Source organism: Staphylococcus edaphicus, assembly GCF_002614725.1.
GTDB lineage: Bacteria > Bacillota > Bacilli > Staphylococcales > Staphylococcaceae > Staphylococcus > Staphylococcus edaphicus.
On sequence record NZ_MRZN01000002.1, the window covers coordinates 173,014 to 223,408 of the forward strand.

Annotated in this window: 41 protein-coding genes and 1 riboswitch (1 of these 42 cut by a window edge); of the genes, 37 read left to right on the forward strand and 4 right to left on the reverse strand. The window is 33.7% G+C overall.

Translation table 11 applies throughout. From position 1 onward, the window contains the following. From fabG to ffh, 7 genes are all read left to right on the forward strand, one after another. Positions 1 to 631 carry the 3' portion of a 3-oxoacyl-[acyl-carrier-protein] reductase gene (fabG, locus tag BTJ66_RS02375; RefSeq protein ID WP_099089390.1) on the forward strand. Its footprint begins 104 nt before the window's first position, so the window shows 631 of its 735 coding nt (coding positions 105-735); its start codon lies beyond the left edge, outside the window; it ends in the stop codon at positions 629 to 631. A gap of 234 nt (positions 632 to 865) precedes the next feature. Then, the gene (locus BTJ66_RS02380) at positions 866 to 1,099 is read left to right on the forward strand and encodes an acyl carrier protein (RefSeq protein ID WP_002483492.1); all 234 of its coding nucleotides are present in this window, start codon (positions 866 to 868) and stop codon (positions 1,097 to 1,099) included. A gap of 232 nt (positions 1,100 to 1,331) precedes the next feature. After that, positions 1,332 to 2,066 (forward strand): ribonuclease III, encoded by a 735-nt coding sequence (gene rnc, locus BTJ66_RS02385; protein WP_099089391.1) that lies wholly within the window; start codon positions 1,332 to 1,334, stop codon positions 2,064 to 2,066. A 260-nt stretch (positions 2,067 to 2,326) separates the two neighbouring features. After that, positions 2,327 to 5,896, forward strand: coding sequence for a chromosome segregation protein SMC (gene smc, locus BTJ66_RS02390; protein ID WP_099089392.1), 3,570 nt, complete (start codon positions 2,327 to 2,329; stop codon positions 5,894 to 5,896). Further along, complete coding sequence (ftsY, locus tag BTJ66_RS02395; RefSeq protein WP_099089393.1) at positions 5,893 to 7,107, forward strand: signal recognition particle-docking protein FtsY; 1,215 nt, start codon at positions 5,893 to 5,895, stop codon at positions 7,105 to 7,107. Before smc ends, ftsY begins: the two co-directional genes overlap by 4 nt. Next, on the forward strand, positions 7,094 to 7,426 hold the full coding sequence (locus BTJ66_RS02400) for a putative DNA-binding protein (protein ID WP_099089394.1): 333 nt from the start codon (positions 7,094 to 7,096) through the stop codon (positions 7,424 to 7,426). The genes ftsY and BTJ66_RS02400 overlap by 14 nt, the downstream gene beginning before the upstream one ends. A gap of 27 nt (positions 7,427 to 7,453) precedes the next feature. Continuing rightward, positions 7,454 to 8,821 (forward strand): signal recognition particle protein, encoded by a 1,368-nt coding sequence (gene ffh, locus BTJ66_RS02405; protein ID WP_099089395.1) that lies wholly within the window; start codon positions 7,454 to 7,456, stop codon positions 8,819 to 8,821. A 126-nt stretch (positions 8,822 to 8,947) separates the two neighbouring features. Here ffh and BTJ66_RS02410 read toward each other — a convergent pair whose 3' ends face one another. Next, on the reverse strand, positions 8,948 to 10,249 hold the full coding sequence (locus BTJ66_RS02410; RefSeq protein WP_099089430.1) for an LLM class flavin-dependent oxidoreductase: 1,302 nt from the start codon (positions 10,247 to 10,249) through the stop codon (positions 8,948 to 8,950). A gap of 24 nt (positions 10,250 to 10,273) precedes the next feature. Continuing rightward, positions 10,274 to 11,026 carry a 3-oxoacyl-ACP reductase gene (locus tag BTJ66_RS02415; RefSeq protein WP_099089396.1) on the reverse strand — a complete coding sequence of 251 codons (753 nt, stop codon included), beginning with the start codon at positions 11,024 to 11,026 and terminating at the stop codon, positions 10,274 to 10,276. A 110-nt stretch (positions 11,027 to 11,136) separates the two neighbouring features. Next, a riboswitch (TPP riboswitch) is annotated at positions 11,137 to 11,235 on the reverse strand. A gap of 207 nt (positions 11,236 to 11,442) precedes the next feature. On the opposite strand from BTJ66_RS02415, the gene rpsP reads away from it, so the two are divergent. The 4 genes from rpsP to rplS all read left to right on the forward strand — a co-directional run bounded on the left by rpsP (position 11,443) and on the right by rplS (position 13,611). Further along, entirely contained in the window at positions 11,443 to 11,709 is a 267-nt protein-coding gene (rpsP, locus tag BTJ66_RS02420; protein ID WP_019468468.1) for a 30S ribosomal protein S16, read from the forward strand. Positions 11,710 to 11,911: 202 nt separating this feature from the next. Then, entirely contained in the window at positions 11,912 to 12,418 is a 507-nt protein-coding gene (gene rimM, locus BTJ66_RS02425) for a ribosome maturation factor RimM (RefSeq protein WP_099089397.1), read from the forward strand. Further along, entirely contained in the window at positions 12,418 to 13,155 is a 738-nt protein-coding gene (gene trmD / locus BTJ66_RS02430) for a tRNA (guanosine(37)-N1)-methyltransferase TrmD (protein ID WP_099089398.1), read from the forward strand. The genes rimM and trmD overlap by 1 nt, the downstream gene beginning before the upstream one ends. Before the next feature lie 105 nt (positions 13,156 to 13,260). Then, positions 13,261 to 13,611 (forward strand): 50S ribosomal protein L19, encoded by a 351-nt coding sequence (gene rplS, locus BTJ66_RS02435; RefSeq protein ID WP_099089399.1) that lies wholly within the window; start codon positions 13,261 to 13,263, stop codon positions 13,609 to 13,611. Between the two features lie 131 nt (positions 13,612 to 13,742). Here the strand turns inward: rplS and BTJ66_RS02440 are convergent, their stop codons facing one another. After that, the gene (locus tag BTJ66_RS02440) at positions 13,743 to 16,364 is read right to left on the reverse strand and encodes a YfhO family protein (RefSeq protein ID WP_099089400.1); all 2,622 of its coding nucleotides are present in this window, start codon (positions 16,362 to 16,364) and stop codon (positions 13,743 to 13,745) included. Between the two features lie 38 nt (positions 16,365 to 16,402). Beyond that, complete coding sequence (locus BTJ66_RS02445) at positions 16,403 to 18,982, reverse strand: YfhO family protein (RefSeq protein WP_099089401.1); 2,580 nt, start codon at positions 18,980 to 18,982, stop codon at positions 16,403 to 16,405. Positions 18,983 to 19,342: 360 nt separating this feature from the next. On the opposite strand from BTJ66_RS02445, the gene ylqF reads away from it, so the two are divergent. The 26 genes from ylqF to BTJ66_RS02575 all read left to right on the forward strand — a co-directional run. Continuing rightward, positions 19,343 to 20,203, forward strand: a complete 861-nt coding sequence (ylqF, locus tag BTJ66_RS02450; protein WP_099089402.1) for a ribosome biogenesis GTPase YlqF — start codon at positions 19,343 to 19,345, stop codon at positions 20,201 to 20,203. A gap of 6 nt (positions 20,204 to 20,209) precedes the next feature. Next, a complete protein-coding gene (locus BTJ66_RS02455) occupies positions 20,210 to 20,980 on the forward strand; it encodes a ribonuclease HII (protein ID WP_099089403.1) in 771 nt (256 codons plus the stop codon). Positions 20,981 to 21,087: 107 nt separating this feature from the next. After that, positions 21,088 to 22,254, forward strand: a complete 1,167-nt coding sequence (gene sucC, locus BTJ66_RS02460; protein ID WP_099089404.1) for an ADP-forming succinate--CoA ligase subunit beta — start codon at positions 21,088 to 21,090, stop codon at positions 22,252 to 22,254. A 21-nt stretch (positions 22,255 to 22,275) separates the two neighbouring features. Next, a complete protein-coding gene (gene sucD / locus BTJ66_RS02465; protein WP_099089405.1) occupies positions 22,276 to 23,181 on the forward strand; it encodes a succinate--CoA ligase subunit alpha in 906 nt (301 codons plus the stop codon). Positions 23,182 to 23,498: 317 nt separating this feature from the next. Then, positions 23,499 to 24,374, forward strand: a complete 876-nt coding sequence (dprA, locus tag BTJ66_RS02470; protein WP_099089406.1) for a DNA-processing protein DprA — start codon at positions 23,499 to 23,501, stop codon at positions 24,372 to 24,374. A gap of 203 nt (positions 24,375 to 24,577) precedes the next feature. Continuing rightward, positions 24,578 to 26,644 (forward strand): type I DNA topoisomerase, encoded by a 2,067-nt coding sequence (gene topA, locus BTJ66_RS02475; RefSeq protein ID WP_099089407.1) that lies wholly within the window; start codon positions 24,578 to 24,580, stop codon positions 26,642 to 26,644. Between the two features lie 156 nt (positions 26,645 to 26,800). Beyond that, positions 26,801 to 28,108, forward strand: coding sequence for an FADH(2)-oxidizing methylenetetrahydrofolate--tRNA-(uracil(54)-C(5))-methyltransferase TrmFO (trmFO, locus tag BTJ66_RS02480; RefSeq protein WP_099089408.1), 1,308 nt, complete (start codon positions 26,801 to 26,803; stop codon positions 28,106 to 28,108). 119 nt (positions 28,109 to 28,227) lie between these two features. Then, a complete protein-coding gene (xerC, locus tag BTJ66_RS02485; RefSeq protein WP_099089409.1) occupies positions 28,228 to 29,118 on the forward strand; it encodes a tyrosine recombinase XerC in 891 nt (296 codons plus the stop codon). Between the two features lie 2 nt (positions 29,119 to 29,120). Next, the gene (gene hslV, locus BTJ66_RS02490) at positions 29,121 to 29,663 is read left to right on the forward strand and encodes an ATP-dependent protease subunit HslV (RefSeq protein ID WP_099089410.1); all 543 of its coding nucleotides are present in this window, start codon (positions 29,121 to 29,123) and stop codon (positions 29,661 to 29,663) included. A 131-nt stretch (positions 29,664 to 29,794) separates the two neighbouring features. Then, a complete protein-coding gene (gene hslU / locus BTJ66_RS02495; protein WP_099089411.1) occupies positions 29,795 to 31,207 on the forward strand; it encodes an ATP-dependent protease ATPase subunit HslU in 1,413 nt (470 codons plus the stop codon). A gap of 23 nt (positions 31,208 to 31,230) precedes the next feature. Then, the gene (gene codY / locus BTJ66_RS02500) at positions 31,231 to 32,004 is read left to right on the forward strand and encodes a GTP-sensing pleiotropic transcriptional regulator CodY (RefSeq protein ID WP_099089412.1); all 774 of its coding nucleotides are present in this window, start codon (positions 31,231 to 31,233) and stop codon (positions 32,002 to 32,004) included. Between the two features lie 238 nt (positions 32,005 to 32,242). Then, the gene (rpsB, locus tag BTJ66_RS02505; protein ID WP_099089413.1) at positions 32,243 to 33,031 is read left to right on the forward strand and encodes a 30S ribosomal protein S2; all 789 of its coding nucleotides are present in this window, start codon (positions 32,243 to 32,245) and stop codon (positions 33,029 to 33,031) included. Positions 33,032 to 33,124: 93 nt separating this feature from the next. Further along, positions 33,125 to 34,003, forward strand: coding sequence for a translation elongation factor Ts (tsf, locus tag BTJ66_RS02510; RefSeq protein WP_099089414.1), 879 nt, complete (start codon positions 33,125 to 33,127; stop codon positions 34,001 to 34,003). A gap of 134 nt (positions 34,004 to 34,137) precedes the next feature. After that, the gene (gene pyrH, locus BTJ66_RS02515) at positions 34,138 to 34,860 is read left to right on the forward strand and encodes a UMP kinase (protein ID WP_099089415.1); all 723 of its coding nucleotides are present in this window, start codon (positions 34,138 to 34,140) and stop codon (positions 34,858 to 34,860) included. 16 nt (positions 34,861 to 34,876) lie between these two features. After that, the gene (gene frr, locus BTJ66_RS02520) at positions 34,877 to 35,431 is read left to right on the forward strand and encodes a ribosome recycling factor (protein WP_099089416.1); all 555 of its coding nucleotides are present in this window, start codon (positions 34,877 to 34,879) and stop codon (positions 35,429 to 35,431) included. Positions 35,432 to 35,657: 226 nt separating this feature from the next. Further along, positions 35,658 to 36,422 carry an isoprenyl transferase gene (locus tag BTJ66_RS02525; protein WP_099089417.1) on the forward strand — a complete coding sequence of 255 codons (765 nt, stop codon included), beginning with the start codon at positions 35,658 to 35,660 and terminating at the stop codon, positions 36,420 to 36,422. Positions 36,423 to 36,439: 17 nt separating this feature from the next. After that, positions 36,440 to 37,222 carry a phosphatidate cytidylyltransferase gene (locus BTJ66_RS02530; RefSeq protein WP_099089418.1) on the forward strand — a complete coding sequence of 261 codons (783 nt, stop codon included), beginning with the start codon at positions 36,440 to 36,442 and terminating at the stop codon, positions 37,220 to 37,222. A 307-nt stretch (positions 37,223 to 37,529) separates the two neighbouring features. Next, positions 37,530 to 38,816, forward strand: a complete 1,287-nt coding sequence (rseP, locus tag BTJ66_RS02535) for an RIP metalloprotease RseP (protein WP_099089419.1) — start codon at positions 37,530 to 37,532, stop codon at positions 38,814 to 38,816. Positions 38,817 to 38,834: 18 nt separating this feature from the next. Then, complete coding sequence (locus tag BTJ66_RS02540) at positions 38,835 to 40,535, forward strand: proline--tRNA ligase (RefSeq protein ID WP_099089420.1); 1,701 nt, start codon at positions 38,835 to 38,837, stop codon at positions 40,533 to 40,535. 417 nt (positions 40,536 to 40,952) lie between these two features. Next, positions 40,953 to 45,269: a PolC-type DNA polymerase III gene (locus BTJ66_RS02545; RefSeq protein WP_099089421.1), complete on the forward strand. Its 4,317-nt coding sequence runs from the start codon at positions 40,953 to 40,955 to the stop codon at positions 45,267 to 45,269. Positions 45,270 to 45,539: 270 nt separating this feature from the next. Then, entirely contained in the window at positions 45,540 to 46,007 is a 468-nt protein-coding gene (gene rimP / locus BTJ66_RS02550; RefSeq protein ID WP_099089422.1) for a ribosome maturation factor RimP, read from the forward strand. A gap of 23 nt (positions 46,008 to 46,030) precedes the next feature. Beyond that, positions 46,031 to 47,233, forward strand: a complete 1,203-nt coding sequence (nusA, locus tag BTJ66_RS02555) for a transcription termination factor NusA (protein ID WP_099089423.1) — start codon at positions 46,031 to 46,033, stop codon at positions 47,231 to 47,233. A gap of 17 nt (positions 47,234 to 47,250) precedes the next feature. Continuing rightward, complete coding sequence (gene rnpM / locus BTJ66_RS02560) at positions 47,251 to 47,535, forward strand: RNase P modulator RnpM (RefSeq protein WP_099089424.1); 285 nt, start codon at positions 47,251 to 47,253, stop codon at positions 47,533 to 47,535. Continuing rightward, positions 47,532 to 47,849: a L7Ae/L30e/S12e/Gadd45 family ribosomal protein gene (locus BTJ66_RS02565; protein ID WP_099089425.1), complete on the forward strand. Its 318-nt coding sequence runs from the start codon at positions 47,532 to 47,534 to the stop codon at positions 47,847 to 47,849. The genes rnpM and BTJ66_RS02565 overlap by 4 nt, the downstream gene beginning before the upstream one ends. A 4-nt stretch (positions 47,850 to 47,853) precedes the next feature. Next, the gene (gene infB, locus BTJ66_RS02570) at positions 47,854 to 49,983 is read left to right on the forward strand and encodes a translation initiation factor IF-2 (RefSeq protein ID WP_099089426.1); all 2,130 of its coding nucleotides are present in this window, start codon (positions 47,854 to 47,856) and stop codon (positions 49,981 to 49,983) included. A gap of 218 nt (positions 49,984 to 50,201) precedes the next feature. Further along, positions 50,202 to 50,395, forward strand: a 194-nt coding sequence (locus tag BTJ66_RS02575) for a transposase (protein ID WP_476661997.1), incomplete at its 3' end; no start/stop codon positions are given.

Genomic DNA, 50,395 nt, shown 5'->3' on the forward strand with positions numbered 1-50,395 from the left:
AAATAAAGAAAAAGCTGATGCAGTTGTAGAAGAAATCAAGGCCAAAGGTGTTGAGGCATTTGCTATTCAAGCTAATGTTGCAAATGGTGATGAAGTCAAAGCAATGATTAAAGAAGTCGTTAGCCAGTTCGGTTCTATTGACGTTCTTGTGAATAATGCAGGTATTACACGCGATAACTTATTGATGAGAATGAAAGAACATGAATGGGATGATGTTATAGATACAAACTTAAAAGGCGTATTTAACTGTATTCAAAAAGTAACCCCTCAAATGTTGAGACAAAAAGGTGGGGCAATTATCAATTTATCAAGTGTCGTTGGTGCTGTTGGTAATCCAGGTCAAGCTAACTATGTCGCTACGAAAGCTGGTGTTATTGGCCTGACTAAATCAGCAGCTAGAGAATTGGCTTCTAGAAATATTACAGTGAACGCAGTTGCACCTGGCTTTATTGTTTCTGATATGACAGATGCTTTGAGCGAAGAACTTAAAGCACAAATGTTAGAGCAAATTCCATTAGCTAGATTTGGTGAAGATTCTGACATTGCCAATACTGTAACGTTCTTAGCTTCAGAAAAAGCAAAATATATTACGGGACAAACGATTCATGTCAATGGTGGCATGTATATGTAATTTAAAATAGAACAGCAATGGTACTATGTAGTTTTGAAATAGATGTAGTATTATAGTTCTGAAGAAAATGATATAGTGGTTCATTAGTAAATGGAAATGAGTCAAATTAATTGTTAATTTACTTATATTAAATGTATTTCTAATGACTTCAATTGAAATACTACTTGTATTTCAATTGATAAAATGGGAAAATATAAAAGTCTATCAATAGACTTTTAAAGGAGGTGAATCGACGTGGAAAACTTCGACAAAGTAAAAGACATTATCGTTGACCGTTTAGGTGTTGACGCTGAAAAAGTAACTGAAGATGCATCTTTTAAAGATGATTTAGGCGCTGACTCACTTGATATCGCTGAATTAGTTATGGAATTAGAAGATGAATTTGGTACTGAAATTCCTGATGAAGAAGCTGAAAAAATCAACACAGTTGGTGACGCAGTTAAATTTATTAACAGTATTGAAAAATAATAAACAAATATCTGAGTCGTTATTCATACGGCTCAGATTTTTTGTTATCTTTGTTTCTAAATTTAAATCAGTCAATAAAGTAATAAGTTTGTTTCACTATATTATTATTAGGTGAGCAATCATACTAACGTACATGCGAAAGACAGCAGTTTTCTCTTTAGTTTTGATGTGATTTCACGTAAAATATATAAGGTATACAGAATTCTAGCGCTATTTCTGAGGAGGAACGAGATTGACCAATCAAAAAAAGAAAGAAATGGTACAAACATTCCAAAATAAGTTTGCACAAAAAATGCAAGAATTGAATTTGAGTTTTAACCAAGTGGATTTATATCAACAAGCCTTTTCTCATTCAAGCTTTATTAACGACTTTAATATGAACCGACTAGACCATAATGAGCGATTAGAATTTTTAGGAGACGCGGTATTAGAATTGACGGTTTCACGTTATTTATTTGATAAATATCCAGAATTGCCTGAAGGTAATTTGACTAAAATGCGTGCAACAATTGTTTGTGAGCCTTCACTTGTAATATTTGCGAAAAAAATTCAACTCAATGATTTAATTTTATTAGGCAAAGGTGAAGAAAAAACGGGCGGTAGAACACGACCTTCACTTGTTTCCGATGCGTTTGAAGCATTTGTAGGTGCGTTGTATTTAGATCAAGGATTGGATGCAGTCTGGCATTTTTCTGAACAAATCATATTTCCGTATGTCGAAGATGATGAATTAGATGGTGTTGTTGATTTTAAGACCCAATTTCAAGAATTTGTGCATCGGCAGAACAAAGGTGATGTCACTTATCGATTGATTAATGAGGAAGGCCCAGCACATCATCGACTTTTTACGTCCGAGGTGATTTTGGAAAATCAGGCAGTAGCGGAAGGCAAAGGTAAAACAAAAAAAGAATCTGAGCAAAAAGCTGCAGAACGTGCATATAAAATGCTGAAAAATACAGTTGTATAACGCGTTAAACGCTAATAATAGTGATTTGTTAAAATGAAGTGCTATTGTTAGGAACATTTTTAATATAAAAAATGACATATAAGGATGTTGTGTTTTTTAATAATAAATATAATTATGACTAATATTAAATTAGTTGTTAATCACTATTTTGTTGAAATAAATTATATAAGAAATAAAACATTTTGAAAGTAATATAGCTTGCAATTTTACTTTCATTTCTATGCTGTAAAGCAGTAAGGAACACTTTAAAGGAGAATAGCATGGTTTATTTAAAATCTATAGATGCCTTTGGTTTTAAGTCATTTGCTGAACATACAAATGTTCAGTTCGATGAGGGTGTAACAGCAATTGTTGGACCTAATGGTAGTGGTAAAAGTAATATTACAGATGCAATAAAATGGGTACTAGGTGAGCAATCAGCTAAGTCATTACGCGGTGCCAAAATGGAAGACATTATTTTTTCAGGAGCCGAGCATAGAAAAGCACAAAATTATGCTGAAGTAAAATTGAAATTAGATAATAGTTCAGGAAAGTTACAAGTAGATGCTACTGAAGTAACAGTGACGCGTCGCTTATATAGAAGTGGCGAGAGTGAATATTATTTGAATAATGAGCGAACAAGATTAAAGGATATTATTGATTTATTTTTAGATTCAGGATTAGGTAAAGAAGCATTTAGCATCATATCACAGGGACGTGTGGACGAAATACTAAATGCAAAACCTGTTGATAGAAGACAAATTTTAGAGGAATCTGCGGGTGTATTAAAATATAAAAAAAGAAAAGCTACATCTGTGCAAAAATTAGATCAGACTGAGGATAATTTATCACGTGTAGAAGATATACTTTATGATTTAGAAGGACGTGTAGAACCTTTACGCGAAGAAGCGGCGATTGCAAAAGAGTATAAACATTTATCTAAAGAAATGGAAAAAAGTGATGTCTTAGTAACAGTACATGATATTAAACAATATAATGATAATATTAACGAATTAGACGATAATTTAAATCATTTAAAAAGTCAGCAAGCTTCAAAAGACGCAGAAAAAGTACAACATACGCACTCCTTAAATAAATATAAAACAGAGAGACAACAACTAGATGAACGTATTGAGTCATTAAACGTTCAACTAGTAAAAGCCACTGAAGATGTCGAAAAATTTACAGGACAATTAAACGTATTAGAAGAACGGAAAAAAAATCAATCAGAGACGAATGCACGCTTTGAGGAAGAACAAGATAGCTTACTTAATCAAACTGAAAATTTAAGTAAAGAAAAAACTGAAGTTCAAGTAGAAATTGATAGATTAAAAGCACAACAAAAAGACTTGAATGAAAAAGTACAACATTTTGAATCACAACTGTATGTCACAGATGAGCAACATGATGAAAAACTCGAAGCAATTAAAGATGAATATTATCAACTTATGTCTGAACAATCAGATGTAAATAATGACATTCGATTTTTAGAACATACAATACAAGAAAATGAAACTAAGCAATCACGCCTAGATTCAAGATTAGTTGAAGCATTTGATCAATTAAAAAAAATACAATCAGATATTACCGATGTGGAGAAACAAAGTGCAACAACACAAAGAGAATTAAAGCAAGCAGAACAACAACTAAATGAATATGAACGAAGATTAACTCAACTAAAACAACAACGCAGTGAATATGAAGAAAAATTACATCAAGCTTATCGATTTAATGAAAAGTTAAAATCACGGATTGATAGCGCTGCAACACAACAAGAAGAATATAGTTATTTTTTTAATGGCGTGAAACATATCCTTAAAGCTAAGAATAATCAATTAACAGGTATCCGAGGTGCAGTAGCTGAAGTCATTCAAGTACCTTCTGATTTAACAAAAGCTATAGAAATTGCTTTAGGTGCTTCATTACAACATGTAATTGTAGATTCAGAAAAAGATGGTAGACAAGCTATTCAGTATCTCAAACAAAATGGGCTGGGTAGAGCTACATTCCTACCGTTAAATGTGATTCAGCCAAGACATATAGCTAATGAAATATTAAATACGGCACAAGCAGCACAAGGATTTATCAATATTGCTTCACAAGCAATACAGGTTGATTCAGATTATCAAAACGTTGTACAAAATTTATTAGGAAATACTATTATTGTTGATGAATTAAAAAATGCAAATGAGTTAGCCAGAAAAATTCGTTACCGTACACGCATTGTGACGTTAGATGGTGATATCGTCAATCCAGGTGGATCTATGACAGGTGGCGGTGAGCGTAAAACGAAAAGCATCTTAGCACAAAAAGATGAGCTCGCCAAGATGCGTGCACAGTTAGAAGACTATCAACAACAAACCATCGAATTTGAAAAGCAATTTCAAGCGATTAAAGAAGAATCAGATCATTTGAGTGAAAGCTATTTTGAATCAAGTCAACAGTACAATGTGGCAAAGCAAACGTTGCATGATTTCGAACTAGAATTAGATCGACTTAGAAAGAATGAAGCTCATATAAAAGACGAACATGAAGAATTTGAATTTGAAAAGAACGATGGTTATCAAAGCGAAACGAGTAAACAAACATTACAGGATAAAAAACAAAGGCTTGAACAGATCAAAGCACAATTACTTAGACTAGAAGAAGATATTAATCATTACACTAAACTATCTAAAGAGGGAAAAGAAAGTACAACGCAAATACAACAACAATTGCATCAAAAGCAATCAGATTTAGCAGTAGTAAAAGAACGATTAAATGCTCAAAAACAATCACTTTCAAAAATCACTAAACAATTGGCAACTGTGGCTGAACAACAAGAAAAATTAGATGAGCAAATCAAGCTGTTTAACTCAGATGAGGTGACAGGAGAAAAAGCATTTGAAACGATTCAAAGTAATATTGAACAAAGTAAGGCAACTAAAGAAAAACTTGCAGTCGATATAGAGGACGTTAAATCGCGTAGACTCGAATTGAATGATACAATCGAAGAGACAGATCAAAGACTTCAAGAGGCAAATCAAGATATTCTATCTATAGAAAATCGCTATCAAGATATTAAATCAGAACAGTCTCGTTTAGATGTGTTAATCAACTATGCTATGAATCATTTAAGTGATGATTATCATTTAACATACGAACGCGCAAGCGAACTGTATGAGTTAGATGAAGATATTGATGTATTACGCAAAAAAGTAAAATTAACGAAAATGTCTATAGAAGAATTAGGGCCCGTTAATTTAAATGCCATTGAACAATTTGATGAAATTCATACGCGTTATACATTTTTAGACGAACAGCGTGCGGATTTGAGAGCAGCTAAATCAACACTAGAACAATTAATTGAAGAGATGGATCAAGAAGTAAAAGACCGTTTTAAAGAAACATTTCACGCAGTACAGGGCCACTTCACTGAAGTATTTAAATCTCTATTTGGTGGTGGGCAAGCGGAATTACGCTTAACAGATGATGACTATCTATCTGCGGGCGTAGATATTATAGTGCAACCACCTGGTAAGAAGTTACAACACTTATCTTTATTAAGTGGTGGAGAACGTGCATTAAGTGCAATTGCATTATTATTTGCAATACTTAAAGTACGTTCAGCACCTTTTGTAATTTTAGATGAAGTTGAAGCGGCATTAGATGAAGCTAATGTGATACGTTATGCTCAATATTTAAAAGCATTATCAGATCAAACACAGTTTATAGTAATTACGCATCGTAAAGGAACAATGGAATTTTCGGATAGACTGTATGGTGTGACAATGCAAGAATCTGGCGTATCTAAATTAGTGAGTGTTAATTTAAATACGATTGATGAAGTCATTAAGGAGGAACAAGTATGAGCTTTTTCAAACGATTAAAAGATAAGTTTGCTTCTTCGTCAGAAGCTGAAAATAAACAAGAAGATTTAGAGCAGTTAAGTGAATTAGAAGAACAAGAGGCTGACCAAATCGAAGACGAACCCAAGAAAAAACCTAAGAAATTAAAAGAGGCAGATTTCGATGATGATGGTTTAATTTCAATCGAAGATTTTGAAGAAATTGAGGCTCAACAATTAGGTGCGAAATTTAGAGCGGGTCTAGAAAAGTCACGTGAAAATTTCCAAGAACAATTAAACAATTTAATTGCGCGTTATCGTAAAGTTGACGAAGAATTCTTTGAAGCATTAGAAGAAATGTTGATCACAGCTGATGTTGGATTTAATACAGTAATGCAATTAGTTGAAGAATTACGAGAAGAAGCACAAAAGCGTAATATATCAGAAACAGAAAATTTACGTGAAGTTATCGTAGAAAAAATTGTAGAAATTTATCATCAAGATGATGAACATTCAGAAGCAATGAATATAGAAAATGAAGGCTTAAATGTTATTTTAATGGTTGGTGTAAATGGTGTTGGTAAAACAACAACAATCGGTAAATTAGCGCATCGTTACCAAGCCGAAGGTAAAAAGGTGATGCTTGCCGCAGGTGACACGTTTAGAGCTGGCGCAATCCAACAATTAAAAGTATGGGGAGAACGCGTTGGTGTCGATGTTATGAGTCAAAGTGAGGGTTCAGACCCAGCCGCGGTGATGTATGATGCAATTAATGCTGCGAAGAGCAAAGACGTAGATATATTGATTTGTGACACAGCAGGACGATTGCAAAATAAATCGAATCTCATGAATGAGTTAGAAAAAGTAAAACGTGTCATTAGCCGTTCTGTACCTGAAGCCCCTCATGAAGTATTATTATGTCTAGATGCAACTACTGGTCAAAACGCATTGTCACAGGCTAAATCGTTTAAAGAAGTTACAAATGTGACTGGTATTGTCTTAACTAAATTAGATGGCACTGCCAAGGGCGGTATTGTCTTAGCGATTCGTAACGAGTTGCATATACCTGTTAAATATGTAGGTTTAGGTGAAAAATTAGACGACTTACAACCATTCAATCCTGAAAGTTATGTATATGGTTTGTTTGCTGATATGATAGAACAAAATTTAGAAGAAACTGATGAAATTAAAGAACAATCAAATGAAATCGAAGGTCATTCAGATGAGTCAAAATGATTTAATTAAAACCATTCGAATGAACTATTTATTTGATTTTTATCAGGCTTTACTTACCAAAAAGCAGAGAAATTATTTAGAATTATTTTATTTACAGGACTATTCATTGAGTGAGATAGCTGATACATTTGATGTGAGTCGCCAAGCAGTGTATGATAACATAAGAAGAACTGGCGATTTAGTGGAAGATTATGAAGAAAAATTAGGACTATACCGAAATTTTGAACAAAGACAGAAATTATATGAACGAATAAAACAGCATATAAGTAATCCAGAACAAATAACACAAATTCTTCGAGAACTTGAAGATTTAGATTAATATAGAACATAAAGGAGGGTATTTGATATGGCATTTGAAGGATTATCCGATCGTTTACAAGGAACGATGCAAAAAATCCGAGGTAAAGGTAAAGTGACAGAAGCAGACATTAAGTTAATGATGCGTGAAGTAAGACTCGCATTATTGGAAGCCGATGTTAACTTTAAGGTAGTTAAGGATTTTGTCAAAACTGTATCAGATAGAGCTTTGGGTTCAGATGTAATGAAATCATTAACACCTGGACAACAAGTTATTAAGATTGTTCAAGAAGAACTTACCCAATTAATGGGTGGAGAAAATGCTACAATCACTATGGCCAACAAACCACCAACTGTAGTCATGATGGTTGGTTTACAAGGTGCCGGTAAAACAACTACTGCTGGTAAACTGGCTTTATTAATGCGTAAAAAGTATAACAAAAAACCAATGCTTGTTGCTGCCGATATTTATCGTCCAGCTGCAATTGATCAATTGCAAACAGTTGGTAAACAAATTGATATACCAGTTTACAGCGAAGGTGACCAAGTCAAACCACAACAAATAGTGGAAAATGCAATTAAACATGCTAAAGAAGAACATTTAGATTTTGTTATTATTGATACTGCAGGTCGTTTACACGTAGACGAAGCATTGATGCAAGAATTAAGTGATGTTAAAGAAATTACAAAACCAGATGAAATCATGCTTGTAGTAGATGCAATGACCGGTCAAGATGCAGTTAATGTTGCAGAATCATTTGATGAACAATTAGAAGTATCAGGGGTAACACTTACAAAACTTGATGGTGATACACGTGGTGGTGCGGCACTATCAATAAGATCTGTAACTCAAAAACCCATTAAATTTGTAGGGATGAGTGAGAAATTAGATGGTTTAGAGCCGTTCCATCCTGAACGTATGGCTTCTCGTATTCTTGGTATGGGTGATGTTTTAAGCTTAATTGAAAAAGCACAGCAAGATGTTGATGAAGATAAAGCAAAAGATTTAGAGAAAAAAATGCGTACATCTTCATTTACTTTAGAAGACTTTCTAGAGCAGCTTGATCAAGTTAAAAACCTAGGTCCATTAGATGATATTATGAAAATGATTCCTGGCATGAACAAGATGAAAGGTATCGATAAACTTAATATGAATGAAAAACAAATTGATCATATTAAGGCGATTATCCAATCAATGACACCAAGTGAACGTAATAATCCAGATACTTTAAATGTATCTCGCAAAAAACGTATCGCTAAAGGATCTGGCCGTTCAGTGCAAGAAGTTAATAGATTAATGAAGCAATTTAATGATATGAAGAAAATGATGAAACAATTTTCTGGTGGCGGCAAAGGTAAAAAAGGTAAACGTAAACAAATGGAAAATATGATGAACGGCATGAATTTACCTTTTTAAGACCATTGCTCAAATCGAATAATCTAATAATTATTAAAAGTAGTAATCCACGACTGTGATGTGGATTACTACTTTTTTTGATAATAAAACGATTTATTTTCAGTATTATTTAGAGACAGTTAATAATTAAGGAATGTTAATGTTTTCTCTAAATGTATTACCTTCATATTCAGTACGATATAATCCACGATTTTGTAATTCTGGAATTATATCATCGACAAAATCTTGTAAGCTATCTGGAAATTCTGGAGGCATTAAATTAAAACCATCAGCAACGCCCTCATTAAACCAGCGCTCCATTTCGTCAACAATATCCTTTGGTGTACCAATAAGTGTTAAATGCCCACCTCCAGCACTTAAATAACCTAACAATTCTCTTAAAGTGGGGTCTTTATCTTTAATAATTTCTAGAACAGTTTGATAACGTCCTTTAGGCCCGTTAAATGATTCTACTGGTGGTAATGGGGGTACAGCTTCGTCCAAATTCCAATAATGGCAATCTTGTCCAATAAAAAATTCTAATTGATTTAGAGCAGTATCAATTTCTAAAGCTTCATCGAGTTGTTGTTTTTTTGCATAAGCTTCTTCATATGTTTGCCCGACATATGTAACTAAGCCTGGGAATACCTTCAAACTATTTTCGTTCTTACCTTCTTGTTTTAATTTATTATTTAATTTGTTTCTAAAGGCACTAGCTTGATTTAGATTCCAAGCAACAGCGTAAACTGCATCTGCATATTTTGTTGCTAATGCAATACCAGGATCTGATGCACCAGCCTGCATGGCAATTGGTTTACCTTGAGGACTGCTTGGAGTTGTTAATGGTCCTTTGACATTGAAATGTGCACCATTGTGATTGATAGCGTTGATTGCTGACTCATTAATTAAAATATTATTTTCTTTATTATGCAAAAAGTCCTCTATACTCCAAGATTCAAGTAAACGATTCATAACTTGAGCAAATTCATCTGCTTTTTTATAACGTATTTCGTGCTCAGGTAAATGATCCATACTATGGTTTGCAGCTTCCAAATCTGTCATGGAAGTTACCAAGTTCCAACCAGCACGTCCTTGGCTTATATGATCAATACTTAGTATTTGCCTAGCAGCAGTAAAAGGATTAGAAAATGTGCTAGATATTGTTGCAACTAATCCGACATGTTGCGTTACTTGTGATATCGCTGCTAAATTAATGAGTGGATCAAACCAAAATGCAGGCATTTCACTTTTAGAATTAGCTGGAAATGATTGATTGTCTGCAAAAAATATAGCATCAAATAAGCCTTGTTCTGCAATTTTTGCCAATGATTGATAATAGGTAATATCACCAATACGTTCTACACTTGAATGCGGCATACGCCATGCAGCTTGATGATGGCCGCATCCATAGATGAGTACACCGATGTTTAAATGTTGTGATTGTGTCATCATAGATTAGTTCAGTCCTCCTTTTTAATTCATAGTTAAGCCACCATCGATTGTAAAATTTTGACCTGTAATTCCATTTGATTGATCAGAGACGAGATAAGCTACCATATTTGCGACGTCTTGTGGAGTTGTCACTTGTTTAATAGGTGTAGATTGAGCAATTAAATCAAAGACTTCAGGTGTTGTGGCTGCACTTGCATCGGTTGTTTTTAATAAACCCCCAGATACTACATTTGATGTGATACCATATTGACCTAATTCAGCAGCTAAATTACGCGAAAATCCAATCAAACCAGCTTTAGCAGTAGTATATTCATGATAAGGAACTACAGGATTTTGAAATAAATTCGTCCCGATTGAGATAATTTCCCCTTTTTGTCGTTGGATGAATTGAGGTATAACACTTTGAGATAAATTGAATGCGGCCTTTAATGTACCTTCGATTTGTTGCTGATAATCTTCCCAGGAAAGGTCCGCAAATGATTTTTGCTGTATTGGATCAAACTTAAATCCGACCAGTGCATTATTAATTACAACATCTATTTGACCAAAATATTCAGTTGCTTCTTGAACTAACGTGTCAATTTCGTTTCTTTTTGTCACATCCGCCTTTATAGCAATCGCTTGTTGTGTGCCAATTTCATCAACCAGTTTTTGTGCAGCATGCGCACTATTATGATAGTTTATGACCACATTATTGCCTTGTTGCGCCAATGTTTTTACTATAGTTGCACCTAAACCGCGACTGCTGCCACTCACTATTACTGTTTTTGTCATCATATACACTCCTTTATTTTCAATAAAAAAATACACAACCCACGTAAGAGAAAGTTGTGTACTAGAAATATCAATATGTGTATAAAAGTATATTAAATGGCTTTTGAGATATGATAGTATTCACACTTTCCTCCGCTAGTTTAAACTAGTTCAGGTTCAAAGGGTTTGAGTTAAACTCATCTCAGTTAAAAACACCCCTAGTGTATTTATTATTTGTTTTCAATGTATATTTTTTTGAGAATAAAGTCAAGATTAGGATAATTTAAATATAGAAATGATTATAATGTAGACTTTAAAAAGAAATTTGATTAATATGCTAATTGGTAAAGAAGAAACTCTTTACAAACTATCGAATTACTGTTATTATTATTTCTTGTAGAAAATAAAAACTATGAAATTAAAAGGAGCGAATATAAATGGCAGTTAAATTACGTTTAACACGTTTAGGTTCAAAAAGAAATCCATTCTATCGTATCGTAGCAGCTGATGCACGTGCACCACGTGACGGTCGTAATATCGAGCAAATCGGTACTTACAACCCAAACAATGTTAATGCACCAGAAGTTAAAATCGACGAAGAATTAGCACTTAAATGGTTAAAAAATGGTGCGAAACCAACTGATACAGTTCACAATATCTTATCAAGAGAAGGTATCTTGAAGAAATTTGATGATCAAAAATAGGTTTTAACCTAACAAACAAATATAGCATTTGTAAGAGTACCTTGGATGGTGCTCTTTTTTTTATAATAACAATTTGTTAAATTAATAAAATGAAGTGATTTGTATTTCAGTAACAGTGTTTTATGACACATGTTATAATAATGAGATAAATGCTACACATACATAGTAATTTTAATAGTCAAAGTATAGTGGAGGAACATATATGAAAGTGGAAATAGGCAAAATTGTTAATACACATGGTATTAAAGGTGAAATAAAAGTAAAATCCAATTCTGATTTTACAGAAACACGTTTTCAACCAGGTGAAAAGGTTATTATTGAACGTAAAAACACAGAATCATTAGAATTCATCATTGCTTCTTATCGCATGCATAAAGGGCTCCATATGTTGACCTTTGAAGGCATTCATAATATTAATGATATTGAGTATTTAAAAGGTGAAACGATTATGCAGGATCGAGATCATGAAGAAATCGAACTCGGTGAGCATGAATTCTATTATTCGGATATCATTGGTTGTACGGTATTTGACGATAAAGAAACACCTATTGGGAGAGTAACAGAAATTTTTGAAACAGGTGCAAATGATGTGTGGGTTGTTAAAGGAGACAAAGAATACTTAATTCCATATATTGCTGATGTGGTGAAAGATATTGATGTCGAGGGTAGACGTATAGTAATTACTCCTATGGAAGGATTGTTAGAGTAATGAGGATTGATTATCTAACGTTGTTTCCAGAGATGTTTAACGGTGTTTTAAATCAATCTATATTAAAACGTGCACAAGAAAAGCATATGTTAACTGTCAATACAGTTGATTTTAGACATTTTGCAGAAAACAAACATAACCAAGTAGATGATTATCCTTTTGGTGGTGGACAAGGTATGGTATTGAAACCTGAGCCCATCTTTAATGCAATGGATAGTATTGAAAAAACGGAAGATTCACGTGTTATTTTGATGTGTCCCCAAGGTAGACCGTTTACTCAGGCAATTGCAAATGAGCTTAGCCAAGCTGAGCATATAGTATTTATATGCGGACATTATGAAGGCTACGATGAAAGAATTCGTGAACAGCTTGTCACTGATGAAATTTCTATGGGTGACTACGTATTAACTGGTGGAGAACTACCAGCGATGGTGATGACTGATGCAATAGTGAGACTATTGCCAGGTGTATTAGGTAATCAACAGTCTCATGAAGATGATTCATTTCAAGATGGATTATTAGAGTTTCCTCAATACACAAGACCGCGTGAATATAAAGGGATGGGAGTACCAGATGTATTACTTTCAGGTAATCACGCTCATATTGATAAATGGCGTCATGAACAAAAAATTCAACGTACATTTGATAAACGTCCAGACCTTCTAGAGCAATACGCATTGTCAGTTGAAGAAAAAGAGATTCTAGAAAGATACAAAAAGCAATTGAAAAAAGACTAACAGTGTGCTAACATATTTTAAGTGTGCGACACACACGAAAAATCACTATGATCCGCTGCTATATTTTGTCGAGGCAAGAACATAGGTTGAAGGAGAGAAAATATAATGAGTAATCACAAGTTAATCGAAGCAGTAACTCAATCGCAATTACGCACAGATATACCTTCATTCCGTCCAGGTGACACTTTAAAAGTTCACGTACGTATTATTGAAGGTACTCGCGAACGTATCCAAGTATTCGAAGGTGTAGTAATCAAACGCCGTGGTGGAGGTATTTCAGAAACTTTCACTGTACGTAAGATTTCTTCAGGTGTAGGCGTGGAACGTACTTTCCCATTACACACTCCAAAAATCGAAACAATTGAAGTTAAACGTCGCGGTAAAGTTCGTCGTGCTAAGTTATACTACCTACGTGAATTACGTGGTAAAGCTGCTAGAATTAAAGAAATTCGTTAATCAGCATATTAAAAGCGATTCTCATTATGAGTATCGCTTTTTTCTTTACTTAAAAATATAAAGCCCAAGACTACTTTATAATATAGTCTTGGGCTTTAATCATTTATAAGATATACGTTAATCACAAAAGATTAAATATGATCCTTTGAAGTTTGTGAAATTCGTTTTGCAAAAATCAGACTGCTTATTATACCAAGTATGGTCAAAATAATTAAGGTTTTATGGTAAGGAGGAGTGTATGTTAATTTAATTGTCTCTTGTCCTTTTTTAACAGGTATAACTGTCATAATACCATTACCTTGCTTAACAGTTAGCTCATTGTTTCCTTCATAAGCCTTCATGCCATCACGATAAGCCATAGGCAGTACTAAATAGCCAGAATCATTTTTATGCTTTTTAATCGTATAGCCATTACGTTGCTGTGTGACATGGACAGCGTCTAATGAGTGGGACGCGCTACGTAATGTATGATAATCTTCCCCATATATGCCTTTTACACTTACTCGGTATTTCCCTTTGGATAATTTAAGATTTAGGATTTCGCTTGCTTTAACTCTCATTGTAATGGGTGTTACGAAGCGTCTGTATTTATACGATAATGCGTTACGGTGTTGGTTATACTCATTAATGCCAACATTATGTTCCTTGTCAGGAGAAAGTAATTCGATATCCATTTCTACATACAGATCTTTATACTTATTAGTAATAGACTTAGGTAATTGATAACGTAAACCACCGTTATCTTTTTCAACAACAAGTTGGTGATTACGTATTCTATGAGCATTATTCAATGATGCGGAAGCATGATCGATTAAGTTATTATTAGGAGCAAAACGCTTATTAGCTGACGTATGATCATCGAATACCACGCCTTGGAGCATCGCTTGTTCTTTATCTAGTGGTGATTTTAAGTCTTTTGGGCTATAAACATTATCTGTGATATGCGCACTAGGATAATTGATATGATTCACAGAATGTATAAAGCTTTCTTGTTTAGAATGATGAACAGTATCTTTTTGAGTAAATCCATATGGCATGTTTAAGTCATCAGGGCGACGAATACGATCATTAACGTCCCACAATGCCATTAGATTGGCACGATTAGATAATAGGCGATACGTGCTGTTTTTGTCGGTATGCATATTAATTTGTAATGTTTTATCATAATATTTTAATATATCACCATCAAAAATACTTGAATATAAGGCAATGCCATTAAAGTGGTAAATCATTGGTGAATTTAATCCATATTGCGACATATAATCAATACGGTTTAACGAATCCTTCTGTTGCTCATTAATTGAATCTATTTTCTCAGCCAAGGCTGAACTTTTATAATCGGAAGCTTGCATCGCTTGTTTAGTTGATTCATAGTTTTTCACATTGTTATGATAGTCATTCGTTAATATGAAGGCTTGTTGTACTACAAATAAACCGATGACTCCACTAATAAACCAATGATTCCTTAATAGAGGCTTTTTTAGTAATAATAAAGCAATAAATAACATGAGAATGAAGCAAATAAGCATCCATGACATTTTTTGTTCTGTAACAATGATATTCATGATTGCCATAATAATTACTACGGGAATACATGTGATTATATACGACTTTAGCGTTATTTCAGATAAATGTTGAATAAATAATGCCATGAGACCAGAAGACATAAATGCAAATATGTATACCCATCTTCGCTCTGGCGTAGAAAACCCATTAAACATACTATCGAAATATGGAGTTAAAGCACCAATTAACATCATCCAAGTAGCTATTGCAAATAATCTATAATAATAATGTTTATATAGTTTGAATGATAATAATGCGACTATAGTAATAATTGAAACGGTAATATAAAAGCCATTTGAGAAAAAGTGCTTTTGACGTGCAAAATCTGTAAATAATTGAATTTTAAAATGTGGATTGCTGACTCTATCATTATTTAAAAACGAAGTGACGCCCGTATAAAACCCCCAAATGCCACACAATGTGCTTAAAAAGACTGCTATGAATAGCAATAAAAGTTGCTGTTTGCGAGAAACAATATCTTTTGGATGTGGAAAGATATATCTATACATAATGTACGCAAAAATTATAATGGCTTCATAATAACTGAAATAAAAATTTGAAAATAACGTTAATGCAATGACAAAGATAAAGAGTCCTATTTTCTTTTCTTTATAAAAACGTTCAACCCCTAATAATGATAAAGGAAGAAAAATAAGTAAATTTCCATAATAAGACCACGTGAAATTGAAATAAATTACAGTACTTGAGGATGCATAGAGCATTGCCGCAAGTAACACGGCGTAATTTTTAAATTTTAAATAGCTAAAAAAATAAAATGAAATTACAAAAGTGACAATACCTTTCACAAAGGCGACGATAAGTTGATTACTTGCCCAATAACTAATTTGGCTAGGATTGCTATTAAATAAAACCTCTGATAACCAAACAAAAACGAAGTTAAGCCATGTAAAAGGTGAGGTAGAATAATAATAGGCTAAATCTTTTACATAATCTCCACCAAGCCCAAATGAATGATCATAAAAGCTTTTAAAATGGCTAAAATGCTCATAAAGATACATTTGAAAGGGCATCATTTGCCTATAACCATCGCCAGAGCCACTAAAGACAATGCCCTGTGTCAAATATCGATAGATGTAAGGTGTAAATGTTAAAAGTGCTACTAAAATACCCATTACGATAATACAAAATAATCTTGAAATTTTGTGAGACCAAAGTTTACGAAACATGGTTATACCTCATCTACGACAAACTCCTTTTAAATTATTTATTTATTCTTATATTTCTTGCGAATAAACCATGTAATTGATCCTACTATAAAAATAATAGAAATAGTGGACACGGTATACCAATATTTCGGACGATATTTGATAATGATTTCCTTACTGTCTTGTGAAACTGGCACACCCGTCATCATATAATTCACTTTTAATGGATTGACTTTTTTGTTATCAACATAAGCAATCATTCCTTCACGATACGGAATGTTAATTGAAGCAATCCCTTTTTCATGTGGACCTAACTTGACTTTTACACCGTTTTTAATATCGGTATAATGACTTTTATTATTTTTTTGTTTAGATGCTGCTTTTAAATGATCGTAGTTTTCACCGTGGAGACGCTTAATATCTAAATAATAATTACCTGTGGGATTCAACTCAATATTTATATTACCATGTTCATCGGGTTGTGTTCTATATAATTGTGTATCTATTCCTGTTCGATAAGTTGAGTTGTTAAATAAACGATTGTTTGAATAATCATTTATTTTTACCGAAAAATTACTGTCTGGTAAGCCACGTTTAACTTTAACAGTTAAATAAAAATCACTATAATGATTTCTTAAATTTTGGGGTATGTGAATTTGCACGCGATTATCATTGTTAGAAACATGTATAGCCTTATGTTTTTTTCTATCAATATGATGGTAAGTAATTTGAGCTTGATTTAATAAATTTGGTGCCTTATCTGCATAAGGTGTACCTGCACCATTTAAAATGATGCCATCCATCATTGCATGTTCCTTATCAATCGGTTCATGTAAATCTCGTGCATTATATAGTTTATTAGAAACGCGTACCGATGGTAAATTTAATGTATTTTCATATATTTGATACTGACCAACACTTTTGATGTTTTTGAAATATGCTGGGATGTTATGTTGATAGTTTTTGAGCATAAGATATTTAACAGAAAACAAACTGTTTATATTTTGACGCCCATTTGTTGACTGGTATCTACTTACAGATTCTTCCTGCATGTTAATTTTCAATTCATCATAGTAGAAATCTAAAATATGATGATCAAATATACTAGAATAAATACTCAAACCTTTAAATTGTTGATACATCGGTGTATTATCTTGTTCATTGACCCGCCAATCTATACGTTCATCTCCCTGTTTATATCCATTCATAGTATCAACTAATTGTTGTTGTAAAGGGGTGTTGAAAAGACTTGCATTAACATAATGCGTATTGGCACGTTTAACATGATCTTCAAAATAAATTTGATTACGTATAAAAACAATGGAAACTAACATACCTAAGGTCATAATTGAAAAAATAAATAAATTGGATAATTTAACTTTGACGTTGGCATCGTTGATTAATAAAATCAAAAAACCAATTAAACTAACAACTGGTGCAAACCATACCCATGCAACGACATCATCATAATACCACGCGCTTACACCGATAAAACCTAACGATATAATTGACGAAAAAATATAATTTGGAATTGATACAGTTCTAAAATATTTTACATATAAACCAATTAAAATTGCCGAGCTAAATGCGATTAAATAATGCCAGCGTTTTTGAGGTGCTGAAAAACCATTGAATAATTGGTCAATAAACGGAAAGAAACTAGCACATATTAAAATAGTGGTGAAAATCGCAAATAACTTGAAGTAATAATGTTTATATAACTTGAATGAAAATAAAGCCTGTCCTGTGATAAACAAAAGAACGATTAGATAATTATCATAAAAGATATTTGTGTTTTGGTTAAATTTCTCAAATAAGTCAACGTTGCCTTCAAAAGGGATACGTCTATTATTAAAGAAACTTTGAATTGCAGGGAAAAAGAATGCAAGGCTACACCCCAATCCGATAAGAGAAACGATACACAAAGTAGTGAAAGCTTTAAGCCTAGAGACTATGTCGTTATGATGTCGGAATATCAATCTGACACTAAGGTAAACGACTCCGGTTAATAATTGATAATAAGCAAAATAAAAATTATTTATTAACGAAATTGCTACAATTATGATAAATAAGCCTGTCTTTTTATCTTTTAAATATCGCTCAATTGACCATAATAATAAGGGTAACCAAATAAAGACATCACTAAAGAATGGCCAATATACTGTGAATCTAAAATAGATTGGTGAAATTACGAAAATAAACGCTGCCAATAGTGCAATTTTCTTATTTAAGGAAATGTATTGAACATATAGATAAGTAGCAAGCATTGCAACAGCTGATTTAACAATCGAAACAACGAGCGCATTGGTCATCCAAAACATCATATCAGTGGTATCAAATGATATAAAAACTTTAAATAAAACAATTACAAGCACATTAATAATAAAAATAATATTGGTGGAGAAATAATAACTTAAATCAGTAAAAAAATCTCCACCAAGTCCAAAATCTGTAGCATAAAAGAAATTGCCGTTACGCCAGTTATCAAATAAATACATTTGAATTGGCACCATTTGTTCCATACCATCATTAGGACCTGTGAATAAAATGCCATCATGAATAAATCTATATATAATGTAACTGTGGCCAATGACTGCCAATATTACAAACAAACAAAGATATAATAATTTTTGTTTCATAGGCAATCTCCTATTAAGGTATTTAATATAATTCTATTATATCTATATTTTAGTTATTTAGATAAATATAACTATTATTTAAAGTGAGTAAAGTTAAAGTGTTATTTTTTTAATTTTCACAAAGAATGTCTCAAAATTCAAGTTATTATCAATGCATTAATGTAATTGGCAATGAAAATAGAAATCATATGCATCTGAAGTTAAATTTTGTTGTAAAATTAATGATAATGAGCCATTAGATTGTAAATTTGTTTATATCATGCACAGCAGCGTGTTATGATGCTTAAGTCAACTAAACGAAGTATAGGAATAAAATGATAAACAATGCTTAAAGTAATAAGAAGTAGAAGGGTGATATATATGGTAATTCAATGGTATCCAGGTCATATGGCCAAAGCAAAAAGAGAAGTAACAGAACAATTAAAAAAAGTAGATGTCGTATTCGAACTTGTAGATGCGCGTATACCTTATAGTTCTAGAAATCCGATGATTGATGAAGTAATACAACAAAAACCAAGAGTAGTTATATTAAATAAAAAAGATATGGCGAACCTAAAAGAACTGGAAAAATGGGAATCCTTTTTTAAAGAACAAGGATATTATCCGGTAGCAATTGATGCGAAACACGGAAAAGGACTAAAGCAAGTTGAACAAACTGCAATCAAGGCAACAAGAGAAAAATTCGAGAAAGAAAAGCAAAAAGGGTTAAAACCACGTGCAATCAGAGCGATGATAGTGGGCATACCCAATGTAGGTAAATCTACACTAATTAATAAACTTGCAAATAAGTCAATTGCTAAAACAGGTAATACCCCAGGTGTAACCAAGCAACAGCAGTGGATTAAGGTAGGGAATTCATTACAACTATTAGATACGCCAGGTATATTATGGCCGAAATTTGAGGACCAGTTAGTAGGTAAGAAATTAAGTGTTACAGGTGCGATTAAAGATAGTATCGTTCACTTAGATGAAGTAGCAATTTATGCATTAGATTTTATGAAATCGTATGATTATGAAGGATTAATACAACATTATAAAATAGATGTGTCTAAAGATGCAGACAATATAACATGGTTTGATGCAATAGGGCGTAGACGTGGATTGCTACGTCGTGGTAACGAAATTGATTATGAAGCGGTTATCGATTTGCTCATACATGAAGTTAGAAATGCTAAAATTGGCACGTATACATTTGATGTTATTTCTGAAATGGACGTGTGATTTAGTATGAACATAACAATTCAAGAAGTGAAAAGTCTGTTACAAGATATCCATTCGATTCATGAACTAGAACATAGTGACTTCAATGAGGATGAGCGTAAAGGTGTCCAAAATGCAATTATACAGAGACGTAAACAATTAGAGAAAGAGCAAGCATTAATAGCGAACTATGAAAAAATGACTGAATTTGAAAAAGCTATTTTAGAAAAAAATCAAGAGGCACTTATTTGTGGTATAGATGAAGTAGGTCGTGGCCCGCTTGCTGGCCCAGTCGTCACATGTGCGGTTATTTTAAATAAAAATCATCATTTTATCGGATTAAATGATTCTAAAAAACTATCGGCGAAACATCGAAATATAATTGAAGGTCAATTACTTAATGATGTACATGCGTATGCTTATGGGTATGCTTCGGTAGAAGAAATAGATCGCTTTAATATTTACGAAGCGACAAAATTAGCTATGCTAAGAGCGATTGAAGGATTATCGATTGCACCGACACATCTGCTTGTAGATGCAATGACGTTAGACATAGATATCCCACAAACGTCATTGATTAAAGGCGACGCCAAAAGTGTTTCTATAGCTGCTGCTAGTATATTAGCTAAAGAACATAGAGATAAATACATGCGTGAATTAGGTGAAAAATATCCCGGGTATGGTTTTGAAAATAATGCTGGCTATGGGACGCAACAACATCTAGATGGTATTAAAAAGTATGGCATTTTAAATGAACATCGAAAAACATTTGAACCAATTAAATCTCTTACAAATTAATAGTTAAAATAAAATAATTGAATTAAGTAGGTTAAATGAGTTTACAATAGCGCTTTCATTTCTTATAATTGAATATGAACTTAACCTAAGAAACAGGAGGATGGAGAATGAATATCCACGAGTATCAAGGTAAAGCAATATTTCGTTCTATGGGCGTTGCTGTCCCAGAAGGGCGCGTAGCATATACTGCTGAAGAAGCAGTTGATAAAGCAAAAGAATTAAATTCAAAAGTTTATGTGGTTAAAGCACAGATTCACGCAGGGGGCAGAGGTAAAGCTGGCGGTGTTAAAATCGCTAAATCACTTTCTGAAGTGGAAACTTATGCTAAAGAATTATTAGGTAAAACACTTGTTACACATCAAACTGGTCCAGAAGGTAAAGAAATTAAACGCCTTTACATAGAAGAGGGCTGCGATATTCAAAAAGAATATTATGTTGGTTTTGTAATCGATCGTGCGACAGATAGAGTTACTTTGATGGCTTCAGAAGAGGGCGGTACTGAAATTGAAGAAGTTGCTGCTGAAACACCTGAAAAAATCTTCAAAGAAACAATTGATCCTGTTGTAGGATTAGCACCATATCAAGCTAGAAGAATTGCTTTTAACATTAATATTCCTAAAGAATCTATTAATAAAGCGGCTAAATTTTTAGTATCATTATATAATGTATTCATCGAAAAAGATTGTTCAATCGTTGAAATCAACCCACTAGTAACAACAGGTGAAGGTGAAGTTTTAGCATTAGATGCAAAAGTTAACTTTGATGACAATGCGTTATTTAAACATAAAGACATACAAGAATTACGCGATTTAGAAGAAGAAGATCCAAAAGAAATCGAAGCTTCTAAGTATGATTTATCTTATATCGCATTAGATGGCGACATTGGTTGTATGGTTAACGGTGCAGGTTTAGCAATGGCTACTATGGATACAATTAATCACTTCGGTGGAAATCCGGCAAACTTCCTTGACGTAGGGGGCGGCGCAACAAAAGAAAAAGTTACTGAAGCATTTAAAATTATCTTAGGTGATGAAAATGTAAAAGGTATCTTTGTAAATATCTTTGGTGGCATTATGAAATGTGACATTATCGCTGAAGGTATTGTTGCTGCAGTTAAAGAAGTTGAACTTACTTTACCACTCGTTGTACGTTTAGAAGGTACAAATGTTGAAAGAGGTAAAGAAATCCTTGAAGAATCAGGATTAGCAATTGAACCAGCAGCTACAATGGCTGAAGGTGCACAAAAAATCGTAAAACTTGTTAAAGAAGCATAAGGAAAGGATGGGAGCACGAAGATGAGCGTATTTATTGATAAAAATACAAAAGTAATTGTACAAGGTATCACAGGGGCAACTGCCCTTTTCCATACAAAACAAATGCTTGAATATGGCACACAAATTGTTGCTGGTGTAACACCAGGTAAAGGTGGACAAGTTGTTGAAGGCGTACCGGTATTCAATACAGTTGAAGAAGCACAAGAAGAAACAGGTGCTACAGTGTCAGTCATTTATGTACCTGCACCATTTGCTGCAGATGCAATTTTAGAATGTATTGAAGCTGAGTTAGATTTAGCAATCTGTATTACTGAGCATATTCCTGTAATTGATATGATTAAAGTGAAACGTTACTCAGAAGGTAAGAAAACACGTGTTGTTGGACCAAACTGCCCAGGTGTGATTACCGCTGATGAATGTAAAATTGGTATCATGCCAGGATATATTCATAAAAAAGGCCATGTAGGTGTTGTATCACGTTCCGGTACTTTAACTTATGAAGCCGTGCACCAATTAACTGAAGAAGGTATAGGACAAACTACTGCTGTAGGTATTGGTGGCGACCCAGTGAACGGCACAAACTTTATAGATGTATTAAAAGCATTTAACGAAGATGATGAAACTAAAGCTGTTGTCATGATTGGTGAAATCGGCGGTACTGCAGAAGAAGAAGCAGCCGAATGGATTAAAGCTAATATGACTAAACCGGTTGTAGGTTTCGTTGGTGGACAAACTGCACCTCCAGGTAAGCGTATGGGCCATGCTGGCGCAATTATCTCAGGTGGTAAAGGTACTGCAGAAGAAAAAATTAAAACGCTTAATAGTTGTGGCGTGAAGACTGCAGATACTCCTTCTGAAATTGGCACAACATTAATTGATGCTGCTAAAGAAGCGGGCATCTATGAACAATTATTGACTGTTAAGTAATTCACTACATTAAAGGTCAGCACAAATTCCGATAATATGTCGGAGTTTGTGCTTTTTTAGGTTACATCAGTAGGTATAAACTTTAATAATGAACTATTTATATGGTAGAAACTCGATTGGTTCATATAAATTTGAAGCTAATGAATGCGAATTCTAAAGAAATGAATGAATAAAAAAATAACGAAATAATATGCGTTTATAATCTCCTTTAAATTACTCATTAAATGGTTATTACTTTTCAGGTTGGATTGAAAGATAACTGTAATGCTACGTAATCATTTTTACAGTATAATTAGAAGTGTAAAGGAGTACGATAAATGAATGATCTTGACCTATTAAAATTACGATTTGCTGGATTGTCAACGCAACAAATACATCACCTTTTTAAATTTTATCCGTCATTTATGTCATATAGTAATTTGGAAAGACGATATGTGCTTAAACAATTTTTAAGTACACGTAAATTAACTAAAAGAACGGACATACTTCGAACTTATATGTCGACTGATACTAACATGTTTGTTGAACAATTAAAAAATTGGGAAGTCCAATTTATAACTATCAATCACCCCCTATATCCGCCGTTATTGCGTGAAATTCATGATCCTCCGCTCATCCTTTTTTACCGTGGAAAGCTTACTTTAATGCAATCTTCACATACACTTGCTATTATTGGTTCAAGACAAGCAACGAATTACACTTTGAAAACATTACAAACATTCTTCCTACGCTTTAAAAAAGGAAATCTAACGATTGTATCCGGCTTAGCAAAAGGTGCAGATTCAATCGCGCACGAGCAAGCGTTGTTATTTAATATGCCAACAATTGCAGTACTAGGATTTGGTCATATGCATCATTATCCGAAAGAGACAAATGAAATAAGAAGGCAACTTGAGCACAAGGGGTTAGTGATAAGTGAATACCTACCTTTCGAAAAGCCAAAAAAGCATTATTTTCCGGAAAGAAATCGATTAATAAGTGGTCTTTCTAAAGGTGTATTTATAACAGAATCTACTGAGAACAGTGGAACAAGTATTACGACAAATTGTGCATTAGAACAAAATAGAGAAGTCTACGTTTTACCTGGTTCAATATATAATAAAATGACACTAGGGAATTTACAGAGTGCGCAAGAAGGGGCGAAAATAGTGTTGCGTGCAGAAGATATATTAGAGGATTTTATTACAGGATAAGTAAATACTATACAACTTAAAAAAGTTCTGTTATTAACACTATGTTTTTTTAATAATTTATGAAAAAATAATGACAAATGATAAAGTTTTAGATGGAATTGGGATATAAATTAAGGCTTATCAAAATTAAAAACATTGACAAAATCAAAATACACCGTTTATCATTTATCTTTGTAATTAGAAAATGCAAGGGGGTAACTACTTTGGCAGAAAATTTAGTCATAGTTGAATCGCCTGCAAAAGCTAAAACCATTGAAAAATATTTAGGTAAAAAATATAAAGTAATTGCATCGATGGGGCATGTTAGAGATTTGCCTCGTAGTCAAATGGGCGTAGATGCAGAAAATGATTATGAACCCAAATATATTACGATACGTGGTAAAGGTCCTGTTGTAAAAGAATTGAAAAAACATGCTAAGAAAGCGAAAAAAGTATTCTTAGCGAGTGACCCCGACCGTGAAGGTGAAGCGATTGCTTGGCATTTAGCAAATATATTAAATTTAGAAGATTCAACAGAAAATAGAGTAGTGTTTAATGAAATAACAAAAGATGCAGTGAAAGATAGCTTTAAACATCCTAGGGGCATAGAAATGGAACTTGTCGATGCACAACAAGCGCGTCGTATATTGGACCGTCTCGTTGGATATAATATTTCACCTGTATTATGGAAAAAAGTAAAAAAAGGGTTGTCTGCTGGACGTGTCCAATCAGTGGCTTTAAGATTAGTCATTGATCGCGAAAATGAAATTAGAAATTTCAAACCAGAAGAGTATTGGAAAATAGAAGGTGAATTTAGATATAAAAAATCAAAATTCACTGCAAAATTTCTGCATTATAAAAACAAGCCATTTAAATTAACTGAAAAAGCAGATGTTGAAACGATAACGTCACAGTTAGATGGAGATCAATTTGAAGTTACTAAAGTAACTAAGAAAGAAAAAACACGTTACCCAGCAAATCCATTTACAACATCAACACTACAACAAGAAGCGGCTCGTAAATTGAATTTTAAAGCACGCAAAACAATGATGTTAGCACAACAATTGTACGAAGGTATTGATTTGAAACGACAAGGTACAGTTGGTTTAATCACTTATATGCGTACGGATTCGACGAGAATTTCAGATCAAGCAAAATCAGAAGCGAAAAGTTATATTCAAGAAACATATGGTAATGATTACACATCTAATCGAAGATCAAAAGGACAAGGTGATCAAGATGCGCATGAGGCAATCAGACCATCCAGTACATTGCGTACGCCAAATGAAATGAAAAATTTCTTAACTAGAGATCAACATAGACTCTATAAATTAATTTGGGAGCGTTTTGTTGCTAGCCAAATGGCGCCAGCGATTTTAGATACAGTTGCAATGGATTTAACGCAAAATGATATCAAATTCCGCGCAAATGGACAAACTATCAAATTTAAAGGTTTTATGACATTATACGTTGAAACAAAAGATGATAGTGAAGAGGGTAAAGATAATAAATTACCGAATATTGGTGAAGGTGAAAAGGTTACCGCTACAAATATTGAACCATCTCAACATTTCACGCAACCACCACCACGTTATACTGAAGCACGCTTAGTCAAAACAATGGAAGAGTTGAAAATTGGACGTCCATCCACATATGCACCAACGATTGATACAATCCAAAAGAGAAATTACGTAAAAAATGAAAGTAAACGCTTTGTACCTACTGAATTAGGTGAAATTGTTCATGAGCAAGTTAAAGATTATTTTCCTGAAATTATTGATGTTGATTTTACGGTAAACATGGAAACGCTATTGGATAAAGTTGCCGACGGAGAAATTGGTTGGAAGAAAGTTATTTCAGATTTTTATAGTAGTTTCAAACAAGATGTAGCGCGTGCAGAAGAAGAAATGGAAAAAATAGAAATAAAAGATGAACCAGCAGGTGAAGATTGTGAAGTATGTGGTTCACCAATGGTTATAAAAATGGGACGTTATGGCAAATTTATGGCATGTTCTAATTTTCCAGATTGTCGTAATACAAAAGCTATTGTTAAAACAATTGGCGTGACTTGTCCTAAATGTAAAGAAGGCGATGTTGTAGAACGTAAATCTAAAAAGAATCGAATCTTTTATGGTTGTTCTAAATATCCAGAATGTGATTTTGTAACTTGGGATAAACCAATTGGTAGAGACTGTCCTAAATGTGAGCATTACTTAGTTGAGAAAAAACAAGGACGTAAGAGCCAAGTGGTATGTTCAAATTGTGATTACAAAGAAGAAGAACAAAAATAACATATTACAAATTAAGTAATTTGAAATCATCTAGGTATACGAAAAAATATTTTAAACAATAACAGCAACTTAAGACACATATTTATAATTAGATGCATGTATTTATAATTATAATACGCTGTCTAAGTTGCTCTTTTATTTACGGGAGGAAATTGAATGACTCAAGTTGTAAATGTAGTAGGTGCAGGTTTAGCAGGTTCTGAAGCAGCATACCAATTAGCTCAACGAGGTATAAAAGTAAACCTTATAGAGATGAGGCCAGTGAAACAAACGCCTGCACATCATACTGATAAATTTGCAGAACTCGTATGTTCTAACTCGTTAAGAGGTAATGCTTTAACAAATGCTGTAGGTGTACTGAAAGAAGAGATGAGACAATTAGATTCTTTAATTATCAGTGCTGCAGATAAAGCACGTGTACCAGCTGGAGGTGCGTTAGCAGTTGACCGTCATGATTTTGCTGGCCATGTGACTGAAACTTTGAAAAATCATCCCAACATTACTGTAATAAATGAAGAAATCAACAGTATACCAGAGGGATACACAATTATTGCAACAGGACCTCTAACAACGGATAAACTTGCAAATGAAATTGTAGAGGCAACTGGTAAGGATCAATTATATTTTTATGATGCTGCAGCACCAATAATTGAAAAAGATAGCATCGATATGGATAAGGTATATTTAAAATCACGCTATGATAAAGGTGAAGCAGCTTATTTAAACTGTCCAATGACAGAAGATGAATTTAATGCTTTTTATGATGCATTAATTGAAGCTGAAGTTGCGCCTGTGAATGAGTTTGAGAAAGAAAAATATTTTGAAGGGTGTATGCCTTTTGAAGTCATGGCAGAGCGTGGTAGAAAAACACTGCTCTTTGGTCCTATGAAACCAGTAGGGCTTGAAGACCCTAAAACGGGAGAGAGACCTTATGCCGTCGTACAATTACGTCAAGATGATGCCGCTGGAACACTTTATAACATCGTTGGTTTCCAAACACATTTAAAATGGGGTGCTCAAAAAGATGTGATTAGACTCATACCAGGTTTAGAAAATGTAGAGATTGTGAGGTATGGTGTAATGCATCGCAATACATTTATCAATTCACCTGACGTATTAACAGAGACTTATGAGTTGAAAGGTAGAGAAACACTTTATTTTGCAGGACAAATGACAGGTGTAGAAGGCTATGTAGAAAGTGCTGCAAGTGGATTAGTCGCAGGTATTAATGTAGCGCATAAATTACTTGGCAAAAGAGAAGTAATCTTCCCTAGAGAAACGATGATAGGCAGCATGGCTTATTATATATCACATGCAAAAAATGAAAAAAATTTCCAACCTATGAACGCTAACTTTGGTTTATTACCAACTTTAGACAAGAAAATCAAAGATAAAAAGTTACGTTACGAACAGTTAGCGAATCGCGCATTAACATATTTAGATAATTATAAACAAACACTATAAAAATAATTAGCTTTTATAGCGCTTTTGGAAAATTTTGAAAGTTTTACTCAATTTAATAGTTATTTTTCGCAGACCCCTCTGTCAATATGCTACAATTTATGTTGATGGAGGGGTTTTTATTGAAAAAAATCCAACAAGCATATTTATTCATGCTAAAAGTAGAGAAACAATTTTCAGACCATACTTTAAAATCATATCATGATGATTTAGAACAGTTTAATAATTTCTTAGCACAAGAACAATTAGACCTATCAGATTTTGAGTATAAAGATGCAAGAAATTATCTAAGTTACTTATATTCAAAAAACTTGAAAAGAACCTCAGTTTCTCGTAAAATTTCTACGCTGAGAAGTTTTTATGAATATTGGATGACACAAGATGAAGCGGTTGTAAATCCTTTTATACAATTGGTGCATCCGAAAAAAGAACATTATTTACCTCATTTTTTCTATGAAGAAGAAATGGAAGCACTGTTTGATACAGTTGAAAATGATTTGAAAAAAGGCTTAAGAGATAGAGTGATTTTAGAGTTACTTTATGCTACAGGAATTAGAGTTTCGGAATTAGTCCATATAAAAGAACAAGATATAGACATGAATTCACCAGGTATTAAGGTATTAGGTAAGGGTGGTAAAGAACGCTTTATCCCTTTTGGTGAGTTTTGTAAGCAAAGTATTGAACGTTACTTAAATTCTTTCAAACCCAAAGTGAATAGTGACCATAATTATTTATTAGTAAATATGAAAGGCGATCCAATTACTGAGCGCGGTGTGCGCCATGTATTAAATGATGTAGTGAAACGAACTACGGGTGTTACAGAAATACACCCTCATAAATTACGGCACACATTTGCGACTCACATGTTAAACCAAGGTGCTGATTTAAGAACGGTACAATCTTTGCTAGGTCATGTTAATTTGTCGACAACTGGTCGATATACTCATGTGACTAACGATCAATTAAGAAAAGTATATTTAAATGCACATCCTCGTGCAAAAAAGGAGAATTAAAAATGAGTACATCTATACATGCAACAACGATCTTTGCAGTACAACACGATGGTCATTCTGCAATGGCTGGTGATGGACAAGTTACTTTAGGAGAACAAGTCATCATGAAACAAACAGCAAGAAAAGTGAGACGTTTATATAACGATAAAGTATTAGCTGGTTTTGCTGGAAGCGTAGCAGATGCATTTACTTTATTTGAAAAATTCGAAACAAAATTACAACAGTTTAGTGGTAATTTGGAAAGAGCTGCAGTGGAACTAGCTCAAGAGTGGAGAGGCGATAAACAATTGCGACAATTAGAGGCTATGCTCATTGTCATGGATGCATCGTCAATCTTAGTCGTTAGTGGTACAGGAGAAGTGATAGCACCAGATGACAATTTAATTGCGATTGGTTCTGGTGGGAACTATGCTTTAAGTGCAGGTAGAGCATTAAAACGTAATGCAGCTCATTTATCAGCAAGTGAAATGGCATATGAAAGCTTGAAAGTAGCTTCAGATATTTGTGTGTTTACAAATGACCAAATCATTGTTGAAGATTTATAGTTAAATATAAGTGAATTTATTCATGTATGTATAAGTTCTAAGTTAATAGGTTATAGTTTAAATAATAGCAAGTATAAATGATAAGGTATGGAATTTTTTGAAGGATTAAATCTATGGAGGTTAGATATCATATGGAGACGAATGGAATTAAATTAACACCAAAAGATATTGTATCAAAACTGAATGAATACATTGTCGGTCAAGATGATGCTAAACGTAAAGTTGCGATTGCATTAAGAAATAGATATAGAAGAAGTCTTTTGACTGAAGAAGAAAAACAAGAAGTTGCACCTAAAAACATATTGATGATCGGACCTACAGGTGTTGGAAAAACCGAAATCGCGAGACGTATGGCTAAAGTAGTTGGGGCGCCTTTTATTAAAGTTGAAGCGACTAAATTTACTGAAGTAGGTTATGTTGGTAGGGACGTCGAAAGTATGGTCAGAGACCTTGTAGATGTTGCGGTTCGACTTGTGAAAGAACAAAAAAAGGCATTGGTAGAAGATGAAGCTCAAGAAAAAGCTAATGAAAAATTAGTTAAATTATTAGTACCTAGTATGAAGAAAAAGGCAAATAACAACACGAATAGTAATAATCCACTAGAATCATTGTTTGGTGGATCGATTCCAAATTTTGGCCAAAATAATGACGAAGAAGAAGAAACGCCTACGGATGAAGTGAAAACGAAGCGGTCAGAAATTAAACAACAATTGTCAGCTGGGCAATTAGAAGAAGAAAAAGTAAGATTAAAAGTTGAACAAGATCCGGCGGCAATGGGTATGTTAGGCACCAACCAAAACCAACAAATGCAAGATATGATGAATCAATTAATGCCTAAAAAAAAGGTTGAGAGAGAAGTTCCTGTTAAAACTGCACGTAAGATATTAACAGATGAATTCGCTGATGAATTAATTGATCAAGAAACAGCAAACCAAGAAGCTATTGAGCTCGCTGAACAAATGGGTATAATATTTATAGATGAAATCGATAAGGTGGCAACTAATAATCAAAATTCAGGTCAGGATGTATCTCGTCAAGGTGTTCAAAGAGATATATTACCAATTCTTGAAGGTAGCATGGTTCAAACGAAATATGGTACTGTTAACACTGAACATATGCTATTTATTGGTGCTGGAGCATTCCATGTATCTAAACCTAGTGATTTAATTCCAGAATTACAAGGTCGTTTCCCAATTCGAGTTGAATTAGAGAGTCTTTCAGTTGAAGATTTTGTTAGAATTCTGACTGAACCTAAATTATCACTTATCAAACAATATGAAGCTTTACTTCAAACAGAACAAGTAACTGTCAAATTTACGGATGAATCAATTAACCGTTTAGCAGAAATAGCATTCCAGGTAAATCAGGATACCGACAACATTGGCGCACGTCGCTTGCATACAATACTTGAAAAAATGCTAGAAGATTTATCATTTGAAGCACCAAGTATGCCTAATGCGGTTGTAGATATTACACCACAATATGTTGATGATAAGTTGAAGACAATTTCAACAAATAAAGATTTAAGTGCATTTATTTTATAAATTAAATATAAAGGAGAAGAAATATGAGCTTATTATCGAAAACGAGAGAGTTAAATACACTATTGCAGAAGCATAAAGGGATTGCGGTAGATTTTAAGGATGTAGCACAAACAATAAGCAGTGTAACAGTAACAAACGTATTTATCGTATCAAGAAAAGGTAAAATATTAGGTTCCAATTTAAATGAATTATTAAAAAATGAACGTATTATCCAAATGCTAGAAAATAGACATATTCCTTTAGAATATACAGATCAATTAATGGATGTAAAAGAGACACAATCTAACATTGGTATTGAAAATGTTTTAACAGTGTTCCCACCTGAAAATGAAGATTTATTTGGCGATAGCAGAACGACTATCTTTCCAATCTTAGGTGGTGGAGAAAGATTAGGTACATTAGTACTTGGCCGTGTTACGGACGATTTTTCAGAAAACGATTTAGTACTAGGTGAATATGCTGCTACAGTTATTGGAATGGAAATACTTCGCGAAAAACATAACGAAGTGGAAAAAGAAGCTCGAGATAAAGCAGCGATTAGCATGGCTATTAATTCATTATCATATTCAGAAAGTGAAGCAATAGAGCACATTTTTGAAGAATTAGGTGGTAAAGAAGGATTGCTTATCGCTTCGAAAGTTGCAGATAGAGTGGGCATTACACGTTCTGTAATTGTAAATGCACTGCGCAAACTGGAAAGTGCGGGCGTAATTGAATCACGTTCTTTAGGTATGAAAGGTACATTTATTAAAGTTAAAAAAGATAAATTCTTAGATGAATTAGAAAGAATTAAATAAAGCGTATGTGTCATATTAAATATAAAGAACGACTAAAAACAAACCTTTAGTCGTTCTTTATAATGTATAAAATATTGAGATGAAACTATTGATTTACACAGGTAAATATGATATATTTATTGACGGCTATGAAGCCAATACACACACAGAAAGTTAAAGTATAAAGGGTGCGATGTTAAACTATCGTGTTTATATGAGCTTTTTGTGGAGGTAAACAACCAATAGGAGGAATTTTATTATGGCAGTAATTTCAATGAAACAATTGCTAGAAGCAGGTGTTCACTTCGGTCACCAAACACGCCGTTGGAACCCAAAAATGAAAAGATACATTTTCACTGAAAGAAACGGTATTTACATTATCGATTTACAAAAAACAGTGAAAAAAGTAGAAGAAGCTTATAACTTCATTAAACAAGTATCAGAAGATGGCGGAAAAGTTTTATTCGTTGGTACGAAAAAACAAGCACAAGATTCAGTAAAAGCTGAAGCAGAACGTGCTGGTCAATTCTATGTAAACCAAAGATGGTTAGGTGGAATCTTAACTAACTATAAAACAATTTCTAAACGTATTAAACGTATCTCTGAAATTGAAAAAATGGAAGAAGATGGCTTATTCGAAGTATTACCTAAAAAAGAAGTTGTAGAACTTAAAAAAGAATATGACCGTTTAATTAAATTCTTAGGCGGAATTCGTGATATGAAATCTATGCCTCAAGCATTATTTGTTGTTGATCCTCGTAAAGAGCGCAACGCAATTGCTGAAGCACGCAAATTACACATCCCAATCGTAGGTATTGTAGATACTAACTGTGATCCAGATGAAATTGATTACGTTATCCCTGCAAACGATGATGCTATCCGTGCCGTTAAATTATTAACTGGTAAAATGGCAGATGCAATCTTAGAAGGTCAACAAGGTGTATCAAATGAAGAAGTAGCAGCTGAACAAAATATTGATTTAAATGAATCAAAAGAAGCTACTGAAGCAGAAACAACTGAAGAAAACACTTCTGTTGAATCAAACTAAGAATAATGTAAAATGGGTGATAAGATATTTAAGCTTATCACCTTTTTTTAAAATAAATAATATAAAATTCATTAAATAATGGAGGAATTTGAAATGGCAATTTCAGCTAAACTTGTAAAAGAATTACGTGAAAAAACTGGCGCTGGTATGATGGACTGTAAAAAAGCGTTAACAGAAACTGATGGTGATATTGATAAAGCGGTAGATTTCCTACGTGAAAAAGGTATTGCTAAAGCGGCTAAAAAATCTGACCGTATTGCGGCAGAAGGCTTAGTACACGTTGAAGAAAGAGGAAATGAAGCAGCAATCGTTGAAATCAATTCAGAGACTGACTTTGTTGCTCGTAATGAAGGTTTCCAACAATTAGTGAAAGAAATTGCTATCCAAGTATTAGATACGAAAGCAGAAACAGTTGAAGCGCTATTAGAAACTAACTTACCAGATGGTAAATCAGTTGACCAACGTGTCAAAGAAGCTATCTCTACAATTGGTGAAAAATTAAGCATTCGTCGTTTTGCTGTTAGAACTAAAACAGATAACGATTCATTTGGCTCTTATTTACACATGGGCGGACGTATCGGTGTTTTAACTGTAGTTGAAGGTTCAACGGACAGTGAAGCTGCGAAAGATGTTGCAATGCATATTGCTGCAATCAATCCTAAATATGTTTCATCTGAACAAGTTAGTGAAGATGAAATCGCTCATGAGAGAGAAGTGTTAAAACAACAAGCTTTAAACGAAGGTAAACCAGAAAATATCGTTGAAAAAATGGTTGAAGGTCGTTTACGTAAATATTTACAAGAAATTTGTGCAGTTGACCAAAACTTTGTAAAAGATCCTGATCAAACAGTTGAAGCTTTCTTAAAATCTAAAGGTGGTAAACTAGTTGACTTCGTACGTTATGAAGTAGGCGAAGGTATGGAAAAACGTGAAGAAAACTTTGCTGACGAAGTTAAAGGACAAATGAAATAATTTTTCATAAGTTAAAACAGGGAAGAAGACACCTTTTGTGCTCCGTATGAAAGATTCACTTTTGTATTGGAAAACCTATTGTGTCTTCTTTACTTGTATCATTTACATATTTTTACAATAGAGAGGATAAGACAATGGCTCAAACTTCTAAATACGAACGTGTTGTATTAAAATTAAGTGGCGAAGCACTCGCAGGTGACGATGGGTTTGGTATCAACCCAATTATAATTAAAAGTATTGCAGAACAAGTAGCTGAGGTAGCTAAATTGGACTGTGAAATTGCAGTTATCGTTGGTGGCGGCAATATTTGGAGAGGTAAAACTGGAAGCGATTTAGGCATGGATCGTGGTACTGCGGACTACATGGGTATGTTAGCTACAGTGATGAATGCATTAGCATTGCAAGATAGCCTTGAACAATTAGACTGTGACACACGTGTTTTAACTTCAATTGAAATGAAACAAGTAGCTGAACCATATATTCGTCGTCGAGCAATTAGACATTTAGAAAAAAATCGTGTAGTCATTTTTGCTGCCGGCATTGGGAATCCTTACTTCTCTACTGATACAACTGCAGCATTACGTGCAGCAGAAGTTGAAGCTGATGTTATCTTGATGGGCAAAAACAATGTCGATGGTGTTTATTCTGCAGATCCAAAAGTAGACCCTAATGCCATTAAGTATGAGCACTTAACACATATTCAAATGTTACAAGAAGGTTTACAAGTCATGGATTCAACTGCTTCATCATTCTGTATGGATAATAATATTCCATTGAATGTATTCTCAATAACAGAAGAAGGCAATATTAAACGCGCTGTTATGGGCGAAAAAATAGGAACATTGATTACAAAATAATTAGAGGTGTATGACTATGAGTGACATTATTAATGAAACTAAATCAAAAATGCAAAAATCAATAGACAATCTTTCAAGAGAATTAGCGAATATAAATGCTGGTAGAGCCAATTCAAACTTATTAAATGGTGTAAATGTTGATTATTATGGTGCACCAACACCAGTACAACAACTTGCTAGTATTAGTGTGCCAGAAGCTCGTTTATTAGTTATTTCTCCATATGATAAATCATCAGTAGCTAATATTGAAAAAGCGATTAATGCAGCTAACTTAGGGGTTAATCCTTCAAGCGATGGAGAGGTTATTCGTATTAGTGTTCCAGCATTAACGGAAGAACGTCGTAAAGAGCTTGTTAAAGATGTTAAAAAAATTGGAGAAGATGCCAAAGTTGCTGTTAGAAATGTACGTCGTGATACAAATGACGAACTTAAAAAGCAACAAAAAAATTCTGACATCACTGAAGATGATTTAAGAACGCAAACAGATGATGTACAAAAGTTAACTGACGATTCAATAAAAGAAATTGACAATTTGTTAGAAGAAAAAGAACAAGATATTATGTCAGTATAAACATGGTAATAATGATTAAAGTTTCAATAAGTTAGCTTAATTTCATTTAAATTTTGCTAATTTTAGAGACGAATCATATTTTTATCTGAACTGTATCAAATCAGACTTTGGTACAGTTTTTTTATTTGTTTATTCAATGCATCTATCTAGTATGATAAAATGGTAGATAATTGCATCTAGAACCAATTATAATAAACATAGATGATCACGCTCGGAGGAAATACCCATGTTTAAAAAGTTAATCAATAAAAATAAAAATCAGCCAATACAATCCAACTTTGATTTGGATTTACATAACATACCTAATCATGTTGCTATAATCATGGACGGTAATGGTCGATGGGCAAAGCAAAGAAAATTGCCTAGAATTAAAGGTCACTATCAAGGTATGCAAACCGTTAAAAAAATCACAAAAGTAGCTAGTGATTTAGGAATTAAATATTTAACTTTGTATGCATTTTCTACAGAAAATTGGACTAGACCTGAAAGTGAAGTCAATTATATTATGAACTTGCCAGTTAACTTTTTAAAAACATTTCTACCAGAGTTGATAGAAAATAATGTAAAAGTAGAGACAATTGGTTTTATGGAATATTTGCCATCTTCAACACTTAAATCGATTGCCAAAGCTAAAGAAGACACAAAGCATAATACAGGTTTGAAATTAATCTTTGCTATTAATTATGGTGGTCGTGCTGAAATTGTAAACAGTGTGAAATCAATCTATGATGAATTAACTGCAAAAGGATTAACTAGTGATGAGATTACAGAACAAATGATAGATGATCATTTGATGACACATGCATATCCAGACCCGGACCTTTTGATAAGAACTTCAGGGGAACAAAGAATAAGTAATTTCCTTATTTGGCAAGTATCTTACAGTGAATTCATTTTCAATGAAAAATTATGGCCAGATTTCGATAAGGAAGAATTAATAAATTGTATTAAAATTTATCAATCACGTCAGCGTCGATTTGGTGGATTATAAATAGTTAGGAGAATAGTATGAAAGTTAGAACTTTAACGGCAATTATAGCACTTATCATTTTCCTCCCAGTATTATTAAAGGGCGGTCTTATTCTAATGCTATTTTCATATTTATTAGCATTCATAGCTTTAAAAGAATTGCTTAATATGAATATGATTAAGTTCTTATCAATTCCAGGGATAATAAGTGCATTAGGTATTTTAATCATTATGTTACCTCAAGATGCGGGTGATTGGGTTAATGATCTTCAGCTAAAATCATTAATAGCAATGAGTTTTATTTTATTAAGTTATACAGTACTTTCTAAAAATAGATTCAGCTTTATGGATGCAGCATTTTGTCTGATGTCCATCGCATATGTAGGTATTGGTTTTATGTATTTATATGAAACGCGATCAGAAGGGTTACATTACATATTGTTTGCGTTTTTAGTGGTTTGGTTAACGGACACAGGCGCATATATATTTGGTAGATTAATGGGGAAACACAAATTATGGCCAGTGATTAGTCCAAATAAGACAATAGAAGGATTTATTGGTGGTTTAATTTGTAGTCTGATTGTACCGCTTGTAATGATGTTTTTTGTAGATTTTAATATCGCGATTTGGTTATTGTTAATTATTACTATTATTTTAAGTATGTTTGGTCAGTTAGGCGACTTAGTAGAGTCAGGATTCAAACGTCACTTTGGTGTGAAAGATTCTGGGAGAATTTTACCAGGACATGGTGGTATCTTAGACCGCTTTGATAGTTTTATGTTTGTGTTACCATTATTGAATATTTTCTTAATTCAAATGTAATACTAGGACGATTTTTGTTTTATAATTTTATAATCGAGTAAGAGGAGTTAATGAATTGAAATAACTTGTTAGTTAATAACAGTTAAAGATATTCTTAACTCCTTTTAACAAGGTCATACGTTGTTAATAGCTTATATTTATTTTGAGATAGTTGTAAGTTAGGTTTACAAAATAATAGAGTTACGTGTGTGACAAAGTAGAATTGTGGTATAATTTTATAACTTATAGTGGGTTGATTAATTTGAAAAATGTATCACATTATACACAATAGGTAGTTAATTTAATTAAAAACATGAGGTGTATCAAATTGAGTTTTCTAGTAACAATTATTTCTTTTATCATCGTCTTTGGTGTCCTCGTAACGGTACATGAGTATGGTCATATGTTTTTTGCTAAACGTGCAGGGATTATGTGTCCAGAATTTGCTATTGGTATGGGTCCGAAAATCTTTAGCTTTAGAAAAAATGAAACACTGTATACGATCCGATTATTACCTGTCGGTGGTTATGTTCGTATGGCTGGTGACGGTTTGGAAGAACCACCAGTGCAACCAGGTATGCACGTCAAGATTAAATTAAACGAACAAGATGAAATTACACATATCATTTTGGATGACCAACATAAATTCCAACAAATTGAAGCGATAGAAGTAAAACAATGTGACTTTAAGGATGGATTGTATATTGAAGGAGTAACGCCTTTTGATCAAGAACGTCACAGATGTACAATTGCTAAAAAAGCTTACTTTGTTGAAAATGGTAGTTTGATTCAAATTGCACCGAGAGATAGACAGTTTACGTATAAAAAACCGTATCAAAAGTTTTTAACATTATTTGCTGGGCCATTGTTTAATTTCTTACTTACTTTAGTTTTATTTATCGGTTTAGCTTATTATCAAGGTACTCCGACAAATTCAGTTGATGAAGTAATGAAAGATTCACCTGCACAACACGCTGGTCTTAAATCTGGAGATAAAATCGTTAAATTAGATGATAAGAAAATTGCTAATAAAGACGATATTGATAATGTTGTCAAAAATATAAAGAATAACAAGACAGAAGTTACGGTTGAACGTGATGGTAAGACACATACAATGGATATTAAGCCTAAAAAAATTGAACAAAAAGTGACCAAAACGAAGACAGAAACACGTTACTTATTAGGGTATAGTGCAAGTACGGAACACACAGTATTTAAACCTATTGGTTCTGGAATTGAACGTAGTTTAGAAGCAGGTAAATATATCTTTACTGCTATTGTGAGTATGATTGCCAGTATTTTTACAGGACAGTTCTCATTCGATATGTTAAATGGACCAGTCGGCATATATCATACAGTTGATTCAGTAGTTAAAACAGGTATTATTAATTTGATTTCATGGACAGCACTATTAAGTGTCAACTTAGGACTAATGAATTTATTGCCTATTCCAGCTTTAGATGGAGGCCGTATACTATTCGTCATCTATGAAGCGATATTTAGAAAGCCTATTAATAAAAAAGCAGAGACAACGATTGTTGCAATTGGTGCAGTTTTCGTATTAATTATTATGGTCTTAGTGACATGGAACGATATTCAACGTTATTTCTTATAGAAGGAGAGAAGTGTTTATATGAAACAATCTAAAGTGTTTATACCAACTATGAAAGAGGTGCCAGCAGGTGCAGAAGCACTAAGTCACCGTTTATTATTGAAAGCAGGTTTAATAAAACAAAGCACAAGTGGTATTTATAGTTATCTGCCTTTGGCTGCACGTGTGTTAAATAATATTGAAGCGATTGTGCGTGAAGAAATGGAACGTATTGATGCAGTTGAAATCCTAATGCCAGCCTTACAACAGGCAGAATTATGGGAAGAATCAGGTCGTTGGAGTGCATATGGTCCAGAATTGATGCGTTTACAGGATCGTAATGGTCGCGAATTTGCATTAGGACCAACACATGAAGAAGTCGTAACCTCATTAGTTAGAGATGAATTGAAGTCATATAAACAATTGCCTCTGACTTTATTCCAAATACAATCTAAATATAGAGATGAAAAGCGTCCACGCTTCGGATTATTACGTGGCAGAGAATTCATCATGAAAGATGCTTATTCATTCCATGCAGATGAAGCTTCTTTAGACGCGTCATATCAAGATATGTATGATGCGTACGGCCGTATATTTAAACGTGTTGGCATTAATGCACGTCCAGTTGTTGCAGACTCAGGAGCAATTGGTGGTAGCCATACACATGAGTTTATGGCGTTAAGTGAAATTGGTGAAGATACGATTGTGTATAGCGAGCAGAGTGATTATGCTGCAAATATTGAAAAAGCAGAAGTAGTGTATCAAGCAAATGTTCAGCACGAAGATGTACAAGCGTTAACAAAAATTGAAACACCCAATATTCATACTGCGCAAGAATTAGCAACATTCTTAGAAAAGCCATTAGAACAAATAACGAAATCTATGATATTTAAAGTAGATGGGGAATTTATTATGGTTTTGGTACGTGGTCACCATGAATTGAATGATATCAAATTAAAGGCCTATTTTGAGACTGATAATATTGAGATGGCTACGGAAGATGAAATAGTAAATCTTTTAGGTGCTAAGCCAGGATCACTTGGTCCAGTATTTGATAAAGAAATTAAAATTTACGCTGACAATTATATCCAGGATTTAACTAATATTGTAGTTGGTGCAAATGAAGATGGGTATCATTTATTAAATGCCAATATTGGTCGTGATTTCGAGGTTGAAGCATTTGGAGATTTTAGATTTATACTAGAAGGAGAACCTTTAGCAGACGGTTCTGGCGTGGCACATTTTGCTGAAGGCATTGAAGTGGGGCAAGTATTTAAACTTGGTACTAAATACTCTGAAGCAATGAACGCAACATTTTTAGATAATCAAGGTAGAGCACAACCATTGCTAATGGGTTGTTATGGTATTGGCGTATCAAGAACATTGAGTGCCATTGTTGAACAAAATAATGATGAAAATGGCATTATTTGGCCAAAATCTGTAACGCCATTTGATTTACATTTAATTACGATTAATCCTAAAAAAGATGATCAACGTGAATTAGCTGATCAATTATATACACAATTAAAAGAAAGCTTCGATGTTTTATACGACGATCGTAAAGAACGTGCAGGTGTTAAATTCAATGATGCTGATTTAATCGGATTACCGATACGTGTAGTTGTTGGAAAAAATGCTGCTGAAGGTATCGTTGAGGTTAAACGACGCGACACCGGTGATAGTGACGACGTACATGTCGATAATTTAATTAATTATGTGAATACGTTATATTCTAATATATAATTTTTGAAGCAGCAGCTATGACAATTTGTTATAATGGCTAATGTAAATAGGTAATTGATGCCTATAAAAATCATGAGGCTGAAACAAAAATAGCGCTTTAAATACTGATGTATGTATAGATTTGAGCGTACACGGTAGCTGTTTAATAATTAAAAATAATGATTTCAATATTTTTAATTATTTATTCAGTCTTGTGGGGGCGGGCATATGAGATCAAATTTAAACCTTTGATTTCTGTCCCGCTCCCATTTATTTATTTGTAAAATTTATGCATTAGATCCAATAAGTTGAACTATTAGAATTTCAAATATATTTAGTTATAATAAAGAGAATGAAAAATAATACATACACCGTCATAAAATGTAATCAATAACATACAAGTAAAACAGTGTAATTAACAGTAAGGTGGTTATCGTCATGGCAATGACAAATGAGGAAAAATTTAAAATCCTAGCTGACCAAATTAAAATTGCAGAGCATTTGGATTCTGACATATTAACACAAAGTGAGTTAACCCGTGTAGACGTTAAAACAGTGGATCGTTCATGGGTGTTTCAAATTACATTCCCATATTTTTTAGCAATAGAAGATTACCTACTTTTCACAAGTGCAATTACTGAAGAATTTAAAACAATTGCAGACGTAAAATGTAATATCACGATAAAAGATACAGCAAATCAAGATGAATTTGCCATAAAATATTTTAGTCATTGTATTGATCAAACAAAGTTGTCACCAAAGGTTAAAGGACAATTAAAACAAAAACGATTAATTATGTCGGGTGATGTGCTGAAAGTGATGTGTCAAAACGATGTTGAACGTGATCATTTTGATAAAGCCTGTAATGGTAGTTTAATTGCAGCCTTTCAACAGTGTGGGTTTAATATTAGTAAGGTCGTTTTTGAAACAGATAGTGCAGTAAATGATGGCGATTTAGCTTCATTGGAAGCACATATCCAAGAAGAAGATGAGAAAAGTGCACGTGAAGCAACTGAAAAGTTAGAAAAAATGAAAGCTGAAAAGGCAAAACAACAAGATAATAATGAAAGTTCAGTTTCAAAATGCCAAATTGGGAAACCGATTCAAGTTGAAAATGTCCGTCCAATAGACTCAATTATTGAAGAAGAATTTAAAGTTGCCGTAGAAGGCGTTATTTTTGATATTAATTTAAAAGAGTTAAAGAGTGGCCGTCATATTGTAGAATTAAAAGTAACGGATTATACAGATTCACTAGTGTTGAAAATGTTTACACGTAAGAATAAAGATGACTTAGCCCATTTTAAAGCATTAAGTGTTGGTAACTGGGTACGTGCACAAGGGCGTATCGAAGAAGATACATTTGTGCGTGATTTAGTTATGATGATGTCTGACATTGAAGAGATTAAAAAAGCGACGAAACAAGATAAGGCAGAAGATAAGCGGGTTGAGTTCCATTTGCATACGTCAATGAGTCAAATGGACGGTATTCCGAATATCTCAGCATATGTAGATCAAGCTGCCAAGTGGGGGCATAAAGCTATCGCCGTAACCGATCATAATGTTGTCCAAGCCTTTCCAGATGCACATGCTGCCGCAGAAAAAAATGGCATTAAAATGATTTATGGTATGGAAGGTATGCTTGTAGATGATGGCGTTCCTATTGCATACAAGCCCAAAGATTGTGATTTAAAATCAGCAACTTATGTTGTATTCGATGTCGAAACGACAGGATTATCTAATCAATACGACAAAATTATAGAGCTTGCAGCAGTTAAGGTAAAAGATGGCGAAATTATTGATAAATTTGAACGTTTCAGCAATCCACACGAACGCTTATCAGAAACAATTAAAAACTTAACGCATATCTCTGACGATATGTTAGTAGACGCACCAGAAATTGAAGCAGTGCTAACTGAATTCAAAACATGGGTTGGCGATGCAATCTTTGTTGCGCATAACGCGTCATTTGATATGGGATTCATTGATACAGGTTATGAACATGTAGGTATTGGCGCCTCAACGAATGGTGTTATAGATACCTTAGAGTTGTCTCGAACAATTAATACTGAATATGGTAAACATGGGTTGAATTTCTTAGCTAAAAAATATGGTGTTGAATTAACACAACATCATAGAGCGATATATGATACAGAAGCGACTGCATATATGTTTATAAAAATGCTGAAGCAACTTGAATCGCTAGGGGTTCATAATCATCAAGATATCAATACATCATTATCGAATGAAGATGCTTATAAACGCGCGCGACCAAATCATGTGACGCTGATTGTCCAAAATCAAGAAGGTTTAAAAAACCTGTTTAAAATTGTGAGTGCCTCATTGGTACAATATTATTATCGTACACCTAGAATACCGCGTTCATTATTAGATGAGCATAGAGAAGGCATCCTTGTGGGATCAGCATGTGATGAAGGTGAAGTTTTTACTGCGGTGATGCAAAAAGATCAATCTCAGGTGGAGCGTATAGCAAAATATTATGATTTTATAGAAGTTCAACCACCAGCACTTTATCAAGATTTAATCGATAGAGAATTAGTAAGAGATAATGAAACACTACATGAAATATATAATCGTTTGATACGTGCAGGAGATGTGAATAATATTCCGGTTATCGCCACAGGTAATGCACATTATTTAAACGAACATGATGCTATTGCACGAAAAATACTTATCGCTGCGCAACCTGGTAATCCATTAAATCGTTCTACTTTACCTGAAGCGCATTTTAGAACAACTGATGAAATGTTAGACGAATTACACTTTTTAGGTGAGGAAAAAGCATATGAACTTGTGGTGCAGAATACAAATGATTTAGCTGACAAAATAGAACGTGTTGTACCTATTAAAGATGAATTGTATACCCCAAGAATGGAAGGCGCCAATGAAGAAATTCGCGAAATGAGTTACGACCATGCCAAAGCACTTTATGGTGAAGATTTACCACAAATTGTAATTGATCGTTTAGAGAAAGAATTAGAAAGTATTATTGGGAATGGTTTCTCAGTAATATACTTAATCTCTCAAAGATTAGTTAAAAAATCATTAAATGATGGTTATTTAGTTGGTTCTCGTGGGTCTGTTGGTTCTAGTTTTGTAGCAACCATGACTGAAATTACCGAAGTGAATCCATTGCCACCGCATTATATTTGTCCAGATTGTAAACAAAGTGAATTCTTTGATGATGGTTCTGTCGGTTCGGGATTCGATTTACCAGATAAAAAATGTGAAACATGTGGTTGTGATTTAATTAAAGAAGGCCAAGATATCCCGTTCGAGACATTCCTTGGATTTAAGGGAGATAAAGTACCTGATATTGATTTAAACTTTAGTGGTGAATATCAGCCTGAAGCTCATAATTATACGAAGGAATTATTTGGAGAAGACAAAGTATTCCGCGCCGGTACAATAGGTACCGTTGCCGAAAAAACCGCTTTTGGTTTTGTCAAAGGCTTCTTGAATGACCAAGGTATTCATAAACGAGGTGCAGAAATAGATAGACTGGTTAAAGGTTGTACTGGTGTTAAACGTACGACAGGGCAACATCCAGGTGGTATTATCGTTGTTCCTGATTATATGGACATTTATGATTTTACACCTGTTCAATTTCCAGCGGATGATCAAGGTTCATCTTGGATGACGACGCATTTTGATTTCCATTCAATTCATGATAATGTCTTAAAATTAGACATTCTGGGACACGATGATCCAACTATGATACGTATGTTGCAAGATTTATCAGGAATTGATCCTAAAACCATTCCTGTAGATGATAAGGAAACGATGGGCATATTCAGTTCACCAGATCCACTAGGTGTTACTTCAGAAGAAATATTATGTAAGACAGGAACGTTTGGTGTACCAGAGTTTGGTACAGGCTTTGTTAGACAAATGTTAGAAGATACGAAGCCCACAACATTTTCAGAGTTAGTCAGAATTTCAGGTCTATCACATGGTACAGATGTATGGTTAGGTAATGCACAGGACTTAATACGTTCTGGTAAATGTGATTTAGCAAGTGTTATATGTTGTCGTGATGATATCATGGTTTACCTAATGTACAATGGATTGGAACCTTCGCTAGCCTTTAAAACAATGGAATTTGTACGTAAAGGTAAAGGTTTAACGGATGACATGGTAGAAGCTATGGTTGATAATGAGGTGCCAGACTGGTATTTAGATTCCTGTAGAAAGATTAAATACATGTTCCCTAAAGCCCATGCTGCTGCCTATGTATTGATGGCTGTACGTATTGCTTATTTCAAAGTGCATTATCCTTTATACTATTACGCAAGTTACTTTACAGTACGAGCGTCTGATTTTGATTTGATTTCTATGATTAAAGATAAAGAAAGTATACGTAATACGGTAAATGACATGTATTCTCGCTATATGGATTTAGCTAAGAAAGAAAAAGATACATTAACAGTACTAGAAATTATGAACGAAATGGCCCAACGAGGCTATCGTATGCAACCAATTAGCTTAGAGAAAAGTAAAGCATTTGAATTTATAATTGAAGGTGAAACTTTAATCCCTCCATTTATTGCGGTGCCAGGTTTAGGTGAAAACGTTGCTCAAAGAATCGTAGATGCTCGTGAAGAGGGGCCATTCTTATCTAAAGAAGATTTAAATAAAAAAGCAGGATTATCTCAAAAAGTTATTGAATATTTAGATGAACTGGGTTCATTACCTAATTTACCTGATAAAGCACAACTATCCATATTTGATATGTGAGAAGGACATTTTTTGAAAATGATTTTCTAAAGCATTTTTGTTGTAAAAGCGCTGTTTTAGTAGAAAACAAACAACCCAATCGAACATCATTTTATTAAATTAATTCTGAGCTAGGTGATTAGTAAGTTGTCATTGTGCCTTTTAACAAATATAGTTATTTGTATAGAAAATGAACATATGGTATAATGATAGTGCTTAAAAAATTAGACTCAGGCAGAAAGAGTGGGCATAATACCCGCTCTTTTCTATTTGCCATAAAAGGAGGTCAGCATGAGTAAAATAACTGAGCAAGTTGAAACCATCATTCAACCTGTCCTTAACGACTTAAATTTTGAATTAGTAGAAGTTGAGTTTACCAAAGAAGGAAAAGACCATTTTTTAAGAGTATCTATTGACAAAGAAGGCGGCGTAGATCTAAACGATTGTGCGTTAGCTTCTGAAAAAATCAGCGAAGTAATGGACGCAGAAGATCCTATTCAAGAAATGTATTATTTAGATGTTGCGTCGCCTGGTGCTGAGAGACCAATTAAAAAAGAAAAAGATTTCCAAAATGCAGTAACAAAACCAGTTTTTGTATCATTATATGCACCAATTGAAGGTTCTAAAGAATGGCTAGGTATTTTACAATCTGTTGATGAGGAACTAATTGTTATGGAAGTCAAAGAAAAAGCTAAAACAAAGGAAATTGAAATACCGAGAAATAAAATCGCAAAAGCACGTCATGCTGTAATGATATAACGTGATGAGGAGGATGATAAGTCGTGTCAAGTAATGAATTATTATTAGCTACTGAATACTTAGAAAAAGAAAAAAAGATTCCTAGAGAAGTATTAATTGACGCTATCGAAGCAGCATTAATCACTGCTTACAAAAAGAACTACGATAGTGCTAGAACTGTTCGCGTAGAATTAAATATGGATCAAGGTAGTTTTAAAGTGATTGCTCGTAAAGAAGTAGTTGAAGAATCTATGGACGATAGAGAAGAAATCAGTTTAGACACTGCATTAGTAAAAAATCCAGCATATGAAATTGGTGATATCTATGAAGAAGATGTTACACCAAGTGACTTTGGGCGTGTAGGTGCCCAAGCAGCAAAACAAGCTGTCATGCAACGACTGCGTGATGCAGAACGTGAAATTCTTTATGATGAATTTATTGATAAAGAAGATGACATTGTAACTGGATTAATTGATAGAGTAGACCATAGATATGTTTATGTAAATTTAGGACGTACTGAAGCAGTACTATCTGAAGCAGAAAGAAGCCCAAACGAAAGCTACATCCCTAACGAAAGAATTAGAGTGTACGTCAATAAAGTAGAACAAACGACAAAAGGGCCGCAAATTTATGTTTCTAGAAGCCATCCTGGTTTATTAAAACGATTATTTGAACAAGAAGTGCCAGAAATATTTGACGGTACAGTAATTGTTAAGTCAGTAGCACGTGAAGCAGGTGATCGTTCTAAGATTAGTGTTCATTCTGATAATCCTGATATTGATGCGGTTGGTGCATGTGTTGGAGCAAAGGGCGCTCGTGTTGAAGCGGTCGTTGAAGAACTAGGCGGCGAAAAAATTGATATTGTGCAATGGAGTGAAGACCCTAAAGTATTTGTTAAAAATGCATTAAGTCCATCGCAAGTATTACAAGTTATTGTAGATGAAGCAAACCAATCAACTGTCGTTGTTGTACCTGATTATCAATTGTCATTAGCAATTGGTAAACGTGGTCAAAATGCGCGTTTAGCAGCCAAATTAACAGGTTGGAAGATTGATATTAAATCAGAAACAGATGCAAGAGCGGCAGGTGTCTACCCAGTAGATGAAACAGCAATCATAGAAGATGAAATAGAACAAGAACAAGTCGATGATGATGTTGAATCTGAAATTGTTGATGAGGAAGCAGTTGCTTCTGAATCACTACAAAATGAAGCTGTTGACTTAGATGACGAAGACGCAGAAAAATAAATTGGAGTGGATACTTTATGAAAAAGAAAAAAATTCCAATGCGTAAATGTATATTATCAAATGAAATGCACCCTAAAAACGATATGATTAGAGTTGTTATCAATAAAGATAATCAAATTTTTGCTGATGCGACAGGTAAACAACAAGGCCGTGGTGCATATGTATCAAAAGATGTTAAATTAGTAGAAGAAGCGCAACAAAAAGGTGTTTTAGAAAAATATTTTAAAGCTGATGCAGACACATTAGAGCCTGTTTATAAAGAAATTATACGTCTTATTTATCGTGAAGAGATACCTAAATGACCAAAGAAAAAATCGTAAATTTTTTAGGATTAGCAATGCGTGCTGGAAAAGTAAAAACAGGCGAATCAGTTATCTTAAATGATTTGAAGAAGAACAAACTAAAGCTCGTAATTATTGCAACAGATGCTTCTGATAACACAATTAAAGTGATACAGAACAAATGTGAAAGTTACCATATATCATTACGCATATTTGGAACGAGAGCTGAATTAGGACAAGCTTTAGGTAAAGCAGAACGTGTAAACATTGGAATCACTGATCAAGGCTTTGCTAAAAAGTTATTGTCAATGATTGATGAATATCGTAAGGAGTGACTATATGAGTAAAAAAAGAATTTACGAATACGCAAAAGATTTAAAAATAAAAAGTAAAGAAATTATCGATGAATTAAATAAGATGGACGTTGAGGTAACGAGCCATATGCAAACGTTAGAAGACGAGCAAATTAAAGCATTAGATAAAATTTATAAACCAGAAAAAGCGAAACAAACAGAACAAGCTGAGAAACAACAACAAAATAATCAAAACAAACAACAATCAGCCAATAATAAAGGCAACCAGAACAATCAAGGTAATAAAGGCAATCAAAATACCAACAATAATAAGCCTAACAATAAGAAAAATAATAAAAACAACAAGAATAATAAAAACAATAAAAACAACAAGCAGCCGAAACAAGAAGAACCAAAAGAAATACCATCGAAAATTACGTATCAAGATGGCATAACGGTTGGCGAACTTGCTGAAAAATTAAATGTTGATTCATCAGGTATTATTAAAAAATTATTCTTATTAGGTATTATGGCTAATATTAATCAATCTTTAGATGATGAAACGTTAGAACTGATTGTAGACGATTATGGTGTTGAATTAGAAAAAGAAATCGTTGTAGATGAAGAAGATTTAGCGATTTATTTTGATGATGAAACGGAAGATGAGCATGCAATAGAACGTCCAGCAGTTGTTACAATCATGGGGCATGTTGACCATGGTAAAACAACATTGCTTGACTCTATCCGTCATACGAAAGTGACAGCTGGTGAAGCTGGTGGTATTACACAGCATATTGGCGCATATCAAATTGAGAATGATGGTAAAAAAATTACATTCCTTGATACACCTGGACACGCGGCATTCACAACCATGCGTGCGCGTGGTGCACAAGTTACCGATATTACGATACTTGTAGTAGCTGCTGATGACGGGGTAATGCCTCAAACAATTGAAGCTATTAATCATGCTAAAGAAGCGGAAGTACCAACGATTGTTGCTGTAAATAAAATCGATAAACCAACTTCAAATCCGGATCGTGTGATGCAAGAATTAACAGAATACGGTTTGATTCCTGAAGATTGGGGTGGCGATACAATTTTCGTTCCACTTTCAGCATTAAGTGGCGATGGTATTGAAGATTTATTAGAAATGATTGTACTTACTTCAGAAGTACAAGAATTAAAAGCTAATCCAGAAAAAAATGCAGTGGGTACAGTGATTGAAGCTGAATTGGATAAATCACGTGGACCATCTGCTTCATTATTAGTCCAAAACGGAACGCTAAATGTTGGCGATTCTCTTGTAGTTGGAAATACGTATGGCAGAATTCGTGCAATGGTAAATGATTTAGGACAACGAATTAAAACCGCTGGCCCATCTACGCCGGTTGAAATTACAGGTATAAATGATGTGCCACAAGCTGGTGACAGATTTGTTGTATTTAAAGATGAAAAACAAGCGAGACGTATTGGTGAAGCACGCCATGAAGCGAATGTAATGCAACAACGTCAAGAAAGTAAAAGTGTTTCATTAGATAACTTGTTTGAACAAATGAAACAAGGTGAAATGAAAGATCTTAATGTAATCATTAAAGGTGATGTTCAAGGTTCAGTAGAAGCACTTGCTGCATCATTAATGAAGATAGACGTAGAAGGTGTTAATGTACGTATTATTCACACTGCTGTTGGCGCAATTAACGAATCAGACGTCACATTAGCTAATGCATCTAATGGTATTATTATCGGTTTCAACGTTCGCCCAGATACTGGAGCAAAACGTGCAGCTGATACTGAAGGTGTAGACATGCGTTTACACCGTGTTATCTACAATGTTATAGAAGAAATTGAATCAGCTATGAAAGGTATGCTTGATCCTGAATTTGAAGAACAAGTTATAGGACAAGCAGAAGTTCGTCAAACGTTTAAAGTCTCTAAAGTTGGTACAATCGCTGGTAGTTATGTTATTGATGGTAAAATCACACGTAATGCAGGCGTTCGTGTCATTAGAGATGGTGTTGTGCAATTCGAAGGAGAGCTAGACACATTGAAGCGTTTCAAAGATGATGCTAAAGAAGTAGCCCAAGGCTATGAGTGCGGTATCACAATTGAAAAATACAATGACCTAAAAGAAGGCGACATTATTGAAGCTTTCGAAATGGTAGAAATTAAAAGATAAATTATAATAAAACCACGCATTTTAAAAAATGCGTGGTTCAGACTGTCGACAAAGTCTACGACTTTGTTGGCAGTTTTTTTATGCACGCTTTCCGCGGGCACTGCCTTAGCCTGTAGTCTTCGGCTAGTGCTATTCCCGCAGGAGTCGGCATAAATCACTGCCAATATTACACAAAAAATATTATAATATATGTAAATTAAACAGTGGTGGTGTTTATTATGTTGAATAAATCAATTGATAAAAGAGATCAATATGAAATGATTTCTATCTCTGAATTAGTCCCTAATAATCATTTATTACGTAAAGTCGATACGATATTAGATTTAAATTTTGTGTATGAACTTGTCGAAGACAAATATTGCCTTGATAATGGTAGACCATCTATAGATCCTGTTATTTTAGTAAAAATATT

Coding starts and splice junctions, on each gene's coding strand:
- smc (WP_099089392.1), top strand. CDS start 2,327: ATGGTTTATTTAAAATCTATAGATGCCTTTGGTTTTAAGTCATTTGCT.
- ftsY (WP_099089393.1), top strand. CDS start 5,893: ATGAGCTTTTTCAAACGATTAAAAGATAAGTTTGCTTCTTCGTCAGAA.
- BTJ66_RS02400 (WP_099089394.1), top strand. CDS start 7,094: ATGAGTCAAAATGATTTAATTAAAACCATTCGAATGAACTATTTATTT.
- ffh (WP_099089395.1), top strand. CDS start 7,454: ATGGCATTTGAAGGATTATCCGATCGTTTACAAGGAACGATGCAAAAA.
- BTJ66_RS02410 (WP_099089430.1), bottom strand. CDS start 10,249: ATGACACAATCACAACATTTAAACATCGGTGTACTCATCTATGGATGC.
- BTJ66_RS02415 (WP_099089396.1), bottom strand. CDS start 11,026: ATGACAAAAACAGTAATAGTGAGTGGCAGCAGTCGCGGTTTAGGTGCA.
- rpsP (WP_019468468.1), top strand. CDS start 11,443: ATGGCAGTTAAATTACGTTTAACACGTTTAGGTTCAAAAAGAAATCCA.
- rimM (WP_099089397.1), top strand. CDS start 11,912: ATGAAAGTGGAAATAGGCAAAATTGTTAATACACATGGTATTAAAGGT.
- trmD (WP_099089398.1), top strand. CDS start 12,418: ATGAGGATTGATTATCTAACGTTGTTTCCAGAGATGTTTAACGGTGTT.
- rplS (WP_099089399.1), top strand. CDS start 13,261: ATGAGTAATCACAAGTTAATCGAAGCAGTAACTCAATCGCAATTACGC.
- BTJ66_RS02440 (WP_099089400.1), bottom strand. CDS start 16,364: ATGTTTCGTAAACTTTGGTCTCACAAAATTTCAAGATTATTTTGTATT.
- BTJ66_RS02445 (WP_099089401.1), bottom strand. CDS start 18,982: ATGAAACAAAAATTATTATATCTTTGTTTGTTTGTAATATTGGCAGTC.
- ylqF (WP_099089402.1), top strand. CDS start 19,343: ATGGTAATTCAATGGTATCCAGGTCATATGGCCAAAGCAAAAAGAGAA.
- BTJ66_RS02455 (WP_099089403.1), top strand. CDS start 20,210: ATGAACATAACAATTCAAGAAGTGAAAAGTCTGTTACAAGATATCCAT.
- sucC (WP_099089404.1), top strand. CDS start 21,088: ATGAATATCCACGAGTATCAAGGTAAAGCAATATTTCGTTCTATGGGC.
- sucD (WP_099089405.1), top strand. CDS start 22,276: ATGAGCGTATTTATTGATAAAAATACAAAAGTAATTGTACAAGGTATC.
- dprA (WP_099089406.1), top strand. CDS start 23,499: ATGAATGATCTTGACCTATTAAAATTACGATTTGCTGGATTGTCAACG.
- trmFO (WP_099089408.1), top strand. CDS start 26,801: ATGACTCAAGTTGTAAATGTAGTAGGTGCAGGTTTAGCAGGTTCTGAA.
- hslV (WP_099089410.1), top strand. CDS start 29,121: ATGAGTACATCTATACATGCAACAACGATCTTTGCAGTACAACACGAT.
- hslU (WP_099089411.1), top strand. CDS start 29,795: ATGGAGACGAATGGAATTAAATTAACACCAAAAGATATTGTATCAAAA.
- codY (WP_099089412.1), top strand. CDS start 31,231: ATGAGCTTATTATCGAAAACGAGAGAGTTAAATACACTATTGCAGAAG.
- rpsB (WP_099089413.1), top strand. CDS start 32,243: ATGGCAGTAATTTCAATGAAACAATTGCTAGAAGCAGGTGTTCACTTC.
- tsf (WP_099089414.1), top strand. CDS start 33,125: ATGGCAATTTCAGCTAAACTTGTAAAAGAATTACGTGAAAAAACTGGC.
- pyrH (WP_099089415.1), top strand. CDS start 34,138: ATGGCTCAAACTTCTAAATACGAACGTGTTGTATTAAAATTAAGTGGC.
- frr (WP_099089416.1), top strand. CDS start 34,877: ATGAGTGACATTATTAATGAAACTAAATCAAAAATGCAAAAATCAATA.
- BTJ66_RS02525 (WP_099089417.1), top strand. CDS start 35,658: ATGTTTAAAAAGTTAATCAATAAAAATAAAAATCAGCCAATACAATCC.
- BTJ66_RS02530 (WP_099089418.1), top strand. CDS start 36,440: ATGAAAGTTAGAACTTTAACGGCAATTATAGCACTTATCATTTTCCTC.
- BTJ66_RS02540 (WP_099089420.1), top strand. CDS start 38,835: ATGAAACAATCTAAAGTGTTTATACCAACTATGAAAGAGGTGCCAGCA.
- BTJ66_RS02545 (WP_099089421.1), top strand. CDS start 40,953: ATGGCAATGACAAATGAGGAAAAATTTAAAATCCTAGCTGACCAAATT.
- rimP (WP_099089422.1), top strand. CDS start 45,540: ATGAGTAAAATAACTGAGCAAGTTGAAACCATCATTCAACCTGTCCTT.
- rnpM (WP_099089424.1), top strand. CDS start 47,251: ATGAAAAAGAAAAAAATTCCAATGCGTAAATGTATATTATCAAATGAA.
- BTJ66_RS02565 (WP_099089425.1), top strand. CDS start 47,532: ATGACCAAAGAAAAAATCGTAAATTTTTTAGGATTAGCAATGCGTGCT.
- infB (WP_099089426.1), top strand. CDS start 47,854: ATGAGTAAAAAAAGAATTTACGAATACGCAAAAGATTTAAAAATAAAA.